The sequence below is a fragment of the Burkholderia sp. BCC0397 genome (assembly GCF_902832865.1).
Classification (GTDB): Bacteria; Pseudomonadota; Gammaproteobacteria; order Burkholderiales; family Burkholderiaceae; genus Burkholderia.
Genome location: NZ_CADFDL010000008.1, coordinates 171,140 through 227,798, shown reverse-complemented (window position 1 = coordinate 227,798; position 56,659 = coordinate 171,140). Strand labels below are relative to the sequence as shown.

Annotated in this window: 50 protein-coding genes (1 of these 50 only partly in view); 37 read left to right on the top strand and 13 right to left on the bottom strand. The window is 68.8% G+C overall.

Annotated elements, in window-relative coordinates:
- A protein-coding gene (locus tag HWX03_RS24145) for an acid phosphatase (protein WP_175872919.1) crosses the window boundary here: on the bottom strand, positions 1–815 show its 5' portion. Its footprint begins 772 nt before the window's first position; the window shows 815 of its 1,587 coding nt (coding positions 1–815); its start codon is at positions 813–815; its stop codon lies off the left edge, out of view.
- Between the two features lie 223 nt (positions 816–1,038).
- Here HWX03_RS24145 and HWX03_RS24140 point away from each other — a divergent pair, with 223 nt between their 5' ends.
- From HWX03_RS24140 to HWX03_RS24130, 3 genes are all read left to right on the top strand, one after another.
- On the top strand, positions 1,039–2,415 hold the full coding sequence (locus tag HWX03_RS24140; protein WP_175872918.1) for a cytochrome c peroxidase: 1,377 nt from the start codon (positions 1,039–1,041) through the stop codon (positions 2,413–2,415).
- Between the two features lie 124 nt (positions 2,416–2,539).
- Entirely contained in the window at positions 2,540–2,926 is a 387-nt protein-coding gene (locus HWX03_RS24135; RefSeq protein WP_175820047.1) for a hypothetical protein, read from the top strand.
- Between the two features lie 11 nt (positions 2,927–2,937).
- Positions 2,938–3,408 carry an NUDIX hydrolase gene (locus tag HWX03_RS24130; protein WP_174390661.1) on the top strand — a complete coding sequence of 157 codons (471 nt, stop codon included), beginning with the start codon at positions 2,938–2,940 and terminating at the stop codon, positions 3,406–3,408.
- 136 nt (positions 3,409–3,544) lie between these two features.
- On the opposite strand, the gene HWX03_RS24125 is transcribed toward HWX03_RS24130, so the two are convergent.
- Complete coding sequence (locus HWX03_RS24125; RefSeq protein WP_175820046.1) at positions 3,545–5,254, bottom strand: glutamine--tRNA ligase/YqeY domain fusion protein; 1,710 nt, start codon at positions 5,252–5,254, stop codon at positions 3,545–3,547.
- Positions 5,255–5,508: 254 nt separating this feature from the next.
- On the opposite strand from HWX03_RS24125, the gene HWX03_RS24120 reads away from it, so the two are divergent.
- Positions 5,509–5,718: an ornithine acetyltransferase gene (locus tag HWX03_RS24120; protein ID WP_006497729.1), complete on the top strand. Its 210-nt coding sequence runs from the start codon at positions 5,509–5,511 to the stop codon at positions 5,716–5,718.
- A gap of 184 nt (positions 5,719–5,902) precedes the next feature.
- Positions 5,903–6,451, top strand: coding sequence for an alpha/beta hydrolase (locus HWX03_RS24115; RefSeq protein WP_175872917.1), 549 nt, complete (start codon positions 5,903–5,905; stop codon positions 6,449–6,451).
- A gap of 104 nt (positions 6,452–6,555) precedes the next feature.
- Here the strand turns inward: HWX03_RS24115 and HWX03_RS24110 are convergent, their stop codons facing one another.
- Positions 6,556–7,776 (bottom strand): CaiB/BaiF CoA-transferase family protein, encoded by a 1,221-nt coding sequence (locus HWX03_RS24110; RefSeq protein ID WP_175872916.1) that lies wholly within the window; start codon positions 7,774–7,776, stop codon positions 6,556–6,558.
- Positions 7,777–8,046: 270 nt separating this feature from the next.
- Here HWX03_RS24110 and alaS point away from each other — a divergent pair, with 270 nt between their 5' ends.
- Entirely contained in the window at positions 8,047–10,671 is a 2,625-nt protein-coding gene (gene alaS, locus HWX03_RS24105; RefSeq protein ID WP_175872915.1) for an alanine--tRNA ligase, read from the top strand.
- A 140-nt stretch (positions 10,672–10,811) separates the two neighbouring features.
- Here the strand turns inward: alaS and HWX03_RS24100 are convergent, their stop codons facing one another.
- Positions 10,812–11,726: a LysR family transcriptional regulator gene (locus HWX03_RS24100; protein WP_175872914.1), complete on the bottom strand. Its 915-nt coding sequence runs from the start codon at positions 11,724–11,726 to the stop codon at positions 10,812–10,814.
- Between the two features lie 123 nt (positions 11,727–11,849).
- Between HWX03_RS24100 and HWX03_RS24095 the strand changes: the two genes are divergently transcribed.
- The 16 genes from HWX03_RS24095 to HWX03_RS24020 all read left to right on the top strand — a co-directional run bounded on the left by HWX03_RS24095 (position 11,850) and on the right by HWX03_RS24020 (position 28,619).
- The gene (locus tag HWX03_RS24095; RefSeq protein ID WP_175872913.1) at positions 11,850–13,112 is read left to right on the top strand and encodes a YbfB/YjiJ family MFS transporter; all 1,263 of its coding nucleotides are present in this window, start codon (positions 11,850–11,852) and stop codon (positions 13,110–13,112) included.
- A 121-nt stretch (positions 13,113–13,233) separates the two neighbouring features.
- Complete coding sequence (locus HWX03_RS24090) at positions 13,234–13,770, top strand: NUDIX domain-containing protein (RefSeq protein ID WP_175872912.1); 537 nt, start codon at positions 13,234–13,236, stop codon at positions 13,768–13,770.
- 148 nt (positions 13,771–13,918) lie between these two features.
- Positions 13,919–14,356, top strand: coding sequence for a thioesterase family protein (locus HWX03_RS24085; protein ID WP_027787751.1), 438 nt, complete (start codon positions 13,919–13,921; stop codon positions 14,354–14,356).
- A 9-nt stretch (positions 14,357–14,365) separates the two neighbouring features.
- Entirely contained in the window at positions 14,366–15,301 is a 936-nt protein-coding gene (locus tag HWX03_RS24080; protein WP_175872911.1) for a branched-chain amino acid ABC transporter permease, read from the top strand.
- A complete protein-coding gene (locus HWX03_RS24075) occupies positions 15,294–16,523 on the top strand; it encodes a branched-chain amino acid ABC transporter permease (protein ID WP_175872910.1) in 1,230 nt (409 codons plus the stop codon). Before HWX03_RS24080 ends, HWX03_RS24075 begins: the two co-directional genes overlap by 8 nt.
- Positions 16,520–17,272, top strand: coding sequence for an ABC transporter ATP-binding protein (locus tag HWX03_RS24070; protein ID WP_175872909.1), 753 nt, complete (start codon positions 16,520–16,522; stop codon positions 17,270–17,272). The genes HWX03_RS24075 and HWX03_RS24070 overlap by 4 nt, the downstream gene beginning before the upstream one ends.
- On the top strand, positions 17,269–17,973 hold the full coding sequence (locus HWX03_RS24065) for an ABC transporter ATP-binding protein (RefSeq protein WP_175872908.1): 705 nt from the start codon (positions 17,269–17,271) through the stop codon (positions 17,971–17,973). The genes HWX03_RS24070 and HWX03_RS24065 overlap by 4 nt, the downstream gene beginning before the upstream one ends.
- A gap of 193 nt (positions 17,974–18,166) precedes the next feature.
- Positions 18,167–18,913: a glucose 1-dehydrogenase gene (locus HWX03_RS24060; protein ID WP_175872907.1), complete on the top strand. Its 747-nt coding sequence runs from the start codon at positions 18,167–18,169 to the stop codon at positions 18,911–18,913.
- A 470-nt stretch (positions 18,914–19,383) separates the two neighbouring features.
- Positions 19,384–20,886: an MFS transporter gene (locus tag HWX03_RS24055; RefSeq protein WP_208456816.1), complete on the top strand. Its 1,503-nt coding sequence runs from the start codon at positions 19,384–19,386 to the stop codon at positions 20,884–20,886.
- A 9-nt stretch (positions 20,887–20,895) separates the two neighbouring features.
- On the top strand, positions 20,896–21,483 hold the full coding sequence (locus HWX03_RS24050) for a hydrolase (protein WP_174432046.1): 588 nt from the start codon (positions 20,896–20,898) through the stop codon (positions 21,481–21,483).
- A gap of 58 nt (positions 21,484–21,541) precedes the next feature.
- A complete protein-coding gene (locus tag HWX03_RS24045) occupies positions 21,542–22,705 on the top strand; it encodes a zinc-binding alcohol dehydrogenase family protein (RefSeq protein WP_175872906.1) in 1,164 nt (387 codons plus the stop codon).
- A 102-nt stretch (positions 22,706–22,807) separates the two neighbouring features.
- Positions 22,808–24,046, top strand: coding sequence for a CoA transferase (locus HWX03_RS24040; protein WP_175872905.1), 1,239 nt, complete (start codon positions 22,808–22,810; stop codon positions 24,044–24,046).
- Positions 24,043–24,906, top strand: coding sequence for a CoA ester lyase (locus tag HWX03_RS24035; RefSeq protein WP_175872904.1), 864 nt, complete (start codon positions 24,043–24,045; stop codon positions 24,904–24,906). Before HWX03_RS24040 ends, HWX03_RS24035 begins: the two co-directional genes overlap by 4 nt.
- Positions 24,903–26,390 carry an MmgE/PrpD family protein gene (locus HWX03_RS24030; RefSeq protein WP_175872903.1) on the top strand — a complete coding sequence of 496 codons (1,488 nt, stop codon included), beginning with the start codon at positions 24,903–24,905 and terminating at the stop codon, positions 26,388–26,390. The genes HWX03_RS24035 and HWX03_RS24030 overlap by 4 nt, the downstream gene beginning before the upstream one ends.
- Entirely contained in the window at positions 26,387–27,406 is a 1,020-nt protein-coding gene (locus HWX03_RS24025) for a cyclase family protein (RefSeq protein WP_175872902.1), read from the top strand. Before HWX03_RS24030 ends, HWX03_RS24025 begins: the two co-directional genes overlap by 4 nt.
- A gap of 274 nt (positions 27,407–27,680) precedes the next feature.
- The gene (locus HWX03_RS24020) at positions 27,681–28,619 is read left to right on the top strand and encodes a LysR family transcriptional regulator (RefSeq protein WP_174432040.1); all 939 of its coding nucleotides are present in this window, start codon (positions 27,681–27,683) and stop codon (positions 28,617–28,619) included.
- Positions 28,620–28,638: 19 nt separating this feature from the next.
- Here HWX03_RS24020 and HWX03_RS24015 read toward each other — a convergent pair whose 3' ends face one another.
- The 3 genes from HWX03_RS24015 to HWX03_RS24005 form a co-directional block, all read right to left on the bottom strand.
- Positions 28,639–30,105, bottom strand: coding sequence for an MmgE/PrpD family protein (locus tag HWX03_RS24015; RefSeq protein WP_175872901.1), 1,467 nt, complete (start codon positions 30,103–30,105; stop codon positions 28,639–28,641).
- Positions 30,106–30,150: 45 nt separating this feature from the next.
- Entirely contained in the window at positions 30,151–31,233 is a 1,083-nt protein-coding gene (locus HWX03_RS24010) for a porin (protein WP_175872900.1), read from the bottom strand.
- A gap of 187 nt (positions 31,234–31,420) precedes the next feature.
- Positions 31,421–32,311 carry a CoA ester lyase gene (locus HWX03_RS24005; RefSeq protein ID WP_175872899.1) on the bottom strand — a complete coding sequence of 297 codons (891 nt, stop codon included), beginning with the start codon at positions 32,309–32,311 and terminating at the stop codon, positions 31,421–31,423.
- A 229-nt stretch (positions 32,312–32,540) separates the two neighbouring features.
- Between HWX03_RS24005 and HWX03_RS24000 the strand changes: the two genes are divergently transcribed.
- From HWX03_RS24000 to HWX03_RS23985, 4 genes are all read left to right on the top strand, one after another.
- The gene (locus HWX03_RS24000; RefSeq protein WP_175872898.1) at positions 32,541–33,305 is read left to right on the top strand and encodes an IclR family transcriptional regulator; all 765 of its coding nucleotides are present in this window, start codon (positions 32,541–32,543) and stop codon (positions 33,303–33,305) included.
- Positions 33,306–33,363: 58 nt separating this feature from the next.
- Positions 33,364–34,644 (top strand): CoA transferase, encoded by a 1,281-nt coding sequence (locus HWX03_RS23995; protein WP_175872897.1) that lies wholly within the window; start codon positions 33,364–33,366, stop codon positions 34,642–34,644.
- 57 nt (positions 34,645–34,701) lie between these two features.
- Entirely contained in the window at positions 34,702–35,721 is a 1,020-nt protein-coding gene (locus HWX03_RS23990) for a cyclase family protein (RefSeq protein WP_175872896.1), read from the top strand.
- A gap of 76 nt (positions 35,722–35,797) precedes the next feature.
- Positions 35,798–37,249 (top strand): MFS transporter, encoded by a 1,452-nt coding sequence (locus HWX03_RS23985; RefSeq protein ID WP_175872895.1) that lies wholly within the window; start codon positions 35,798–35,800, stop codon positions 37,247–37,249.
- 28 nt (positions 37,250–37,277) lie between these two features.
- Here the strand turns inward: HWX03_RS23985 and HWX03_RS23980 are convergent, their stop codons facing one another.
- From HWX03_RS23980 to iolC, 5 genes are all read right to left on the bottom strand, one after another.
- Positions 37,278–37,772, bottom strand: a complete 495-nt coding sequence (locus HWX03_RS23980) for a heme-degrading domain-containing protein (protein WP_175872894.1) — start codon at positions 37,770–37,772, stop codon at positions 37,278–37,280.
- Positions 37,773–37,886: 114 nt separating this feature from the next.
- The gene (gene iolB / locus HWX03_RS23975) at positions 37,887–38,705 is read right to left on the bottom strand and encodes a 5-deoxy-glucuronate isomerase (protein ID WP_175872893.1); all 819 of its coding nucleotides are present in this window, start codon (positions 38,703–38,705) and stop codon (positions 37,887–37,889) included.
- A 56-nt stretch (positions 38,706–38,761) separates the two neighbouring features.
- A complete protein-coding gene (gene iolE, locus HWX03_RS23970) occupies positions 38,762–39,691 on the bottom strand; it encodes a myo-inosose-2 dehydratase (RefSeq protein ID WP_175872892.1) in 930 nt (309 codons plus the stop codon).
- A 61-nt stretch (positions 39,692–39,752) separates the two neighbouring features.
- Entirely contained in the window at positions 39,753–41,636 is a 1,884-nt protein-coding gene (gene iolD / locus HWX03_RS23965) for a 3D-(3,5/4)-trihydroxycyclohexane-1,2-dione acylhydrolase (decyclizing) (RefSeq protein ID WP_175872891.1), read from the bottom strand.
- Positions 41,637–41,682: 46 nt separating this feature from the next.
- Entirely contained in the window at positions 41,683–43,638 is a 1,956-nt protein-coding gene (iolC, locus tag HWX03_RS23960) for a 5-dehydro-2-deoxygluconokinase (protein WP_175872890.1), read from the bottom strand.
- 317 nt (positions 43,639–43,955) lie between these two features.
- On the opposite strand from iolC, the gene HWX03_RS23955 reads away from it, so the two are divergent.
- The 8 genes from HWX03_RS23955 to HWX03_RS23920 all read left to right on the top strand — a co-directional run bounded on the left by HWX03_RS23955 (position 43,956) and on the right by HWX03_RS23920 (position 52,968).
- Complete coding sequence (locus tag HWX03_RS23955) at positions 43,956–44,882, top strand: sugar ABC transporter substrate-binding protein (protein ID WP_175872889.1); 927 nt, start codon at positions 43,956–43,958, stop codon at positions 44,880–44,882.
- 68 nt (positions 44,883–44,950) lie between these two features.
- Positions 44,951–46,534, top strand: a complete 1,584-nt coding sequence (locus HWX03_RS23950; RefSeq protein WP_175872888.1) for a sugar ABC transporter ATP-binding protein — start codon at positions 44,951–44,953, stop codon at positions 46,532–46,534.
- A 26-nt stretch (positions 46,535–46,560) separates the two neighbouring features.
- Positions 46,561–47,586 carry an ABC transporter permease gene (locus HWX03_RS23945; RefSeq protein WP_174390023.1) on the top strand — a complete coding sequence of 342 codons (1,026 nt, stop codon included), beginning with the start codon at positions 46,561–46,563 and terminating at the stop codon, positions 47,584–47,586.
- A gap of 44 nt (positions 47,587–47,630) precedes the next feature.
- Positions 47,631–48,542 carry a sugar phosphate isomerase/epimerase gene (locus HWX03_RS23940; protein WP_175872887.1) on the top strand — a complete coding sequence of 304 codons (912 nt, stop codon included), beginning with the start codon at positions 47,631–47,633 and terminating at the stop codon, positions 48,540–48,542.
- A 74-nt stretch (positions 48,543–48,616) separates the two neighbouring features.
- Positions 48,617–49,630, top strand: coding sequence for a Gfo/Idh/MocA family oxidoreductase (locus HWX03_RS23935; RefSeq protein WP_175872886.1), 1,014 nt, complete (start codon positions 48,617–48,619; stop codon positions 49,628–49,630).
- A gap of 39 nt (positions 49,631–49,669) precedes the next feature.
- Positions 49,670–50,596, top strand: a complete 927-nt coding sequence (locus tag HWX03_RS23930; protein WP_175872885.1) for a TIM barrel protein — start codon at positions 49,670–49,672, stop codon at positions 50,594–50,596.
- Between the two features lie 31 nt (positions 50,597–50,627).
- Complete coding sequence (locus HWX03_RS23925) at positions 50,628–51,800, top strand: Gfo/Idh/MocA family oxidoreductase (RefSeq protein ID WP_175872884.1); 1,173 nt, start codon at positions 50,628–50,630, stop codon at positions 51,798–51,800.
- A 283-nt stretch (positions 51,801–52,083) separates the two neighbouring features.
- Positions 52,084–52,968, top strand: coding sequence for a MurR/RpiR family transcriptional regulator (locus HWX03_RS23920; RefSeq protein WP_174432021.1), 885 nt, complete (start codon positions 52,084–52,086; stop codon positions 52,966–52,968).
- Between the two features lie 57 nt (positions 52,969–53,025).
- Here HWX03_RS23920 and HWX03_RS23915 read toward each other — a convergent pair whose 3' ends face one another.
- Positions 53,026–54,546, bottom strand: a complete 1,521-nt coding sequence (locus HWX03_RS23915) for a CoA-acylating methylmalonate-semialdehyde dehydrogenase (RefSeq protein WP_175872883.1) — start codon at positions 54,544–54,546, stop codon at positions 53,026–53,028.
- Between the two features lie 109 nt (positions 54,547–54,655).
- On the opposite strand from HWX03_RS23915, the gene HWX03_RS23910 reads away from it, so the two are divergent.
- The 3 genes from HWX03_RS23910 to HWX03_RS23900 all read left to right on the top strand — a co-directional run bounded on the left by HWX03_RS23910 (position 54,656) and on the right by HWX03_RS23900 (position 56,599).
- Complete coding sequence (locus HWX03_RS23910; RefSeq protein ID WP_050017569.1) at positions 54,656–55,591, top strand: LysR family transcriptional regulator; 936 nt, start codon at positions 54,656–54,658, stop codon at positions 55,589–55,591.
- Positions 55,592–55,708: 117 nt separating this feature from the next.
- Positions 55,709–55,936: a sulfurtransferase TusA family protein gene (locus HWX03_RS23905; protein WP_174390967.1), complete on the top strand. Its 228-nt coding sequence runs from the start codon at positions 55,709–55,711 to the stop codon at positions 55,934–55,936.
- Positions 55,937–56,164: 228 nt separating this feature from the next.
- Complete coding sequence (locus tag HWX03_RS23900; protein WP_175872882.1) at positions 56,165–56,599, top strand: peptidase; 435 nt, start codon at positions 56,165–56,167, stop codon at positions 56,597–56,599.
- The last annotated feature ends 60 nt before the right edge of the window (positions 56,600–56,659 follow it).

Sequence of the window (56,659 nt, the reverse complement as noted above, 5' to 3'; positions counted from 1 at the left end):
CCGCTCGGCTGATACGCCGGCTGCATCGTGTTGATGCCGTAGAAGTCAGGCGTGAGCGCGCCGTCGTTGACGAACTTCGGCGGGCCGCTCAGCGCGGAAGCCGGCGAGTTCGTCGCGACCTTCAGCGACTTGCCGTCGGCATTCAGCACGGCGATCTTGCCGGCCGCCGGGCTCTTGTCGGCGTTCGGGTAGTACGGTGCGCACGCGCAGACCAGGTACTGGTGGTTCAGGAACGAGCCGCCGAACGCGCCCATGAAGAAGTTGTCTGCGAGCACATACTTCTGCGCGATCTTCCACAGCGGCAGCTTCGCCGGATCGGCCGTGTAGTGGCCCATCGTCAGGCCGCCCGCGTCGGTCCATGCGGCGTACATGTCGTTCTTGCCGCCGTTGATCTGCATCTGGTCCTGGTAGAAGCGGTGCACGATGTCGCGCGTCGCGATGCTCATCGACTGGTTGAAGCCTTTCGGATCGTCGATCGCGAACGGCGCGTTCGGCAGGTTCGCCGTCATCGCCTCGGTCACCGCCGGCGTGATGCCGGTCGCGGTCAGGCCGCCCCAGATCTTCGGCAGCGTCGCCATCGTCGAGCCGTCGCGATCCTTCTGCACCGAGTTCGCGGCCGTCGCGTTCTGCAGACCGTTCGCGCCCGGGAAGTTGCCGTACAGGTTGTCGAAGCTGCGGTTTTCAGCGTAGATCACGACGACGTTCTTGACGGCCGACAGGCCCTGCTGCGTGACGTCGTCGCCGCCGCAGGCGGTCAGGCTGAGCGCGGCCGCAAGGGCGATCGGCGTGTAACGAATCCAGGCGTGCTTCTTCATGCGATGTTCTCTCTCATTCGTCGTTGGTCGCGTGTGGGAACCGGGTGGCGGGAGGGCCGGCGCACGAACCTCGCGGTACCGCCCGGCTGCGCGCATTATCTGGAACCGATTTGACAGCCGGGTGTAGGGCCGCTTTCAATTGACTGTCGGTCGAACGTCATTCAACGGTCACGGAACTGACATAAGCTCCGGCCGATTGCCCACCGCTACTAGAACAACGACGATGCACACCCTTTTGAAATCCTTCGCGTCCGCGCGATCGCTGATTCCCGCCGCGGCGACGCTCGCGATGGTCGGCGCGCTCGCGGCGCTCGCCGGTTGCGATGCGCAGCCCGGCACGACGACGTCGGCCGCGTCCGTCGTACCGGCGGCCCCGGCGGCCCCGGCCGCCCCGGCCGCCCCGGCCGCCCCGGCGGTCGCGCCGGCCGGCCAGCCGCAGACGCGCGCGCAGGTGTTCGAGGGCGTGAAGCAGATGACGGCACTCGGCAAGCAGCTGTTCTTCGATCCGTCGCTGTCCGGGTCCGGCAAGCTCGCTTGCGCGTCGTGCCATAGCGCCGAGCATGCGTTCGGGCCGCCGAACGCGCTGTCGGTGCAGCTGGGCGGCGACGACATGCACCGCACCGGCTTTCGCGCGGTGCCGTCGCTGAAGTACCTGCGCGGCATCCCGCCGTTCAGCGAGCACTTCCACGATTCGCCGGACGAAGGTGACGAAAGCATCGACGCGGGTCCGACCGGCGGGCTGACGTGGGACGGTCGCGTCGATACGCGCGATGCGCAGGCGCGCATTCCGCTCACGTCGCCGTTCGAGATGAGCAGCTCGCCCGCAAGGGTCGCGAAGACGGTTCGCGCCGCACCGTATGTCGACGCGTTCCGCAAGGCGTTCGGCGACCCGGTGCTCGGCAACGACCAGGCGACGTTCGATGCGGTGCTGCGCGCGCTCGACGCATTCCAGCAGCAGCCGGCGCTGTTCGATCCGTACACGAGCAAGTACGACGCGTATCTGGCCGGCCACGCGCAGCTCACGCCCGCGGAGTTGCACGGGCTGCAGCTGTTCAACGACGAGAAGAAGGGCAACTGCGCGAGCTGCCACATCAGCCAGCGCACGCTCGAAGGCGGCCCGCCGCAGTTCAGCGATTTCGGGCTGATCGCGGTCGCGGTGCCGCGCAACCGCGCGCTGCCCGTCAATCGCGACCCGCGCTTTTACGATCTCGGCGCATGCGGCCCCGAGCGCACCGACCTGAAGGGCCGCGACGAATTCTGCGGGCTGTTCCGCACGCCGTCGCTGCGCAACGTCGCGCTGCGCAAGACGTTCTTCCACAACGGCGTGTATCACTCGCTCGAGGACGTGATGCGCTTCTACGTCGAACGAGACATCCATCCGGAGAAGTTCTACCCGGTCGTGCACGGCAAGGTGCAGATCTATGACGATTTGCCGAAGCGCTACTGGCCGAACATCAACCGCGAGCCGCCGTTCGACCGCAAGCGCGGCGACGCGCCGGCGCTGAACGCGGCCGAGATCAAGGACGTGATCGCGTTCCTCGGCACGCTGACTGACGGATATCAACCGGCGGCCAGGTCGGTCGCGTCGGCCGCGCGCTAGAAGACGTTCCTTGCGGCACGCATGCTATGCTCGCTCGCTGACGGGCGTGGCGCGTGCCGGAGCGCCGGCCGCCGGAGCGCCGGCATGCGCCGCGCCGTTCGATCGAACATCCAAGGAGAAAAACATGTCGATGCGTGCATCCCTTTCCATCGTCACGCGTGTGCTGGCCGGCGCCGCGTGCGCAGCCGCGATGCTGCCCGCCCATGCACAGAACAACCTGAACTTCCTGAACGACACGCCGATCAGCTATTTCAGCAAGACCGATCGCGCGTCGCTCTCCAAGGCGGTCGTGCAGGCGCGCGACGAAGGCAAGGACGGCGAAACCACGACGTGGCAGAGCAGCGGCCGCGGCACGCAGATCGACGCGAAGCTCACGCCGAGCACGACCGAGACCGACGGCAAGACCTGCCGCGAAGTCGCGACCGAAATCACCGCGAAGGGTCAGACGATGACGCTCAAGCCCGTCTACTGCAAGACGGCCGCGGGCAAGTGGCAACTGCAGAAGCGCTGAGCACGCGCGTGATGAAGCGGGGCGGCGCGCCGCGCACGGTGTCGTGCGGCGTCGTGATCCTCGATGCGGCCGGCCGCGTGTTCCTCGCGCACGCGACGGACACCACGCACTGGGATATCCCGAAGGGGCAGGGCGAACCGGGCGAGACGCCGGCCGACGCCGCGCTGCGCGAACTGCTGGAAGAAACCGGCATCGAGTTCGCGCCGGCACGGTTGCTCGATCTCGGCCGCTTTGCGTACCGGCACGACAAGGACCTGCACCTGTTCGCGGTGCAGGTGGCCGAAGGCGAGATCGATCCCGCGCACTGCACGTGTACGTCGCTGTTTCCGAGCCGTCGCGACGGCTCGATGATTCCCGAGATGGATGCGTACCGCTGGACCGTGCCGGCCGACATCGACACCTATGCGAGCCGCAGTCTCGCGCGGCTGTTTCGCACGAAGCTGTCGCTGGTGGAGCTGCATCGGCGGTTGTCGGGCGCGTGAACGGGCGCCGCGGCGTCCGCTGTCGCCTGCCGTTCTTCGGCGCGCGCCCATGAAAAAACCGGCCCTGGAGCCGGTTTTTTCATGGGCAGGCAGCGGCGGCTTGCGACGCCGCACGCTACCCGCGCGGAGCAGGCCGTCAGGCCGGCTTGCCCCAGCTGTCGCGCAGCCCGACGATCCGGTTGAACACCGGCTTGCCCGGCTTCGAATCGACACGGTCTGCAACAAAGTAGCCATGGCGCTCGAACTGCAGGCGCGTTTCCGGCGCGACGTCGCCGTTGCCCGGCTCGACGTACGCCTGCACGATCTTCTTCGAATCGGGGTTCAGCGCTTCGAGGAAGTTCGCGCCGCCCGCGTCCGGGTGCGGCTCCTTGAACAGGCGATCGTAGATCCGCACTTCGGCCGGCTGCGCGTGCTTCGCGCTGACCCAGTGGATGTTGCCCTTGACCTTGTACGTGTTCGCGCCTTCGGTGCCCGACTTGCTGTCCGGGAAGTAGTTGCAGTGCACGGCCGTCACGTTGCCGTCGGCGTCCTTGTCGAAGCCCGTGCATTCGATCACGTAGCCGTAGCGCAGGCGCACCTTGTTGCCCGGGAACAGGCGGAAATAGCCCTTCGGCGGATTCTCGACGAAATCCTCGCGCTCGATCCACAGCTCGCGCGAGATCGGGAACGTGCGCACGCCGCGGTCCGGGTGATGCGGATGCACGGGCGCCGTGCAGGCTTCCTCGAGGTCTTCCGGATAGTTGTCGATCACGAGCTTCAGCGGATCGAGCACCGCGACCGTACGCGCGGCCTTGTCGTCGAGGTCGTCGCGCAGCGCGCCTTCGAAGATGCTCATGTCGATCCACGAATCGATCTTCGTCACGCCGATCCGCTCGCAGAACAGGTGAATGCTTTCCGGCGTGAAGCCGCGGCGGCGCACGCCGACGATCGTCGGCATCCGCGGGTCGTCCCAGCCGTCGACGTGGCCTTCGGTGACGAGCTGCAGCAGCTTGCGCTTGCTGGTGATCGCGTACGTGAGGTTCAGCCGCGAGAATTCGATCTGTTGCGGCAGCGGACGCGCGAACACGCCGGCTTCCGCGAGCTCGTTCAGCACCCAGTCGTACAGCGGGCGGTGGTCCTCGAACTCGAGCGTGCACAGCGAATGCGTGATGCCTTCGAGCGCATCCGAGATGCAGTGCGTGTAGTCGTACATCGGATACACGCACCATGCGTCGCCGGTGCGGTAGTGGTGCGCGTAGCGGATCCGGTAGATCACCGGGTCGCGCATGTTCATGTTCGGCGAAGCCATGTCGATCTTCGCGCGCAGCACGTGTTCGCCTTCCTTGAACTCGCCGGCCTTCATGCGGCGGAACAGGTCGAGGTTTTCCTCGGGCGAGCGGTCGCGGAACGGCGACGGCTTGCCGCCTTCGGTCAGCGAGCCGCGGCTCGCGCGCATTTCGTCGGCGCTCTGGCTGTCGACGTACGCCTTGCCGCGCTGGATCAGCAGCTCGGCGAATTCGTACAGCTTGTCGTAGTAGTCGCTCGCGAAATACTGATGATCGACCGCGTCCTTGCGCCAGTCGAAGCCGAGCCAGCGCACTGCGTCGACGATCGAGTCGACGTATTCGACGCTTTCCTTTTCCGGGTTCGTGTCGTCGAAGCGCAGGTGGCACACGCCGCCGTAGTCGCGCGCGACGCTGAAGTTCAGGCAGATGCTCTTCGCGTGACCGATGTGCAGATAGCCGTTCGGCTCGGGCGGGAAGCGCGTCTCGACGCGTCCGCCCCATTTGCCGGTGCGGTTGTCGTCGTCGATGATGTTGCGGATGAAATTGGAAGCCGCGGGGGCGTCGTTGCGTTCGGTGCTCATGCGGTTGGCGTCAGGGTTGTGTCGGCGCGTCGCGCCGGTTTAATCCTGTAATTCTACCTGACCGGGGTCCGTCCCGCGCGGCCTGCCCGTCGGGCGCGGTCCGTTCGCGATGCGTACCGCAATATATCGAGTGTGTGTCGGCTGTAACACGACGTAAATCGGATTGCCGGCGCCGTTCGGCTTTTCCTATGATGGCTTCACCGATTCAATGCCGCCATTCTCAATTTTTGCGTGGCGGGAGGAAGCCAATAATCATGATGAAGAAGACCACTTTTCTCGTTCGTACCGCGGTGATCGTCGCGGCCCTGTCGCAACTCGGCGCATGCGCGATGACGCATACGCAGCGCAATGCCGGTATCGGCGCGGCTGCGGGCGGCGCGCTCGGCTACCTGATCACGGGCGGCCCGGTCGGCACGGTCGCCGGCGCGGCGGCAGGCGGCCTTGTCGGCGCCGGCGTACGCTGATTCACGCCGGCGCGTGCGGGCCTCGGTGCCCGCGCGATCGCCGGCCGGGCGTGATGCCGTTCCGTACGCGTAACGGCCCGCCCGCACACCCCTTCCGTTTTTCGACAGGCAACATCAGGGAGGAACGGGTGTGCGACACTTCGTCGACGCCACATAACGACTTCATTCGTCGACGAATCCTTTCATGAGCGACCCCCTCGTATTCGTGCTGCCGGGCTACGGCAACTCCGGTCCGTTCCACTGGCAAAGCCGCTGGGAGCGCGCCGATGCGCGCTTCTCGCGGGTCGCGATGCCCGACTGGAGCCGCGCGTTTCGCAACGGCTGGTGTCTCGCGCTCGACCGGGCGGTCGAAGCCGCGCGCGGGCCGGTGCTGATCGCCGGCCACAGCCTCGGCACGCTGACCGCCGCATGGTGGGCGACCCGCTATGCGCGGCCGGCCGCGCTCGCGAAAGTGCGCGGCGCGCTGCTGGTTGCGCTGCCTGATCCGGCCGGGCCGGCGTTTCCGGCCGACGCGCACGGCTTCGGCCCGGTGCCGCACGAGCGGTTGCCGTTTCCGACCTGCGTCGTCGCGAGCAGCGACGATCCGTACGGTTCGCTCGCGTTCGCACGCGGCTGCGCGAACGCGTGGGGCAGCACGTTCCATGACCTCGGCCCGCGCGGCCACATCAACGCGGACAGCGGGCTCGGCGACTGGCCGCAAGCGCGCGGCTGGCTCGATTGGCTTGCGCGTTAGTCCATTGACTCGATTGATCCGATTGGTGCATTAGCCGAAGGCCGTCGCCCGGGCATGCCGCCGTGCTCGCCCGCAGGCGCCGCGACGCGCTCGCCGGGGCCACCTCAGATCGCCTGTTTAGCCTTCAACGCCGCGATCCGCTCGTCGTCGTAGCCGAGCATGTCGCGCAGCACGTCGTCCGTCTGCGCGCCGAGCAGCGGCGGGGCCGTGCGCGCGTCGGGCGGCGTCGCGCTCATCCGGATCGGATTGCGCACGAGCTTCACGTCCGCGCCGCACGGGTGCGGCAGCGCCACCTGCATCCCGCGCGCGACCACCTGCTCGTTGTCGAACACCTCGTCGAGATCGTTGATCGGCCCGCACGGCACGCCGGCCGCCTCGAGCGCGCCGATCCAGTCGGCCTTCTCGCGCGCCTTCACCATCTCCGCGAGGATCGGCACCAGCGTGTCGCGGTGGCGCACGCGCGACGGGTTCGTCGCGAAGCGCTCGTCGTCGGCCAGCTCGGGCTGCCCGCCGGCCTCGACGAACTTGCGGAACTGCCCGTCGTTGCCGACCGCGACGATGATCCAGCCGTCGCTCGTCTGGAACGTCTGGTACGGCACGATGTTCGGATGCGCGTTGCCCCAGCGCACCGGCGGCTTGCCGCTCGCGAGGAAGTTGGTGTTCATGTTCGCGAGCAGCGCGACCTGCACGTCGAGCAGCGCCATGTCGATGTACTGGCCTTCGCCCGTGCGGTCGCGGTGCGCGAGCGCGGCGAGCACCGCGATCGTCGAATAGAGGCCGGTCGCGAGATCGGCGATCGCGACGCCGGCCTTCTGCGGGCCGCCGCCCGGCTCGCTGTCGCGTTCGCCGGTGATGCTCATGAAGCCGCCGATCCCCTGCACGATGAAGTCGTAGCCCGCGCGATGCGCGTACGGGCCGGTCTGGCCGAAGCCGGTGACCGAGCAGTAGACGAGATCGGGCTTCACCGCGCGCAGCGAGTCGTAATCGAGCCCGTATTTCTTCAACTGGCCGACCTTGTAGTTCTCGAGCACGACGTCGCTCTGCGCGGCGAGCTCGCGCACGATCTGCTGCCCCTCCGGCGTCGCGATGTCGATCGTCACCGAGCGCTTGTTGCGGTTCGCCGCGAGGTAGTACGCGGCTTCGGCGGTATCCGCGCCGTCCGCGTCCTTCAGGTACGGCGGCCCCCAGTGGCGCGTGTCGTCGCCGGCGCCGGGGCGCTCGACCTTGATCACGTCCGCGCCGAAATCGGCAAGGGTCTGCGCGCACCACGGGCCCGCGAGCACGCGGGTGAGGTCCAGCACGCGGATATGGCTCAGGGCACCCATCGTCGAATCGTCTCCTTTCATGGCTGGCCTGCCTTGGCCGGCACGGCCGATTGGCATGCCGAGCATCTTAAGGCGAATCGGCCGCGCGGGTGGCCCAGGCCGGTCGCCAACGCCGGCCGCTCACGCCGGCCGCCCGGCGCAGCGGGCCGCTGCCGCTTGGGGCGGGCGGCCTGTATCGTATAATCGATCGTTTCCGAATCCATGCCGCCGCGCGCCCCGCCTGGGGCGCCGGCGTTTGAAGCCGTCTTTGCCAGACTGTCCCCGCACGCCATGAAAGCTGCCGAAATCCGCGAGAAATTCCTCAAATTCTTCGAATCGAAGGGCCACACGATCGTCCGCTCGTCGAGCCTCGTGCCCGGTAACGACCCCACGCTGATGTTCACGAACTCGGGCATGGTCCAGTTCAAGGACGTCTTCCTCGGCACGGACCCGCGCCCGTACTCGCGCGCCACCACGGCGCAGCGCAGCGTGCGCGCGGGCGGCAAGCACAACGACCTCGAGAACGTCGGCTACACGGCGCGCCACCACACGTTCTTCGAGATGCTCGGCAACTTCTCGTTCGGCGACTACTTCAAGCACGACGCGATCAAGTTCGCGTGGGAGCTGCTGACCATGGTCTACCAGCTGCCGAAGGACAAACTGTGGGTCACCGTCTACCAGGAAGACGACGAGGCGTACGACATCTGGGCGAAGGAAGTCGGCGTGCCGACCGAGCGGATCATCCGGATCGGCGACAACAAGGGCGCGCGCTACGCGTCGGACAACTTCTGGACGATGGGCGACACCGGCCCGTGCGGCCCGTGTACCGAAATCTTCTACGACCACGGCCCGGACGTGTGGGGCGGCCCGCCGGGGTCGCCTGAAGAAGACGGCGACCGCTACATCGAGATCTGGAACCTCGTGTTCATGCAGTTCAACCGCGACGCGCAGGGCAACATGACGCGCCTGCCGAAGCAGTCGGTCGACACCGGCATGGGCCTCGAGCGTCTCGCCGCGGTGCTGCAGCACGTGCACAGCAACTACGAGATCGACCTGTTCCAGAACCTGATCAAGGCCGCCGCGCGCGTGACTGAGATCAGCGACCTCACGAACAACTCGCTGAAGGTGATCGCCGATCACATCCGCGCGTGCTCGTTCCTGATCGTCGACGGCGTGATCCCCGGCAACGAAGGTCGCGGCTACGTGCTGCGCCGGATCGTGCGCCGCGCGATCCGCCACGGCTACAAGCTGGGCCGCAAGGGTGCGTTCTTCCACAAGCTGGTGGCCGACCTCGTCGCCGAGATGGGCACGGCCTATCCGGAACTGAAGGAAGCCGAGCAGCGCGTGACCGACGTGCTGCGCCAGGAAGAAGAACGCTTCTTCGAAACCATCGAGCACGGCATGTCGATCCTCGAGGCCGCGCTGGCCGACGTCGAAGCGAAGGGCGGCAAGGTGCTCGACGGCGAGCTCGCATTCAAGCTGCACGACACCTACGGCTTCCCGCTGGACCTGACGGCCGACGTGTGCCGGGAGCGCGGCATGACGGTCGACGAGCCGGCGTTCGACGACGCGATGGCGCGCCAGCGCGAGCAGGCGCGCGCGGCCGGCAAGTTCAAGGCGACGCAGGGCCTCGAATACTCGGGCGCGAAGACCACGTTCCACGGTTACGAGGAAATTGCGTTCGACGACGCGAAGGTCGTCGCGCTGTACGTCGACGGTTCGGCCGTCAACGAAGTGAAGGCCGGCCAGGATGCGGTCGTCGTGCTCGACCACACGCCGTTCTACGCGGAATCGGGCGGCCAGGTCGGCGACCAGGGCGTGCTCGCGAACGCCGCGACGCGCTTCGCGGTGGCCGACACGCTGAAGGTGCAGGCCGACGTGGTCGGTCATCACGGCACGCTGGAGCAGGGCACGCTGAAGGTGGGCGACGTGCTGCGCGCGGAAATCGACGCGCATCGCCGCGCCCGCACGCAGCGCAACCACTCGGCCACCCACCTGATGCACAAGGCGCTGCGCGAAGTGCTCGGCGCGCACGTGCAGCAGAAGGGTTCACTGGTCGACGCGGAAAAGACCCGTTTCGACTTCGCGCACAACGCACCGATGACCGACGACGAAATTCGTCGCGTCGAGCAGATCGTCAACAACGAAATCCTCGCCAACGCGCCGGGCATCGTGCGCGTGATGCCGTACGACGAAGCGGTGAAGGGCGGCGCGATGGCGCTGTTCGGCGAGAAGTACGGCGATGAAGTGCGCGTGCTCGACCTTGGCTTCTCGCGCGAACTGTGCGGCGGCACGCACGTGCACCGCACCGGCGACATCGGCTTGTTCAAGATCGTCGTCGAAGGCGGCGTCGCGGCCGGCATCCGCCGCGTCGAGGCGATCACCGGCGACAACGCGGTGCGTTACGTGCAGGAGCTCGACGCGCGCGTGAACGAAGCCGCGGCCGCGCTGAAGGCGCAGCCGTCGGAACTCACGCAGCGCATCGCGCAGGTGCAGGAGCAGGTGAAGTCGCTCGAGAAGGAGCTGGGCGCGCTGAAGTCGAAGCTCGCGTCGAGCCAGGGCGACGAGCTCGCGCAGCAGGCCGTCGAAATCGGCGGCGTGTACGTGCTGGCCGCGACGCTCGACGGCGCCGACGCGAAGACGCTGCGCGAAACGGTCGACAAGCTGAAGGACAAGCTGAAGAGCGCGGCGATCGTGCTGGCGGCCGTCGAAGGCGGCAAGGTCAGCCTGATCGCGGGCGTCACGCCGGATGCGAGCAAGAAGGTCAAGGCCGGCGAGCTCGTGAACTTCGTCGCGCAGCAGGTTGGCGGCAAGGGCGGCGGCCGTCCGGACATGGCGCAGGCTGGCGGCACCGAGCCGGCGAACCTGCCGGGCGCGCTGGCCGGCGTGAAGGGCTGGGTCGAAGAGCGGCTCTGATCGTTGCACGACCGATGCGATGCCGTCGCACTGACGGCATCGCGTGAATCGAAAAACGACCCGATCGGCAGGTGCCGGTCGGGTCGTTTTGTTTGTGCAGGTTGTGCGCGTCGATCGCCGCGGCGACACGCGAACCCGGGTCAGGCCGGCACGGACACGGTCGGCTTCGCCACGTCGCCCGGCTGCCGCACGGCGTCGGCGAGCGCATCGCGCAGCGCGGCGAGCGCCGCCGACGCATAACCCCGCCGCCACGCAAGCAGCGTGTCGATGCCTTCGAGTTCGGGAATCGTGTGCGCGGCGATGTTGCCGGTCTCGGGCTGCAGATCGAGCACCGAACGCGGCGCGACCGCGACGCCCGCGCCGGCCGCGACGCATGCGACGATCGCGTGATACGAGCCGAGTTCGAGCACGCGCGCCGGCTTCACGCCGTGCGCCGCATACCACTGCTCGACGTACTTGCGATACGCGCAGCCGCGCTCGAACGCGATCAGCGTCGGCAGGATCACGTCGCGCGGCGTGCGCACCGGCGGATGGCCGCGCGGGGTGAGCAGCACGAGATCCTCGCGGAAAATCGGCACCGTCTCGAACGTGTCGGGCAGCATGTCCGGCTCGGGCGGGCGCGCGAACAGCGCAGCGTCGATCTCGAAGTCGCGCACGCGGTCGATCAGACAGCCCGTCGTGCCCGTCAGCAGTTCGAGCGATACGTCGGGCCATGCGTGGTGGTAGCGCGCGAGGAGGGTCGGCAGCCGGCTCGCGGCCGTGCTTTCCATCGTGCCGAGCCGCAGCCGGCCGCGCGGCGTGTCCTCGCGCACCGCGTCGCGCGCCTCGTCGGCGAGCGCGAGCAGGCGCTCCGCATACGGCAGCAGCGTATGCCCGGCCGGCGTCAGCACGAGCCGGCGGCCGTCGCGCACGAACAGCGCCGCGCCGAGTTCTTCCTCCAGTTGCTTGATGCGCGTCGTGACGTTCGACTGCACGCGATTGAGCTTGGCCGCCGCGCGCGTCACGCCGTTCTCGCGCACAACCGCCCGGAAGATCGCCAGCGCCGCCAGGTCCATGATTCTCTCCAAGGGATGGGTCTATTCTCAATTATTCATTTTTCGAGAACGTTTGGTCAAGCTAGGATGGACCCATTCCGATTTCCGATCCGGCCGGCGCGCGACGCGCCGGCCCATGCCGCCATGTCCCGCTTCGATGCTCCGACCGCCGCCGCCGGTGCGCTTTCGTCTGACCAGGCCGACCGCCGTGCCCGCGCGGCCGCGCTGGCCTGCATGGTCGGCCTGGCCGTCGTGCTCGGCGTCGGCCGTTTCGCGTTTACGCCGCTGTTGCCGCTGATGCTCGCGGACGGCTCGATCGGCCTGAAAGCCGGCGGCTGGCTCGCGTCGGCGAACTATGCGGGCTACTTCGTCGGCGCGGTCAGTTGCGCGGCGCTGCGCGTCGCACCCGCGCGGATGGTGCGCTTCGGGCTCGTCGCGACCGTGCTGCTGACCGCCGCGATGGGCGTCGGTCACGTGCTGCCGGTGTGGCTCGTCGTGCGTTTCGTCGCGGGCGTCGTCAGCGCATGGACGTTCGTGTTCATGTCGCAATGGGGATTGCGGCGCCTGGCCGAGCTGCATGCGCCCGAATGGAGCGGGGTGATCTACGCGGGGCCGGGCGTTGGCATCGTGGTGACGGGGCTGATCGGCAGTGCGCTGGCCGGCCAGCGTGCGGCGGTGGGCTGGCTGGGTTTCGCGGCATTGTCGGCCGTGCTGTCGGTCGCGATCTGGCGCACGTTCGGTGCGGCGCCGACTTCGGCGCACGCGCAGGCAGCGCCGCCGGCCGCCGCGCCGCATGCGGCCACCGTCGCGCCCGCCACCCCGGCGGCGCGGGCCGGCACGCGAAGCCATCGCGCGGACGCCGCGTGGCTCGTCGTGCTGTACGGCGCACCGGGCTTCGGCTACATCATCACCGCGACGTTCCTGCCGGTGATCGCGCGCGCTGCGCTGCCGGCCGGTTCGCCGTGGCCCGACCTGTTCTGGCCGATGTTCGGCGCGGCGCTGATCGTCGGCGCGATCACGGCCGCGCGCCTGCCCGGCCACTGGGACAACCGGCTGCTGCTGGCGGCCGGCTGCGCGACGCAGGCGCTCGGCATCGCGGCCGGGATCGTATGGCCGAACGCGGCGGGCTTTTCGGTCGGCAGCGCACTGCTCGGCCTGCCGTTCACCGCGATTACGCTGTTCGCGATGCGTGAGGCGCGGCGCCTGCACGGCGAGCGGGCTGCCGGATTGATGGGCTACGCGACCGCATCGTACGGCGTCGGCCAGATACTCGGGCCGCTCGTCGCGGCGCCGCTGGCCGCGCGCTTCGGGTCGTTTACGCCCGCGCTGTGGGTCGCGGTGGCCGCGCTGCTGATCGGCGCCGCCGGCTTCGCGGCGACCGCCGTACACGGGCGCCGGTCATCCTGACGCCGGTAGGGCCGGATCGTCTCGGGCGCGGCCAAACTCGCTAGAATGAAGCCTTTCCCGCGCCGAGCGGGTGCGCGGGCAGCCGGCAGACGGCCGTCCGGCGCTCGCCAGATCCCCATCGATGACCATCGCCGACTACCGCTTTTGCCCGCGCTGCGCGAGCCCGCTGACCGAGCGTGCCGATCCCGACCATGAGGGCGGCCGCATCCGCCAGGCCTGCCCCGACGATGCCTGCGGCTACGTGCACTGGAACAACCCGCTGCCCGTCGTCGCCGCGATCGTCGAACTCGACGGCAAGATCCTGCTCGCGCGCAACGCCGCGTGGCCCGACGGGATGTTCGCGCTGATCACCGGCTTCCTCGAAAACGGCGAGACGCCCGAGGACGGCATCGCGCGCGAGGTGTTCGAGGAAACCGCGCTGAAGGCCGAGCACGTATCGCTCGTCGGCGTGTACGAATTCATGCGCAAGAACGAACTGATCATCGCGTACCACGTGCGCGCGTCGGGCACGGTGTCGCTGTCGCCGGAACTGCTCGAATACAAGCTCGTCGATCCGCCGCTGCTGCGCCCGTGGCGCGCCGGCACGGGCATCGCGCTCGCCGACTGGATGCGCGCGCGCGGCCTCGATTTCGAATTCGTCGACCGGCCGGGGCAGTGACGGGCCGGCCTGCCCGCAGGGTGTCATCCGCCGTGGCGCGCGCGATCGCGACGCGGCGCTGCGGTTTTTACCGGTGCGCCGCGTTCTCCGGCCGCCGCGCGTCGTCCCCATCGTCCCCATCGCTTCCATCGTCCTGACCGCCATCGCCATGTCCGACAAGCCGCAGCCGCGTCCGCGCGACGCCTATCGCCACTTCCTGCCGATCACGACCCGCTGGATGGACAACGACGTCTACGGGCACGTGAACAACGTCGTCTACTACAGCTACTTCGACACCGTCGTGAACGAGTACCTGATCCGCGCGGGCGTGCTCGACGTCGAGCACGGGCAGACGATCGGGCTGGTCGTCGAGACGCAGTGCAACTACTTCGCGCCGCTCGTGTTTCCGCAATCGGTCGACGCGGGCCTGCGCGTCGTGAAGCTCGGCACGTCGAGCGTGCGCTACGAAGTCGGGCTGTTCGCACAAGGCGATGCGTCGCCCGCCGCGCAAGGGCATTTCGTGCACGTGTACGTCGATCGCGGCACGCGCCGCCCGGTGCCGCTGCCCGACGCGCTGCGCGCCGCGCTCGAACCGCTCGCCGCCTGACGCGACGCGGTGCACGCGTTCGCGCTCCAGGCCTTCAACGGCCTCAGCTACGGCTTGCTGCTGTTCATGCTGTCGGCCGGCCTCACGCTGATCTTCAGCGTGCAGGGCGTGCTCAACTTCGCGCATGCGAGCTTCTACATGCTCGGTGCGTATGTCGGCTACAGCATCGCGGCCTGGGCGGGCTTCTGGCCCGCGCTCGTGCTCGCGCCGCTCGCGGTCGGGCTGCTCGGCGCCGGCTGCGAGCGCACGCTGCTGCGCCGCGTGCAGGCGCGCGGCCATACGAGCGAGCTGCTGCTGACCTTCGGGCTCGCGTACCTGATCGGCGAGGGCGCGAAACTCGTGTGGGGCCTCGCGCCGCTGCCGGCGCCCGTGCCGCCGCTGTTCGACGGCGCGCCGGTGACCGTGTTCGGTCTCGCTTTGCCGCGTTACCGGCTGTTCATGATGGCGATGTCCGCGACGATGCTGGTCGCGCTCGGCGGGCTGCTGCGTGCATCGCGCATCGGGCTCGTCGTGCGCGCGGCGCTCACGCATCGCGCGGCGGTCGAGGCGCTCGGCTACGACGTGCCGCGCGTGATGACGGCGCTGTTCGGCGCGGGCACCGCGCTCGCGGCGCTGGCCGGCGTGATCGGCGCGCCGCTCGCGGTGATCGAACCCGCGCTGGCCGAGACGGTCGGGTCGGTCGTGTTCGCGGTGGTCGTGATCGGCGGGCTCGGCTCGCTCGGCGGCGCGTTCGTCGCGTCGCTCGCGGTCGGCTTCGCGCAGACCTTCGCGGCCGCGAGCGACACGTCGCTGCGCGACCTCGCGCAATGGACCGGCATCGCGCTGCCCGACAGCGTCGCCGCGGTGTCGATCGCGCAACTGGCGCCGCTGGTGCCGTACCTGCTGCTCGTCGCGGTGCTGGTCGCGCGGCCGCGCGGGCTGTTCGGCGAGCGTGTCGATGCATAGCCGCGCACGGGCCGGATGCGCGCGCTGGGCGCTGTTCGCCGCGTGCGTCGCGCTGCCCGCGTGGCTGTGGCCGCATGGCGCGGTGCTCGGCTATCTCGCGCAGACGGCCGCGCTCGTCGTGCTCGCGCTGTCGTACAACCTGCAGCTCGGCACGACCGGGCTGCTGTCGTTCGGGCATGCGGCGTTCGCGGGCCTCGGCGCGTTCGCGGCCGCGCACTGGTTCAACCACATCGGCGGCCCGCTGCCGCTGTTGCCGCTCGTCGGCGGCGCGGCCGGCGCGGGCTTCGGGTTCGTCGCAGGGCTGCTGGCGACGCGCCGTTCCGGTACCGCGTTCGCGATGATCACGCTCGGGCTCGGCGAATGCGTCGCGGCGGCCGCGTGGAGCGTGCCCGCATGGTTCGGCGGCCTCGGCGGCATACCGATCGACCGTGCGGGCGGCGCGCCGTGGGGCAACGGGCACTTCGGCGCGCCAGCGCACGCGTATGCACTGATCGCCGCGTGGTGCGTCGTGTCGGCGTGGGCGATGCATGCGCTGACGCGCACGCCGCTCGCGCGGCTCGCGAACGCGGTGCGCGACAACCCGGCGCGCGTCGCGGCGCTCGGCACCGATCCGCGCCGCGTGCGGCTCGCGATGGTCACCTGCGCATCGTTCTTCGCGGGCATTGCCGGCACGCTGACGCTGATCGACGTCGAGATCGCGACGCCCGACAGCGTATCGATGGCGCGCTCGGCGACCGTGCTGATCGCCGCGGTGATCGGCGGCACCGGCGCATTCTTCGGGCCGGCGGCCGGCGCGGCCGTGCTGACCGCGCTGAGTATCGGCGTCGCGGGCGTGTCGCGCGCGTGGGCGCTGTATCTCGGCGTGCTGTTCGTCGCGATCGTCGTGGCCGCGCCCGGCGGGATCGCGGGCATCGTCCAGGCGCTCGCGCATGCGCTGCGGCGCGGCGCGCCGGCGACCGAGCGGTGGCGCCTGCTGTGCGCCATCGGTGCGTGCGCGTTCTGGAGCGTCGCGATCGTCTGCGCGGCCGAACTCGGCTATGCATGGCGCTTCGCGCAGGACGACGGCACGGGCCTCGCGTTCGGCGCATGGGGCATCGACGCCGATACGCCGGTCGGCTGGGCCGTCGCGGGTTCGGCGGCCGGCATCGGCATGCTGCTGTGGGGCTGGCGTGCGCGGCTCGGGCATGGCGCGGCGGCCGCCACGCAGGAGGACGCGCGATGAACGGCAACGCGATCGCGCTTCACGGCGTCGTGCAGCGCTTCGGCGCGCAGACCGTGCTCGACGGTGTCGACTTGAGCATCGCGGCCGGCGAGCGCCACGCGCTGATCGGGCCGAACGGCGCGGGCAAGTCCACGCTGTTCGGCGTGATCGCCGGGGCAACGCGGCCGACGCGCGGGCGCATCGTGCTGCACGGCGTCGAGCTGCGCGGGCGCGGGCCGATCGTCGCGAGCCGCCTCGGCATCGGCCGCAGTTTCCAGCAGACGAGCGCGTTCGCGCGCCTGAGCGTATTCGACAACCTGCGTTGCGCGGCGCTGCATGCGCCGGCCGAACGGCGGCGCTGGTGGAACCGGCTGCGCGAATCGGCGTCGGTCGATCGCGCGGCCGCGCGCGTGCTGCACGACATCGGCCTCGACGCGCGGCGCGACACGCCGGCCGGCGAATTGAGCTATGCGGAGCAGCGCGCGCTCGATCTCGGGATCGCGCTCGCGAGCGGTGCACGGACGCTGCTGCTCGACGAGCCGACGGCCGGCATGAGCCGCGCGCAGGCGGCGCGGATGATCGCGCTGATCCGCGCGACGACGCAGGGCCGCACCGTGCTGATGATCGAGCACGACATGGACGCGGTGTTCGGTTTCGCCGAACGCATCACGGTGCTCGTGCGCGGCGCGGTGGTCGCGACCGGCGCGCCCGACGCGATCCGCGCCGATCCGCGCGTGCGGGCCGCGTACCTGGGCGAGGGCGCGGCATGAGCGCCGTGCTCGACATTCGCGGGCTGCGCGCGTGGTACGGGAGGCAGCCGGTGCTCGACGGCGTCGATCTTGCGGTCGCGCCGGGCGAGACGCTCGCGCTGCTCGGCCGCAACGGCTCGGGGCGCTCGACGCTCGCGAAGGCCGTGATGGGGCTCGTACGCACGGCCGGCTCGGTGCGCATCGCCGGCGCCGAATGTGCGGGCGCGCGCACGTTCGAGATCGCGCGGCGCGGCGTCGCTTACGTGGCCGAAAGCCGCGACGTGTTCCCGCTGCTGACCGTGCGCGACAACCTGCGGCTCGGTTTGCGCGGCGCAAGCGGCGCAGCCGAACGCGCGGCGCTCGACCGCCTGTTCGAGCGTTTTCCGCTGCTGGCCGCGCGCGCGGACGTGAAAGCCGGGCGGCTGTCGGGCGGCGAGCAGCAGGTGCTCGCGCTGGTGCGCGCACTCGCCGGCCGCCCGCGCGTGCTGATCGTCGACGAACCGGCCGAAGGGCTCGCGCCGCTCGCGGTCGACGAAGTCGGCGCGTGCCTCGCCGCGCTGCAGGCCGACGGCGTTTCGATCGTGCTGATCGAGCAGCGGCTGCAGCTTGCGCCGCGGCTCGCGCGACGCGCGGCGGTCATGGGGCGGGGACGGATCGTCTACGACGGCGCGCTCGACGGGCTGGGCGGCGCGGTCGCCCACGCGTGGCTGAGCGCCGGCTGACGACGCCCGGTCGATTGTTCGGCAAACTCCGCCAGTCAATTCGCTTCGAGCCGCTTTATCGCCGCGGTGCCGCACACTACATTGCCAGTCAGGCCGGTCGCCATCGCAACACATCGATGCATCCGACGCATCACCGCATCGCTGCGGCAACCGGCGCCATCCATCGAACGTCTTCGGACTGAGGAATGAAATCATGAGCAAGCTGGCAGGCAAGGTAGCGATCGTCACGGGCGCATCGAAGGGCATCGGCGCGGCAATCGCGAAGGCACTGGCCGACGAAGGTGCATCGGTCGTCGTCAACTACGCGAGCAGCAAGGCGGGCGCGGATGCGGTCGTGAGCGCGATCACCGAAGCGGGCGGCCACGCGGTCGCGGTCGGCGGCGACGTGTCGAAGGCCGCCGACGCGCAGCGCATCGTCGATACCGCCATCGAAACGTATGGTCGTCTCGACGTGCTCGTCAACAACTCCGGCGTGTATGAATTCGCGCCGATCGAAGCGATCACCGAAGAGCACTACCGCCGGCAGTTCGACACGAACGTGTTCGGCGTACTGCTGACCACGCAGGCGGCGGTCAAGCATCTCGGCGAAGGCGCGAGCATCATCAACATCAGCTCGGTGGTGACCAGCGTCACGCCGCCGGCCAGCGCCGTGTACAGCGGCACGAAGGGCGCGGTCGACGCGATCACCGGCGTGCTCGCGCTCGAACTCGGCCCGCGCAAGATCCGCGTGAATGCGATCAACCCGGGGATGGTCGTGACCGAAGGCACGCACAGCGCGGGCATCATCGGTTCCGATCTCGAAGCGCAGGTGCTCGGCCAGACGCCGCTCGGCCGCCTCGGCGAGCCGAACGACATCGCGTCGGTCGCCGTGTTCCTCGCATCGGACGATGCGCGCTGGCTGACCGGCGAGCACATCGTCGTGAGCGGCGGGGTGCACTGACGGGATCGTGCCGCCCTGGCCGCGGCGGTAGCGAAATCCCCGCACGCTGCGTCGAATTTGCTTCGGCAGATCGGGCAGCGTGTCGCTTATTGCCACGCAGCCCTCGACATGCTCTGCACGAATGCGGCACTGACGCGATCCCTGTAGAGGCCACCCTCTGATCCCGTGCCGCGGCGCGGCATAAAACCGTCATGCCGCGCGCGCGGTGACGGTGCGCGCTGCGTGCCGCGCTGACTGAAGTCCTCCTCCCGAATCCTGCGCCTACGCCCGTCACGCAAGGCTGACGGGCGTATCCCGCGTTGCGCGGTCATGCCGGCGTACATCGCTCGCATGCGTCCCGCGCACACTCCCCATTCAAGTTGCGAATGTGTGCATCGCAACAATCCATTTCATCCGCGGCGATCGGAGCGGTAAGGTGAACGCACGTTCGATATTCGTCGACCGATGCACATCCATCACGCGAAGACGCCATGAAAACGACTCACGATCGATCCGGCCACACGGCCCGTGCGACCGCCGGCGGCGCGCCCGAAGGCGGTGGCGACCGACGCGACGCAGGTCTGCGCCTGCCGGCGAAGCTGGTGGGCCCGATCGTGCTCGGCACGCTGCTCAACGCGCTGAACTCGTCGATGATCGCGGTCGCGCTCGTCAGCATCCAGCAGGCGTTCGCGCCGCCCGGCGCCGCGCATGCGCGCATCGATACGCTGTGGCTCGTGTCGGGGCTCTATCTCGCGACGGCCGCCGGCCAGCCGACGATGGGGCGGCTCGCCGATCGCTTCGGTGCGAAGCGGATCTTCTGCATCGGCCTCGCGATCGTGCTGGTCGCGTCGTCGCTCGCGCCGTTCGCGCCGACGCTCGGCTGGCTGGTCGCATCGCGCGTCGCGCTCGGCATCGGCACGTCCGCCGCCTATCCGGCCGGCATGGCGATGATCCGCGCGTGGTCGCAGCAGCACGCGAACGGCGCGACGCCGACGGGCGGGCTCGGCGCGATTTCGATCGCGGCGCAGGTGGCCGTCGCGTTCGGCCCGCCGCTCGGCGGCGCACTCGTGCAGTTCGCCGGCTGGCGCGCGATCTTCTGGATCAACGTGCCGATCGTGCTGGCCGCCTTCCTGTTCGCATGGCTGTGGATCCCGGCCGACCCGGCCTATCGCGGCGCGCAGGCGCGCAGCACGCGGCGCGCCACGCTGACGGAACTGGATCTGCCGGGCGTGGCGTTGTTCGTGCTGACGCTCGCGAGCCTGCTGCTGTTCCTGCAGTCGGTGTCGCGCGCACCCGATTGGCTGCTGCTGGCCGCGACGCTGGTGCTGGTGCCGCTGCTGATCGGCCGCGAGCGGCAGGCCGCGGCGCCGCTGATCGACATCCGGATGCTGGCCGACAACCGTCCGCTGCTCGGCACGTATCTGCGCTGCGTCGGCACCTATGCGGTGTTCTACGCGATCTTCTATGCGCTGCCGATGTGGCTGCAGGAGGCGAGGGGGCTATCGGCCGCCGACGCCGGCCTCGTGATGCTGCCGGTCGCCGGCGTCGGCACCGTCACGACGATGCTCGCGACCCGCATCGTGCACCGTCACGGCGCGCGCCCGGTGCTGATCATCGGTTCCGCGCTGCTCTGCATCGGCAGCGTCGTGATGAGCCAGATGACGAGCAGCCTGCCGATCGCGGCGATCGTCCTGCTGTCCGTCGTGTTCGGTATTCCTAATGGTTTCAACAATCTCGGCAATCAGGCCACTCTTTACCAGAGCACGCCGCACGGCCGGATCGGTACGGCTTCCGGGCTGTACCGCACCGCGCAGTACGTCGGCGGCAGCCTGTCGTTCGCGCTCGTCGGTCTCGCGCTCGGCCATCCGGCGAGCGACCGCGGCTTGCGCGAGCTTGCCGTCGTCCTGGCGGTGATCAGCGTGCTGCTGTTGCTCAATGCGGTATCGAGCCGGCACCTCGACGCCGCCGTTTCTTCCGTTCCACAACAAAAGTGAGGGTGATACATGTCCATTCCGACGCTCAATCGCACCGCCGCACTCGTCGCCATCGATCTGCAGAACGGCATCGTGTCGCTGCCGGTCACGCCTTATACCGGCGCGCAGGTCGTCGCGAAGACGGTCGAACTGGCGGCGGCTTTCCGCGCGCGGGGGCTGCCCGTCATCTACGTGCACACGAGCTACCGGCCCGACGGCGGCGTGGCGCTGAAGGTGAAGACGGATGCGCCGTCGTCGCCGCCGAATCTCGATCCCGAATGGAGCGCGTTCGCGCCGGCGCTCGGCGTGTCGCCGTCCGACCTCGTCGTGACGAAGCATCAGTGGGGCGCGTTCACCGGCACCGACCTGGACGTGCAACTGCGTCGCCGCGGCATCACCGACATCGTGCTGACGGGAATCGCGACCAACATCGGCGTCGAATCGACGGCGCGCCAGGCATACGAAAACAACTACAACGTCGTCATCGTGAGCGACGCGGTCAGCACCTCGTCGGCCGATGCGCAGACGTTCGCGCTGACCCAGATCTTCCCGAAGCTCGGGCAGGTCGCCGCGGCGGCGGACGTGGAGGCGGCACTGGAGCAGACGCAGTCGCGCTGAAGCCGGCGATTCGTTCGGCGCGCTTTTTCAGATACCAGTCGTTTACCGAGGAATGACGATGATCAAGACCGATGCATGGGTTCTCTATGCGGGACCGGAGCCGACCCGCCAGCAGCCGCCCGTTGCGGGCGAACTGCGCCGCGAAACCTTCGAATTTTCCGCGCTCGAAGCCGACGAGGTGCTCGTCGAGCCGCTGTACGGATCGTGGGAAGCGAACCTCGACCATGCGCTGTCGCGCAATCCGGTCGATATCTGCCGCCAGCGCCGCGAGGACAAGATCGTGCTGGGCAACGGCGCGCTGGTGCGCGTCGTGGAGCGCGGGAGTGCGGCCCACGCGCTGAAGGACGGCGAGATCTGCATGGTGATGCCGTTCGGCAAGCGCGACGAATACGGATTCGCCGAGCTCGTCTACGCGTACGACGCGCCCGGCACGATCGGCGTGATGGCGCAGCGCACCAAGATGCGCGCCGACAACCTGGTGCCGGTGCCGACCGACAGCCGCCACTCGCTGCTGCAATGGGCGACCTACGGCCGCTACTTCACCGCATGGGACAACTGGAAGGTCGCGTCGACCTGCTGGCGTTCGCAATTGCCGGACGTCGATCCGGCCGACTATCTGGTGTTCGGCTGGGGCGGCGGCACGACGCTGGCCGAGCTGCAGCTCGCGAAGCGCGAAGGCTTTCGCGTCGCAATGACGGCGAGCAACGACCGCCGGCTCGAGGAGCTCGCGAAGCTCGGCATCACGCCGGTCGACCGCCGCAAGTTTCCGGATCTCGCGTATGACGAGGCGCGTTATCGGGCCGATCCGGACTACCAGGCACGCTACCGCGAGTCGGAGCGCATATTCGCCGAGACGATCGCCGAGCTGAGCGGCGGCCGCGGCGTCGCGATCTTCCTCGACAATCTCGGCGGCGCGCTGTATCGCGCGACGATGCGCGTGACGGGCCGCACCGGCATCGTCGCGACGGTCGGCTGGAAAACCGGGATGCGTCTGTGGAACCTGCGCGCGACGGAATGCATCAACCGCCGTCTGCACATTCACACGCACGCGTGGCGCTACGACGACAGCATCACGATTCGGGACTTCCAGGAATCGACCGGCTGGATCGGCCAGGAACCGACCGAAATCTTCGATTTCGACGACGTGCCGAAGCTTGCATCCGATTACCTTGGCGGGAAGATCGAGACGTATTTCCCGATCTATCGGATCAACGCGGTCTGAGCCGCGGGTCGCGCGCCGCGCCTGCATCGTTGCATGATGATTAGTGGTGCAAACGATGAAGACGCGTGGCGCGCCGTGCAACCTATCTGGCAGGAGAACGCCATGGCCTCTGTGGAAACCGGGGAGGTCGACGCCGGCACGGCGTCGGACACCTCAAGCCGCGCGCCGCTCGGCGGCATTCGCGTGATCGATACCGCGACGCTGTTTGCCGGCCCGCTCGCGGCGACGATGCTCGCCGACTACGGCGCCGACGTGATCAAGGTGGAACATCCGACGGGCGATCCGGCGCGCAAGTATGGCGCGCGTCGCGACGACGTGCCGTTGTGGTGGAAGGTGGTCGCGCGCAACAAGCGGGCGGTCACGCTGAATCTCGGCACGGCCGACGGCCAGCGGATCTTTCGCGAGCTGGCCGCGCAGGCCGACGTGGTGGTCGAGAATTTCCGGCCCGGCACGCTGGAGCGCTGGGGACTCGGCTACGACGTGTTGTCCGCGATCAATCCGCGGCTCGTGCTGGTCCGGGTGACGGGCTTCGGCCAGTTCGGCCCGTATGCGCGCCGCCCCGGTTTCGGCACGCTCGCGGAGGCGATGAGCGGGCTGGCGGCCGCCACCGGCGAGGCGGACGGGCCGCCGCTGCTGCCGTCGTTTCCGCTGGCGGATACGGTAGCGGGGCTCACCGCCGCGTTCGCGATCATGACGGCGCTGAAGGCGCGTGATCGCACCGGACGCGGGCAGGTGGTCGATCTCGCGATCATCGAGACGATGCTCGCAGCGATGGGCGCGCAGGTTGCGAGCTACGACCAGACGGGGCGTGTGCCGGAGCGTGCCGGCAACCGCTCGCCGAACAATGCGCCGCGCGGCGTGTACCGCACCTCGGACGGCAAGTGGGTCGCGCTGTCGACGTCGGCGCACAGCATCGCGGAGCGCGTGATGCGGCTCGTCGGCCGCGCGGACCTGATCGACCAGCCGTGGTTCGCGAGCGGCGTCGAGCGCGCGAAGCATGCGGACGAGCTGGACGCGGCGGTCGGCGGCTGGATCGGCCAGCGCACGCGCGACGAGGTGATCGATGCGTTCGAGCGCGCGGAGGCGGCCGTCGCGCCGATCTACGACGTCGCCGACGTGCTGCGCGATCCGCAGTATGCGGCGCTCGGCTCGGTCGTCTCGGTGCCCGACGCCGAACTGGGCGCATTCCGCACGCACAACGTGCCGTTCCGGCTGTCCGACACCCCCGGCGCGATCCGCTGGGGCGGGCCGTCGCGCGGCGCGCACAACGATGAAGTATTCGGCGCATTGGGCCTGGAACCGCGGGACCTTGCCGACCTGACCGAACGAGGTGTGATTTGAGACAGAGCGCAACCTGCCGCAGTTACCTGTACGTGCCCGCGCACAAGACGCAGGTGGTCGAGAAGGCCTACGCGAGCGAGGCCGACGCGATCGTGCTGGATCTCGAGGACGCCGTGCCGGCGAGCCACAAGGTCGACGCCCGCCAGGCCGCCGCCGCGATCCTCGCGGGCGGCCCGCCGAAGCCGACCTACGTGCGCGTCAACCCGATCGGGAGTCCGTGGTGCCGCGACGACGTCGAGGCGATCGCATTGCCCGCCCTGCAGGCGCTGCGTTTGCCGAAATGCGATTTCCCCGCGCACATCCAGGAAGTCGCGGGCTGGCTCGATGCGCTCGGCAGCGACGCCGGGATCCAGATCCTGATCGAATCGGCATATGGCGTGGAGACGGCTTACCAGCTCGCGACCGCGTCGCCGCGGCTCGAACGGATCGGGCTCGGCGAAAGCGACCTGCGCGCCGACCTGCGGATCGGTGTCGACAACTTCACGCTCGAAGTGTGCCGCGCGCGCTGCGTGGTGGCGTCGCGCGCGGCAGGGCTGAACGGGCCGATCCAGACGGTCTATCACACGCTGGGCGATCTCGACGGCCTGAAGGAATCGACGTTGCGGGCGAAATCGATGGGATTCGTCGGCCGCTTCGCGATCCATCCGTCCCAGCTTCCGGTCATCAACGCGGTGTTCACGCCGTCGGACGAGGAAATCCGCGCGGCCGAGCGCGTGCTGGAGGCGGTCGATGCGGCGGACGAGCAATCGTCGGTGTTCGTGCTGCCCGACGGCCGCGTGGTGGCGCCGCCGCTGATCGCGAACGCACGCGTGACGCTCGCGCTTGCGACCCATCTGCGGCGCGACGGAGTCGCGGCATGAGCGCGCCCGATACGCTTTCCGCGCCGGCTGCTGCCGTCAAGCCCGCGAGTCCGGACGGTATCGTCGGCGCGCTCGGCCGTTTCGCGGCGGCGGTGCGCGTCGACGGGCTCGACCGCACGCTGCGCGTCGAGGCTGCCGCCCGCGTGCTCGACCTGGTCGGCAACAGCCTGATCGCGCACGACGAACCCGTCGCGCAATCCGTGCTGCAGGTCGCGCGGCGCTGGGGCGGCCACGGCCGTGCGAGCGTGATTGGCGCGCCCGACCGGCTGCCGGCCGCGAGCGCCGCACTCGTCAACGGCACGCTCGCGCATGCGATGGATTTCGACGACTCGCACATGCTGTCGGTGCTGCATCCGAGCGCGTCGGTGATTCCGGCCGCGCTCGCCGCCGCACAGGCGAGCGGCGCATCGGGCGCGGCGCTGCTCGATGCGATCACGGTCGGCACGGAGATCTGCATCCGGCTCGGCGTGGCCGCCTACAACGAGCGGCTCGGCAATTCGGTGTTCTTCGAGCGCGGCCAGCACGCGACGTCGATTTGCGGGACGGTCGGCGCCGCCGCGGCCGCGGCGATGCTGTTCGGGCTCGATGCCGCGCAGATCGCCGCGGCGCTCGGGATCGCCGCGAGCATGGGCGCGGGCCTGCTCGAGGCCAATCGAACCGGCGGCTCCGTGAAACGGATCCACTGCGGCTGGGCCGCGCATGCGGGCGTGAGCGCGGCGGAACTGGCGGGCGCGGGCGTGACCGCGCCGCCGACCGCGCTCGAAGGCCGCTTCGGCTTCTTTCACGCATGGTGCGGCGAACTGGCCGACGTCGACGCCGTGCTGCGCGACCTCGGTGACGACTGGGAGACGAGCCGGATCATCTTCAAGCCGTACCCGTGCAACCACTTCACGCATCCGGGCATCGACGCGGCGCTGCAATTGAAGGCGCAGGGCGTGACGGCCGACGACGTGGTGTCTGCCGAACTGCGGGTCGCGACGTCGACGCTGCGCACGATCGGCGAGCCCGCCGAGTTGAAGGCCAATCCGCCGAACGGTTATGCAGCGGCGTTCTCGGGGCCGTACACGATCGCGGCCGCGCTGCTCGGCGGCGGCGGGCTCGGCGTCTGGTTCGACGATTTCGACGATGCGCTCGTGCAGGATCCCGCGCGCCGTGCGCTGGCCGCCAAAGTCCGCTGCGTCGCCGATCCGTGGTGCGACGCGCGGTTCCCGCAATGCCTGCCTGCCGTGCTGCGCGTGACGCTGCGCGACGGGCAGGAGTACGAGGCGCGCGTCGAGTCGAGCAAGGGCACCCGTTCGCGGCCGCTGACCGAACAGGAACGCGTCGCGAAGTTCGTGCTCGCCGCGAGTTCGACGATCGGCATGCCGCGCGCGCTCGAACTGCGCGACGCGGTGCAGGCGCTGGCCGACGACACGCCGCTGGATGGGCTGGCGGCGCTGACGTCCGGCGTGCATCCGAACCGGAAAGGAGGAGAGCCATCTTGAATGCACCACGCTGGAGCAAGCGGCCGCCCGGCTCGAACTGGGGTGATTTCGGTCCGGACGACCAGAAGGGACGGTTGAACTGGCTGACGCCGGAGAAGGTGCGGCAGGGCGTCGCCGAGGTGCGCGAAGGCCTGTCGTTCTCGCTGAGCCTGCCGCTCGACGTGCCGCGCGGCGGCGGCCTGAACGCGCGCCGCCGGCCGCCGGCGATCATGCCGGCGCTGCTGGGCGGCAAGCCGTACTTCGGCTATCGCGCGGACGAACAGGTTGCGAACGCAACCGATGTGGTGTGCGACGACTCGTTCTGCATGCACTCGCAGTTCTCGACGCAGTGGGACGGCCTGTCGCACGTGGGCGGCCTGTTCGACGCGGACGATGACGGCGTGCCCGAAATCGTGTTCTACAACGGCTTCCGGATGGGCGAGCATCTGCGAGTGCCGCAGGAGGGCGACGCCACCGGCGGCGCGCGCTCGCTCGGCATCGAGGTGATGGCGCAGACCGGCGTGCAGGGGCGCGGCGTGCTGATCGACCTGCGGCATCACTTCGGCGACGCCCGCACGAAAGTCGGCTACGCGCAACTGATGCGCGTGATGGAAGCAGACGACGTGCACGTCGAGCAGGGCGACATCGTCTGCCTTCACACCGGTTTCGCCGATTTGCTGTTGAACGACGAGAGCGGGTCGCCCGCGACCGTCGCGAGCGCCTGCGTGCTGGACAGCAGCGACGCCCGCCTGCTGCAGTGGATCGACGAGTCGCGGCTCGCGGCGCTCGTGGCCGACAACCACGCGATCGAGGAGCGGCCGCAGCATGCGCAACCGCTCGCGCAACCGGGTGCGCTGATGCCGCTGCACGAGCTGTGCCTGTTCAAGCTCGGCATCCATCTCGGCGAGCTGTGGCACCTGACGCCGCTCGCGAACTGGCTGCGCGCGCATCGGCGCAGCCGCTTCCTGCTCACTGCACCACCGTTGCATATCCGGGGGTTGGTCGGTGCGCCGGTGAATCCGGTCGCGACAGTCTGACGCGCAGGCGGCTGCTGCCGGTGCGCGATCGGCCGGGGTGAACCGTTTCCACGCGTTGATCCGGGATCGTCGATTGACCCGATTATCGAAAAAGTGACTGAAAATCGGGTCATTCAAATCAAAAAACGAATCAATGACGGGAGATATCTAAAAAATATTGAAACGTCAAGATTGGACTATTCTCTTTTATTGCACTAAATATCAGGGGATTTCCCCATTGCGATAATCGTGAATCGGGGAGGGCGATTAACCCGTTTAGTGGATGGTCACAATCATGAATCTACGTTCGATCGACCTGAACCTGCTGGTCATACTCGATGCGCTGCTGACGGAGAAACAGGTGACGCGGGCCGGCCTGAAGGTCGGCCTGACCCAGCCGGCCGTCAGCAATGCGCTGTCGCGCCTGCGGTATCTGTTCAAGGACGAGATCCTCGCGCGCAGCACGATCGGGATGGAATTGACACCACGCGCCCAGGCGCTGATCGCACCGGTCCGGCAAATCATGCAACAAATCGAAGAATTATTTGAATCGGATTATCAATTCAACCCTTTTACTTCGGAACGTCATTTTACGGTCCGGATGTCGGATCTCACCGAATTGCTTTTGCTGCCCGCATTGCTGCGGCGCATGCGCGCGACGGCGCCGAATATCAGCCTGGACGTCGTGCACCCGAGCGCGGCCAAGACGGCCGAAGCGCTCGACGCGGGGCGGCTCGACATGGCGATCAGCGCGGGCCTCGAGCATTCCGGCACGCTGTCGTCGGAAACCGTGTTTCACGACCGGATGGTGTGCATGCTGAGCCGCAACCATCCCGATGCGGACAAGCCGCTGACGCTCGAACGGTTCCTCGCGCTCGACTTCCTTAACGTCTCGATCAATCCGGTCGACCACAGCCTGATCGACAACCTGCTCGCGAACATGGGCTGTACGCGCCGCATCGTGCTCAACGTGCCGCACTGGCTCGTCGTGCCGAACATGCTCGATGCGCTGCCGTATGCCGTGATCATGTCGGAGCGGCACGCGCTGAGCCTCGGCGATCGGCGTCTCGTGATCCGCGAGCTGCCGCTCTCGATGGAGCCGGTCACGTGGTCGCTGTACTGGCATCGCCGCTACGACGCCAGCAACGCGCATGGCTGGATGCGTCGCGCGATCATCGCGGCTGCGGAATCCGTCGTCGACGACGTCACGGCGGACGCGTGCAGCGTGGGCTGAGCGCGATGCCGCGCGCGAGTCAGCCGACGACGAACAGCGGCGGCAGCGTCGCGACGTCGGGCTGTTCATCGAGTCGCCACAGGAAATCGAGTGCGGCACGCATCCGCGCCGCGCTCCAGTGCTGGCGGCAGTTCTTCGTGAACTTCGCTTCGTAGTCGTCGCGCCGCATCGGTTGCGTCGGTGAGCCCGGCAGATCGTCCACCTGCTTCGTATAGGTCGCGCCGTCGTCGCACACGGCCGTCACGCGATTCGGCGCATGTGCGGGATAGCGGGCCGTCAGCGCCGGATCCGCGTTGACCGTGATGGTGCCGATCAGCGCGCGCAATGCCGGGTCGCGCAGCGCGGCGCCCGCATAGCTGCGGGTCGTGATGTCGCCGTCGAGCATCGCCCGCGCGACGATGTAGGGCAGGCTGTGATCGGCGGTTTCGTGGGTCGACGGCGCCCATTTTTCCGGATCGCGGCCGGCCGTCACGTAACCGACTTCGGTCGTGTGGATCTCGATGCGCCGGATGCGCCGCAGGTCGCCAACCTGCGCGGCGACCGCGAGCGCGGCCGGAATCGCGGTTTGCGTGAGCCCTTGCGCCGGATAGAACTTCACGAAGCACCGGCCGATCCGGAACGTGCCGCCGCGCCCGCCGAATGCGCCGGTGTCGAGCGTGAACGGCCCGGACACCTGCGCGAAGAACCCGGCCGCTCCTTCGAATATCGGCGCGGGGCCGGTGAGGCCGGCGTGGGCGAGTTCGGTCGAAAACACCGCGTTGCGCGCCGCGTCGGCGTCGGCGAACGCCTTCCAGTTGGTCAACTGCTGCACCCGCGTCTGGTTCAGCGCGAGATGGCTGTTGATCGACAGGTTGACCGCCTGCACGAGTTGCGGCGCGGGCAGGCGCATCAGCTTGCCCGCGGCGAGCGCGACGGCCGGCAGGCTGTAGCAGGTGTGATCCCAGCCGCGCGGGCTGATCGCGGCGGCGTCCATCAGCCGGCAGGCGATTTCGTACGCGATCGCAATCGACAGGATCAGGTCGCGGCCAGTGGCGTGCTGCGCTTCGGCGACCGCGAGACACGCGGCGACGTTGTCGCTCGGATGGCCGGTTTCCTTGCCGGCATACGCATCGTTGAAATCGAAGTAGCGCAACGCCGTGCCGGTCGCGAACGCGGCGAGATCGGGGCTCGTGCGCTGGTTCGTCCCGATCACGGTCGAGACGCCTCCGGGCGACGCGAGCGCCGCGGTGCGCGCGATCCGCACCGGCGGTTCGTCGTGGGCGGCGATCGCGCAGCCCAGTGCGTCGATCAGATGCGCCTTGATCGTTTCGACGGTCGCGGCGTCGAGGTCGCGATACTGCAGTCCGGCGGCGTAGTCGGCGAGCTGCCGGGCGAGTTCTGGTTCGCTGGTGTTGCGGGTATCGGCGGTTGCGGCCGCGCGGGCGTGAGCGAACGGCAACGCGACGGCAGCGCCGGTCAGCGCGGAAAGAAAGTGGCGGCGATTCATGGTTTGGGCTCCGAAGGTTCCAGGTGCGGGAAGAGGGCGGCGAGGTCAGAACGCCTTGCGCAGGCCGAGCGCGACGCCCGCGCTGCCGGAGCGGCCGGCGGCGAGCGAATAGTGCAGAAAGTTGTAGTTGTCGTTGTCGAAATCGAGCGCGGCGCGGTGCGCGTAGCCGGCCGCCAGGTACAGCGTCACCGTCTTCGATACGAAGTAGTTCAGCTGCAGCGTGACTTGCTGCGGACTGACGGGGCGCGATGCCGGCGTTTGCGCATTCGCCGGATTCTGTGCACGGATTTTTTCGTAATAGACGGCGCCGATCGCCTGCAGGAAATCGGTGATGCCATAACGGACGCCGACCCACCAGAACGTGAAGTTCGTCACGACCGACGGCGCGGCGATGTCGCTGTGCGCGTGCTCGACGCCGGCCAGCAGTTGCGCGCGCCCGAGCGGCACGAGTGTGGAAGCGGCGTACCGGCGGAAATGCGCGAAGCCGCCGGGCCGCGGCGTGTGGACGTCGTCGAATGCCGCGGCGAACGAGAACGCGCTGCCCGCATAGTCGAAGCCCGCGCCGTACGCGGCGTTCGACTGGAACGCGCCCGCCGTGCCGCCGAACGCATAGTGGGTCTCGAGCGTCAGCGCGCCGAGCTTCGCCAGATACTTGACGACGTTGTTCTCGCGATAGTTGATGCCGACGATCGCGCCGTCCGGCTCGTACAGCGTCGAATAGGCGCCCGTCGGTGAATAGCGCTCCATGATGTCGAACAGCGTCGTGTACTGGCGGCCGAGCCGCAGTGCGCCCCAGCGCTCGTGTTGCAGCGCGACCCACGCGGAGCGGTCGAAGCCGCCCGAGCCGGCCCCGGCGCCGTTGGTCAGGTTGATGCTGCTTTCGACGCGAAACGCCGCCTGCCAGCCGCCGCCGAGATCCTCGACGCCCTTCAGGCCCCAGCGTGATCCGCTCTTGCCGCCCGAGGCCATCCGCGCGAGCGATGCCGACGACTTGCCGTCGGGCGCGGCCTGGCCGGTGAGAAATTCGGTGTAGACGTCGGCGACGCCGTACAGCGTGAGGCTGGTCTGCGCGCAGGCGCCGGCCGATACGAGGCCCAGTCCGCACAATGCGGACATTCGCTTGCCCATGGGGCTGTCTCCTTGTTTTGGGATTGTTGTTCGTCATGAGCGCCGCGCGGGTCGGGGCGCGCGGCGCGGCGTCGCTATCCGGGGCGGACGGCGAACGGCGCGTGCCGTGCCGGGCCGCTCGCGCGCGTCGCACGACGCACGCGGACGGCGTTCGGCAGCGGGGGCCGGCGATGAGGCGTGCGCATCGTCAGCGCGCGCGTGCCCGCACGGCTGCGTCGCGCGCGAGTACGCGCGTCGCCTGCGCGACGCCTGCCGCGTCGACCATTCGGCCGTCGATGCGCAGCGCGCCGCGGCCGTTGGCGCGCGCATCGTCGTACGCGGCGAGCACGGCGCGCGCGTCGCGCACCGCGTCGTCGTCGGGCCGGAACGCGCGGTTCAGCGCATCGACCTGCAGCGGATGGATGCAGGTCGCGCCCGCGTAGCCGAACGCCGCAGAGGCGCGCGCGATGCGCTCGAATGCATCGAGGTCGCGCAGTTCGTCGAGGCCGCCGAGCAGGCCGAGCGGCAGGATGCCGGCCGCGCGCGCGGCGATGATCAGCAACTGCTTCGGCACGCGCAGCACGTCGGCGCCGGTGCCGCTTTCGCAGTTCAACGCGAAGTCGGCGCCGCCGAGCATCATCGCGACGACGCGCGGCGACGCGCGCGCGATCCGGTCCATCGCCTGGAACGCACGCGGCGTTTCGATGATCGCGACGATGCGGGTGCTGCCGGGCGCGGCGCCGGCTTCATCCTCGAGCGTGGCCAGCAGTTCGTCGATCGCCTCGACATGCGAGCCACCGCGCACCTTCGGCAGCACGATGCCGTGCACGCCCGCCTGCACGGCCGCACGCAGGTCCGGCACCAGCAGGTCGAGCGGGCCGTTGGCGCGGACCAGCACGTCGCGGCCGGCGGCGCGCAGCCTCGGCACGGCGTCGGCGAGACCGTCGCGGGCGTCATGCTTGCACGCGAACGGGACGCTGTCTTCCAGGTCGAGGATCAGCGCATCGGCGGCGCTGGTCGCGGCCTTCTCGACGAAACGGGGGACGTGGGCTGGGACGTAGAGGAGCGAGCGCCAGACCGGTTGGGAAGAGGAATTCATCGTTGTTCTCTGAAAATGAAAGTCACTTTTATTTTTGTGATCGATGGGCCCATTCGTCAAGATTATCGTTAACGCCTATATTTAAGAGAAATTGAAAGAAGATGAACGAATGACGTTGTGCGAATTCATGTTGATGTCACGGCCGTCCTGCGTATAATGAAAGTCACTTTCATTTTTAGATGGGCTCCGGGCGCGCCGTTCACGCCGCCCGGCCCAGCGCGAGGCAGACATGAGCAAGGTGGAGACGAGCAATCAGGCAGAAGGCGGCGTGGCCGCGGTCAATCGCGCGCTGACCGCGCTGCTGGCCTTCTCCGGCGCGCCCGGCGGGCTGATGCTCGCGCAGGTCAGCGACGCGACGGGGCTCAACATGAGCACGCTGCTGCGGATGTTCGAATCCCTCGAACAGTTCCGTTTCATCAAGCGTCTGCCCGACGGGCGCTACGTGCTGGGGCCGGCCGTCTTCCAGCTCGGCGTGATGTACCGCGAGTCGTTCCAGTTGCGTGAGCACGTGATGCCGATCCTGTCGACGCTGTCGGCGCAGACCGGCGAGACCGCCGCGCTCTACGTGCGCGAAGGCGACCAGCGCGTCTGCCTGTTCCGCATCCAGGCGCAGCGCGCGGTGAGCACGCATCTGCGCGAAGGCGACCGCTTTCCGCTCGACGTCGGCGCGGCGGGGCGCGTGCTGCTCGCGTTTTCCGGCACGCGCGGCGGCGAGTACGAGAAGACGGCCGAGCAGGGCTATGCGGTGTCGATTGCCGAGCGCGATCCGGAGAGCGCGGCGATCGCGTGCCCGGCGTTCGGCGTCGGCCGCGTGCTGAGCGGGGCGATCTCGCTCGGCGTGCCGCGCTATCGCTTCAACAAGAAAGTGCTGGCCGATTACCTGCCCCATGTGCAGGCTGCCGCCGCCGCGCTGACGCACGCGCTCGGCGGCGATCTGCCCGCGACGGGCGCGGCGTTTCCCGCAACCGACCAGCTTGGCGTGCTGCTCGAGTAGCGCCGGCGCGCGGCGCGCGCATCCCTGACTGACCGACCGATAACTACCAGGAGACATCATGTCCGTACCCGACACGCAGGCCGCGCGCGCGGCCGGCGCGCATCGTCGCGCGTCCACCGGCCCGATCCATCCGAAATCGTTCGATGCCGCCGCCGCCGGGCCGCTGTCCGGCGTGCGCGTGGTCGATCTGTCGCGGCTGATGGCCGGCAACATGCTGAGCGTGCAGCTGGCCGACTTCGGCGCGGACGTCGTGAAGGTCGAAAGCGAGCGCGGCGATACGCTGCGCGCGGTCGGCGCGGGCGGCATCAGCACGAACTGGAAGGTGTACGGACGGAACAAGCGCAGTGTGTGCGTCGATCTGCGCACGCCGGAGGGCGTCGACATCGTGCGTCGGCTGGTGCGCGACGCGGACGTGTTCGTCGAGAGCTTCAAGCCCGGCGTCGCGGAGCGGATGGGGCTCGGCCCCGACGACCTGCTCGCGATCCGTCCGGAACTGGTGATCGCGCGGATTTCCGGCTGGGGGCAGACCGGGCCGTATCGCCACAAGCCGGGCTTCGGCACGCTCGCCGAAGGCTATGCGGGCTTCGCGGCGATCAACGGGTTCGCCGATCGCGAGCCGGTGCTTCCGCCGATGTTTCTCGCCGACATGACGGCCGGGATGTCCGGCGCGCTCGCCGTGCTGGTCGCGCTGCATGCGCGCGGCGCGCAGCGTGCGGCCGGGCAGGTGATCGACGTGTCGCTGTTCGAGCCGCTGTTGTCGATCCTCGGGCCGGCCGCGGCGAACTACGTGATGACCGGCGAGATCAAGCCGCGCACCGGCAGCCGCTCGACGAACACCGCGCCGCGCAATGCGTATCGCACCCGTGACGGTAAATGGCTGTGCCTGTCGAGTTCGACGCAGGCGATGGCCGAGCGGCTGTTCCGCGCGATCGGCCGCGCGGACCTGATCGACGATCCGCGCTATGCGACCAACGTGCTGCGCGTGCGGCACGCGGAAGCGCTCGACGCGATCGTCGGCGAATTCATCGCCGCGCGCGATCTCGACGCCAATCTCGCGTTCTTCGAGGAAGCGGGCGTGACGGTCGGGCCGATCCAGGACATCGCGCAGATCGTCGCGGATCGCTACGTGATCGAGCGCGAGGCGCTGGTCGAACTGCCCGACGACGACGTCGGCAGCTTGCCGATGCACAACGTGACGCCGCGCCTGTCGGGCACGCCCGGCGCCTTCCGCCGGCCCGCGCCCGCGCTCGGCGAACACAACCGCGAGATCCTGCAGCCGCTGCTCGGCGAGCACGAATACGCGCGGCTCGCCGCGCTGGGCGTGATCCGTTCGCAGTAAGCGGGCCGCGCACCGGCCGAGACCGGAGATACCGGACATTGGAGGAGAGGAGACACCATGAATCCGCGTTGGACCCATCGACCGCCCGGCTCGAACTGGGGCGATTTCGGCCCGGACGACCAGAAGGGGCGCCTGAACTGGCTGACGCCGGACGCCGTGCTGCGCGGCGTCGCGGAAGTGCGCGAAGGCCGCGTGTTTTCGCTGAGCCTGCCGCTCGACGTACCGCGCGGCGGCGGACTGAATGCACGGCGGCGCCCGCCTGCGATCATGCCGGCGCTGCTGGGCGACAAGCCGTACTTCGGCTATCGCGCCGACGAACAGGTGACGAACGCCACCGACGTGGTTTGCGACGACGCGTTCTGCGTGCATTCGCAGTTCTCGACGCAATGGGACGCGCTGTCGCACGTCGGCTCGCTGTTCGATCCGGCGGGTGACGGCGAAAAGGCCCGCGTGTTCTACAACGGCTACCGGATGGGCGAGCATATCCGCGTGCCGGAGACGGGTGCCGCGGAGGGCGGCGCGCGGGCGCTCGGCATCGAGGTGATGGCGCGCACCGGCGTGCAGGGGCGCGGCGTGATGGTCGACCTGCGCCGCCACTTCGGCGACGCACCGCGCAAGATCGGCTTCGACGACTGGATGGCGGTGCTGCGCGCGGACGACGTGTGCGTCGAGCGCGGCGATATCGTCTGCGTGCACACGGGCTTCGCCGAACTTTTGCTGGCCGCCGCCACGCGCGGCGAGACCGGTGCGCCGCACGCATGCTGCGTGCTGGACGGCGCCGACGAACGTCTGCTGAACTGGATTGACGCGTCGGGGCTCGCCGCGCTCGCGGCCGACAACCACGCGGTCGAGGAGCGCCCGCGCGATCCGCCGCCGCGCGCGCAGCCCGGCGCACTGATGCCGCTGCACGAGCTTTGCCTGTTCAAGCTCGGCATCCATCTCGGCGAACTATGGCACCTGACGCCGCTCGCGGACTGGCTGCACGAACACCGCCGCAACCGCTTCCTGCTGACGGCGCCGCCGCTGCATCTGCGCGGGCTCGTCGGCTCGCCGGTCAATCCGGTCGCCACCGTGTGATTGCCTGCCGCGCGGCCCGCGCCGCGCGCTGATCGACGTCCCGCGCGCCGCGCGGGCGGACTACCGAGGACACGCCATGTCTGACTCTGTTGCGGCATCGCTCGCCGCGCGCATCGACCGCCTGCCCGCGACGGCCGGCATCTGGAAGCTCGTGCTGTTCCTGAGCGTGGGCGGCTTTTTCGAGGTCTACGACCTGTTCCAGATGACCTATCTGCCGCCCGGGCTGATTCGCGACGGCATCTTTCACACCGGCGCACGCGGCGTGCTCGGCATGTCGGACCAGGGCGCGCTCGGCGCGGCGACGTTCATCGGGCTGTTCGTCGGCGAGATGTTCGTGTCGCGCCTGGCGGACCGCTACGGGCGCCGCGCGCTGTTTACCGGCGCGCTGCTGCTCTATACCGTCGCGAGCCTGATGATGTGCGTGCAGTCGAGCGCGCTCGGCGTGCTCGTGTGCCGCTTCGTCGCGGGCTGCGGCGTCGGCGCGGAGCTGATCACGATCGGCGCGTTCCTGACCGAGCTGGTGCCGAAGGCGGTGCGTGGCCGCGCGTTCGCCGTCTGCTTCGCCGTCGGGTATCTGGCCATGCCGGTGCTCGCGTTCGTATCGTGGCTCTGGGTGCCGCACGATCCGCTCGGCTGGTCCGGATGGCGCTGGGTCGTGCTGCTCGGCGGAAGCGGCGCGGTGGTCGTCTGGTGGCTGCAGGCGCGCCTGCCCGAGTCGCCGCGTTGGCTGGTCGGCGTGGGCCGCGAAGCAGAGGCCGAGCGGATCGTGGCGCAACTCGAGCACATGGCGGCGCGCGAATCGGGACGGCCGCTGCCGGCGGTCCGGCCACCGGCCGCCGCCGTGCAACCCGCGCGGCGCGTGCCGTCGATGTGGGACGCACGGCACCGCGGCCGCACCGCGATGCTGATCGCGTTCAACGGGTTCCTGAGCATCGGCTTCTTCGGTTTCAGCCAATGGCTGCCGACGCTGCTCGCCGCGCAGGGCGCGACCGTCGCGAAGAGCCTCGGCTATGCGTTCGTGATCGCGTTCGCGTATCCGGTGTCGCCGCTCGTCGCCGGCCTGCTCGCGGACCGCATCGAGCGCAAGTGGTTGATCGTCGCGTCGGCGTTCGGCGTCGCGCTGTTCGGCAGCGCGTTCGCGATGTCGGCGCAGGCGCCGTTCGTGATCGCGTCCGGCCTGCTCGTCACGCTGTCGAGCACGGTGCTCGCGAGCAACGGTACCGCGTACCAGTCGGAACTGTTTCCGACCGCGATCCGCGGGCGGGCGCTCGGCTTCGTGCATTCGATCGGCCGCCTGACCGGCGCGGCCAGCAGTTTCATCGTCGCGTTGCTGCTCGAACGCGCGGGGGTGTCCGCGGTGTTCGCGCTGATCGGCGGCAGCATGCTGATCGTGATGCTGTCGATCGGCGCGTTCGGGCCGCGCACCAACAACCGGTCGCTCGACGATATCCCGGACGAGGAAGCCGATGCGGCCGTGGCGAAACGGCCGGCAAGCACGCTCGACGCGCTGCCGACGCGCCGTTCGTGACGGCGCCCGTGCGATGGCGTAGCGGCGCCTACGCGCTCATCGCCAGCGCAGTCGCGCCGACGTGCCACCGCAAGCATTCGACGACGAGCGCGTGATCGCGCTCGGAGCCGAGCCCCGCGATCGTCATCGCGCCGACGATGCCGGCCCCGGCGATCCGCAACGGCACGCTGCCGCCGTCGAGCGCGTAGTCGTCGTCCGACAGGCCCTGCGAGCGCAGCGACCAGCCGGCACGCCGAAAGCACGCGCCGACCGCGAGCGAACTCTGGCCGAAACGCAGCACCGTGTTCTGCCGGCGGCGGATCGCATCGCTGTCGTGCGCGCCGCTGCCGTCGAGCGCGCAGTAGAACAGCGGCGCGTGCCCGCCGACGATGCCGACCGCGATCGGCAGCCCGCGTCGCGACGCGAGGTTGACCGCGATTTCTCCGATGCGGCGCGCGACGGCTGCATTGAAGTGCGGCAGCGCCGGGTTCGACGCATCGTCGTCGCAGGCGTGGGGTTCGAGGCGAAAGGGGGGCGTCACCATGGCGGCTCCGTCGCGTTGCCGGCGCTGTACGCGCGCGCCGGGCGTCGCATCGTCACGGGCCACGTGCGGGCCCGTCTTCCGTTCAGTGCTTCGGCGTTTCAGCACGTCAGCGCTTCAGCGTTTCGGCGCCGCATCGAGCATCCACTCGTGCGCGGGATCGTTTTTGAACGCCCACGCGCGGCTCGGCCCGGCCATCACGTTCAGGTAGTACAGGTTGTAGCCGTGAGGCGCTACCACCGGGTGGTAGCCGCGCGGCACCATCACGACGTCGTGGTTTTCGACCGCGCACGCTTCGTCGAGGCTGCGGTCGTCCGTGTACACGCGCTGGAACGCGAAGCCCTGCGGCGGATCGATCCGGTGATAGTAGGTTTCCTCGAGCGAGGTTTCGTCGGGCGCGGCGTCGCGGTCGTGCTTGTGCGGCGGATAGCTGCTCGAATGGCTGGCCGGCGTGACGACTTCGACGACGAGCAGCCGGTCGGCGGCCGGGTTGTCGCCCATCAGGATGTCGCAGACGTAGCGCGTGTTGGTGCCTTGCCCGCGTACCGAGCGGCGCATCCGCTCGCCATCGAGGCGCTGCACGCGCTTGTTGCCGCTCGCGTACGGCGCGGTGCACAGCGCGACTTCCGCATCGCGCGTCGCGACCAGCGTGACGGTCTTGCCGCCCGGCACGTACAGCGCGTCGGGCGCTACCTCTTCGAACACGCTGTCGCGCTTGCCTAGCGCATCGTAGGTTGCGCCGTCGACTTCGGCGCGCACCGTGCCCGTCAGCACGACGACGCACAGTTCGCGCGTGCCTGTGTCGACCGTTTCGGTGTCGCCGGCCTTCAGCCGCAGCGCGCGAAAGCCGACATGCTTCCAGCCGGCCGATTCGGGCGTGACGTTGCAGATTTCGCGGTCGGCGGATGCCTTGACCAGCAGGGGAGAAATCGTCATGAAGTGGGTCTCCGCAATAGGGTAGGGCGAGAACGCTCGGGCGCTTGCGCGCGTGCTCACGCGCTCAACCGGTCGACGATCGCGCGCAGCGATTCATAGCCCTTCTTCGCATACTGATAGCTCGGCGCGACGGCCGGATCCTGCTCGGCCTCGACGACGAGCCAGCCTTCGTAGCCGGCGTCCTTCAGCGTGCGCAGCGTCGCGTCGTAGTCGAGCGCGCCGTCGCCCGGCACCGTGAAGGTGCCGTTGATCACGCCGTTCAGGAAGCTCCAGCCGTCGTTGCGCGCTTGGTTCACAACCTGCGGCCGCACGTCCTTGCAATGCACGTGCGCCACGCGCGACACGTGCTTCTTCAGCAGCGTCACCGGGTCGGCCGCGCCGCCGAAATACGCATGGCCGGTGTCGAACAGCAGGAACACCTTCGCGGGATCGGTCAGCGCCATCAGCCGGTCGACGTCGTCCGGCGATTCGACGTACGCGCCCATGTGGTGATGGTAGGCGAGCTTGATTCCGTACGTGTCGAGCAGGTGCGCGCCGAACGCATCGAGGCGCGCCGCATAGCGCCGCCACGCTTCGTCGTCGACGAAACGCGGCCGCTTCGCGACCGGCGTGTCGATGCTGCCCTGGATCGTGCCCGCGCATTCGCCGTACACGACCACCTTCACGTCGTTGAATTGCAGCTTCGTCATGTGCGTGCGGCAGCGCTCGATTTCCGCCGCGACCGCATCGACATCGGTCATGCCCGGCGCAACTTCTGCGAGGAAGCCCGAATACCAGCCCGATACGCACACGAGCCCGAATTCGGCGAGCTTCGCCTTCAGTTCGGGGCCGGTCTTCGGAAACTTGTTGCCGAGCTCGAAGCCCGCATAGCCGATTTCGGCGCCTTCCTTCAGCGCCGTTTCGAGCGGCGTTTCGCCGCCGAGCGACGGCAGGTCGTCGTTCATCCACGACAGGGGATTGATACCGATGCGGACGTTCCAGCTCATGACGTGCTTCCTGGGTTCGAATGTTGTTGTGTCGGCGCGGCCGATGGAAAGGGCGGGCGGATCAGCGCCGCTGGCGGGTCTTCGCGTCGAGATACGCGCGGTGTGCCGCTTCGACGCCGGTGCGTTCGGACACCTGCGGCACCGCGACTTCCCACCATGCGCCGCCGTCGTCGGTCGTGCGATGGTGCGTGGTGTCGATCACGAGCACCTGGCTCGTCGTCGCCGCACGCGCGCGCTTCATTTCGTCGCGCAATTCGCCGACGTCGCGCACGTGCACGGCTTCGGCGCCCATCGAGCGCGCATGCATCGCGAAGTCGATCGTCGAGCGTTCGCCGCCTGCGGGCACGCAGTCGTCGAGCATGTTGTTGAAACTCGCGCCGCCGCAATTGAGTTGCAGTCGCTCGATGCAGCCGTAGCCGCGGTTGTCGAGGATCACGACGATGATCTTGCGGCCGAGCATCACCGAAGTCGCGAGTTCCGCGTTGAGCATCATGTACGAGCCGTCGCCGACGATCACGATCACTTCGCGGTCGGGCCGCGCGAGCTTCGCGCCGAGGCCGCCCGCGACCTCGTAGCCCATGCACGAATACGCATAGTCCATGTGGTAGTTGCCCGGCACGCCGCTGCGCCACAGCTTGTGCAGTTCGGCCGGCAGCGTGCCGGCCGCGCAGACGACGAGATCGTCGCGCGCGCTGTCGCGCCCCGCGTCGGCCGCGGAGTCGCGCACCGCACCGATCACTTCCGCGTCGTACGGCAGCGTGTCCTTAGGAGTCCGTGTGGTCAGCTCCGTCACGCGCGCGTTCCACGCAGCGGCCTGGTCGCGGTTCGCGGCGGTCCACGCCGGGTCGGCGCGCCAGCCGGCCAGCGCGGCCGACAGCTGGCCGAGGCCCGTGCGTGCATCGGCCACCAGTTGCCGGCCGCGTTTCTTGCCCGCGTCGAACGGCTGCACGTTCAGGCTCAACAGCGTCGCGTCGCCGTAGAGCGCGTGCGAGCCGGTCGTGAAGTCCTGCAGCCGCGTGCCGACCGCGAACACCACGTCGGCCTGCGCGGCCGCGCGGTTCGCGGCGGGCGAGCCCGTCACGCCGATCGAGCCGAGGTTCAGCGGGTGGTCCCACGCGAGGCTGCCCTTGCCGGCCTGCGATTCGGCGACCGGCACGCCGTGCGTGTCGGCGAACGTGCGCAGCGCATCCCACGCCTGGCTGTACAGCACGCCGCCGCCGGCGACGATCAGCGGCTTCTGCGCGGCCTTCAGCACGTCGAGCGCATCGGCGAGTTCGAGCGCGTCGGCCGGCGGCCGGCGCATCCGGATCACCGGCGGCGCGAAGAAATCCTCGGGCCAGTCGTACGCGAAGGTCTGCACGTCCTGCGGTAGCGCGAGACACACGGGGCCGCACTGCGCGGGATCGGTCATCACCTGGATCGCGCGCGGCAGCGCGACCAGCAATTGCTCGGGCGACGTGATGCGGTCGAAGTAGCGCGTCACGGGCCGGAAGCAGTCGTTCGCGCTGACGTCGCCCTGTTCGAAATCCTCGACCTGCTGCAGCACCGGGTCGGGCAGCCGCGACACGAACACGTCGCCGGGCAGCAGCAGCAGCGGCAAGCGGCCGACGTGCGCGAGCGCGGCGGAGGTGAGCATGTTGGTCGCGCCGGGGCCGATGCTCGACGTCGCGGCCATCATCCGCTGGCGGAAATGCGCTTTCGCGAACGCGACGGCCGCGTTGGCCATCCCTTGCTCGTTGTGCGCGCGGAACGTCGGCAGCCGGTCCTTCTCGGCGTGCAGCGCTTCGCCGAGCCCGGCCACGTTGCCGTGGCCGAAGATCGCGAACACGCCGCCGCAGTACGGCAGGATCTCGGTGCGGCCGTCGGGCTGGACGACTTCGGCGCGCAGGGCGGCCAGGTAGCGCACGAGCGCCTGGCTGACGGTCAGTCTTACGGTGGTGGTCATCGTCGGTCGAGAGAGAGAAGTCGGGTGGTCGTCACGAACACGGGCATTAGGCCGCGGCGGCGCGCGCGGCGGTACGTCGGCCCAGCCACGCGTCGACCAGTTGCGCGAAGTTGCCGGCCACTTCGTCGATCAGCGCCTGGTCGTCGATCCGGCCCGCGAACCAGTTCAGCGACGCATCGGCCCACAGCGTGCGCCCGACCATGAAGCCCTTGACGATCGGGTTGGTCGCCGAGCGGAAGCTGTCGACCAGGTATTGCAGCGGCTGGTTCAGCCCGAGGATCACCGCGCCGCGGCAATGCGGATCGCGCTCGGCGATCAGCGCGGCGAGCCGCGCCCAGCCGTCGGCGCTCAGCGGCGTGAGCTTCCACCATTCGGGCTTCACGCCGAGGTTGTAGAAGCGCGCGACCGTGCGCAGCACCGCGTCGTCCTCGGTGCCGGCCGGCGTGACCGCGCGCGGCGGAATCATTTCCAGCAGCAGCTCGTTGCCGCTCGCGCGCGTGGCTTCCCACAGTTCGAGCACGCGCTGCTCCTGCTCGACGCGCAGGTCGACGTTGTCGTCGGGGTGATAGTGAACGAGGCACTTCACGACCTGTTCGGTCGGCCAGTGCGTGAGCGACGAGCCGACCGAGCGCGTGTCGTCGAACCGCAGCGGCCGCGAGCCCGGCAGCTCGACCGGGCGGCCGACCCACCAGCCGCGCCCGGTGGCCGACGCGAGCGCGTCGCTGCCGTACGCGCCGCCGTCGATCAGCACGCCGACGTGGCCGGCGATCCCGCGCTCGCGTTCGACCTGTTCGACCGCGCGCACGAGCAGGCGCTTCAGCGTCTTGATCCGCGCTTCGTCCGCGCCGGCCTGCACCGCCAGCTCGTAGAACTGGCTGCGATGGTCGAACGCCATCACGCACAGGTCGTCCCATTCGCGGCGCGGCACCGTCACGCGATGCAGGTGCGCGAGCGTGCGGTCGGCATCGACCGCCGGATTGCGGCTGCCGTCGAACCAGTGCGCGAGTTCGGCCGGCGTCGGCATCGCGGCTGAGCATGCATGGCGCGACACGACGATCGCGCCGCACGCGTTCGCGACGCGCGTCGATTCGGCCCAGTCGCGCCCGCACAGCAGCCCCGACAGCAGGCCCGACAGGAACGCGTCGCCCGCGCCGAGCACGTTGAGCACCTCGACGCGTTCGCCGAGGAAGGTCGGCGCGTCGTCGATGCGCGCGGGAATGTCGCCTTCGATCACGCAGCAGCCGAGCGCGCCGCGCTTGACCACCAGCGTCGCGTTCGTGATCGCGCGCACCGCCTGCAACGACGCGATCAGGTCGTGCGGCACGCCGCCCGCGATCAGGAATTCCTCCTCGGTGCCGACCAGCAGGTCGAATTCGCCGAGCGTCTGTTGCAACTGCCGCGTCACCTGCGCGTCGGGCACGTAGCGGTTCTCGCCCGCGCCGCGTGCGGTCAGCCCCCACAGCACCGGCCGATAGTCGATGTCCAGAATGCGGACGACCCCGTGCCGGCGCGCATACGCCAACGCAGTCAGCGACGCCTCGCGTGTGGCCGGCGTCGACAGATGCGTGCCGGTGATCGCCAGCGCGCGGCAACCGGCGATGAAGTCCTCGCTGATCTCGTCGGCGCGCACGGCCATGTCCGCGCAGTTCTCGCGCACGAACAGCAGCGGGAACGTATCGCGATCCTTCAGCCCGAGCAGCACCAGCGCGGTGAGGCGCTCGCGGTCGGTCTGCAGCTGGCTCGTGTCGCAGCCTTCGCGCTCGAGCGTCTCGCGCAGGAAGCGGCCCATCTGCTCGTCGCCGACGCGCGAGATCATCGCGGTCTTCAGCCCGAGCCGCGCGACGCCGAACGCGACGTTGCCCGACGAGCCGCCGAGATACATCTGGAAGCTGCGCGCATCCTCGAGGCGGCTGCCGTACTGCTGCGCATAGAGATCCACGGCCACGCGGCCGAGGCAGGCGAGATCGATGGGGCGGTCACTCGGAAAGTTCAGCAGGCTCATATCACGTGTCACGCTCGCGGCCGGCGTTCGGCGCTGCCGGCAGATTAGGGGACCGATCCGGCGGCGGGTGTCCGCAGCATGTGCTGCACGACGCGAGGCTGCCTGCCGCCGGGATTCGGGCTACGGAACGGAGTCTAGACTTTTTGGAAATCCAGTTCCCTAGGTGAAATCACGTAGAAATAAATTTCCAAATTTTCGAGGAAGTGATCTACAGTTTCATCCGGATGCTTCAGTCCCGATCGGACCAGATCGGACTCGGCCCGGCGGCGCGCAACGCGCCGTCTTCCGCCCCCCGGAGATGAGGAGACAGATTGATCATGAAGACCAAGCTGATGGCCGTCGCGGCCGCCGCGATCCTGGCTGCGCCGCTCGCGCACGCCGAGAAGATCGGCGTGACGATGGCATCGTTCGACGACACATTCCTGACCATCCTGCGCAACAGCATCGCCGATTCGGCGAAGAAGGACGGCGCGACGGTGCAGATCGAGGACGGCGGCAACGACGTCGGCAAGCAGTTGAGCCAGGTCCAGAACATGATCGCGCAGAAGGTCGACGCGATCATCGTGAATCCGGTCGATACCGACGCGACGCCGAAGATCACGAAGATGGTGACCGCGGCGAAGATCCCGCTCATCTACGTGAACCGCAAGCCGGTCGATTTCGACAAGCTGCCGGCCGGCGTCGCGGTCGTCGCCTCCGACGAAAAGCAGTCGGGCACGCTGCAGGCGCGCCAGGTGTGCAAGCTGCTCGGCGGCAAGGGCGACATCCTCGTGCTGATGGGCGAGCTGTCCAACGAATCGGCGCGCGCCCGCACCAAGGACATCGAGGACGTGATCGCGACGAAGGATTGCGCGGGCATGAAGATCGTCGACAAGCGCGAAGGCAAGTGGAGCCGCACGCAGGGCCAGGACATCACGATGAACTGGCTGAGCTCCGGGACCAGGTTCGACGCGATCGTGTCGAACAACGACGAAATGGCGATCGGCGCGATCAACGCGCTGAAGGCCGCGCGCAAGCTGACGTCGAAGACGATCGTCGCGGGCATCGACGCGACGCCGGACGGCCTTGCGGCGATGAAGGCCGGCGAGCTGAAGGTGTCGGTCTACCAGAACGCGACCGGGCAGGGCGCGCAGGCGGTGGCCGCGGCGCTCAAGCTCGCGAAGAAGCAGCCCGTCGATCGCTACGTGAACGTGCCGTTCGAGCTCGTGACGCCCGACAACATGAACCAGTACGCGAAGCACTGACCGGTGTCCCGTTGAACTGCGCGGGCCCGGCACGGCCGGGTTCGCGCGCGACTTGTCGAGGAACGTCCATGTTTACAGCCAGGATCGCGCGCCCGATGGCCGGCGGCGACGCGCCGGCCGCTTCGTCCGGGGCGGCCGGCTCGTCCGGTTCGCCGCCTCCTTCCGCGGCCGACTGCGTGCTCGAGGTGCGCGGCGTCGGCAAGTCCTTTCCCGGCGTCGTCGCGCTCGACGGCGTGCAGTTCCGCGTGCGCCGCGGCACCGTTCATGCGCTGATGGGCGAGAACGGCGCCGGCAAGTCCACGCTGATGAAGATCATCGCGGGCGTCTACACGCCCGACCAGGGCGAAATCCTGATCAACGGCGAACCGGTCGTGCTGACCGGCCCGCTCGATGCGCTCGACCGCGGCATCGCGATGATCCATCAGGAGCTCAACCTGATGCCGTACATGACGGTCGCGGAGAACATCTGGATCCGCCGCGAACCGAAGAACCGCTTCGGCCTGATCGATCACGCCGAGTTGCGCCGCCGCACGGCCGCGCTGTTCGAGCGGCTGTCGATCGACATCGATCCGGAAACCGACGTGCGCACGCTGACGGTCGCGAGCCGCCAGATGGTCGAGATCGCGAAGGCCGTGTCGTTCGACTCGGACGTGCTGATCATGGACGAGCCGACCTCCGCGCTGACCGACAAGGAAGTCACGCACCTGTTCCGGATCATTCGCCAGCTGCGCGAGCAGGGCAAGGGCATCGTCTACATCACGCACAAGATGAACGAGCTGTTCGAGATCGCCGACGAGTTCTCGGTGTTCCGCGACGGCAAGTACATCGGCACGCATGCGTCGAGCGACGTCACGCGCGACGACATCATCCGCATGATGGTCGGGCGCGAGATCACGCAGATGTTCCCGAAGGAGGAGGTGCCGATCGGCGACGTCGTGCTGTCGGTGAAGGATCTGTGCGTCGACGGCGTGTTCCGCGACGTGAGCTTCGAGCTGCGCGCGGGCGAGATTCTCGGCGTCGCGGGCCTCGTCGGCTCGGGGCGCTCGAACGTCGCGGAGGCGCTGTTCGGCGTCGTGCCGGCCACGTCGGGCGAGATCCGCATCGACGGCAAGCCGGTGCGGATCGCGACGCCCGCGCAGGCGATGAAGCACGGGATGGCGTTCCTCACCGAGGATCGCAAGGACTCCGGCTGCTTCCTGAATCTCGACCTGCTCGCGAACATGGAAGCGGCGGTGCTCAGCCATCGCTACGTGAAGTTCAATTTCGTGCAGCAGGCGCAGCTGAAGCGCGACTGCGAGGAAATGAGCCGGATGCTGCGCGTGAAGTCGCCCGGGCTGCACGAGACAATCCAGAACCTGTCGGGCGGCAACCAGCAGAAGGTGCTGATCGGCCGCTGGCTGCTCACGCAGCCGCGCATCCTGATCCTCGACGAACCGACGCGCGGCATCGACGTCGGCGCGAAGGCCGAGATTCACCGGCTCGTCAGCGCGCTCGCCGGCAAGGGCGTCGCGGTGCTGATGATCTCGTCGGAAATGCCGGAAGTGCTGGGGATGAGCGATCGCGTGATGGTGATGCACGAAGGGCGCATGACCGGCATCGTCGATCGCAAGGACGCCGACCAGGTCCGCATCATGGATCTCGCGTCGCGCTGACCCGAAACAAGAGTGGAGACAAAGAAATGGGCAACCTGAACCCGGTCGCGGATGCGCAGACCATGACACTCAAGTCGCGGCATACGAAGTGGCCGCCGGAACTGAGCATCTTCCTCGTGCTGGTCGGCATCAGCCTGTTCTTCGAGATCGTCGGCTGGATCGTCGTCGGCCAGAGCTTCCTGTTCAATGCCGAGCGGCTCGAGATCATCGTGCTGCAGATGGCCGTGATCGGCATCATCGCGGTCGGCGTGAACCTCGTGATCATCACCAGCGGGATCGACCTGTCGTCGGGGTCGGTCGTCGCGGCGGCCGCCGTCGTGTCGGCGAGCCTCGCGCAGGTGTCCGACTTCCCGCGCGCGGTGTTTCCGCATCTCACCGACCTGCCGATCATCTGGCCGGTGCTGGCCGGCGTGTGCGTCGGGCTGCTGGTCGGCTTGCTGAACGGCACGCTGATCGCGCTGACGGGCATCCCGCCGTTCATCGCGACGCTCGGCACGATGGTCGCCGCGCGCGGCTTCGCGAAGTGGTTCACCAACGGGATGCCGGTGTCGATGCTGACCGACCCGTTCGCGGCGATCGGCGCGGGCGCCAATCCGGTGATCATCTTTGTCGTGGTCGCCGCGATCTTTCACGTCGTGCTGCGCTACACGCGCTTCGGCAAGTACACGTATGCGATCGGCGCGAACCGTCACGCGGCCGTCGTGTCGGGCATCAACGTCACGCGGCACCTGATCTTCGTCTATGCGATCGCGGGCCTCCTGAGCGGGATCGCCGGCACCGTGACGGCCGCGCGCGCGATCTCCGGCCAGTCGGGCATGGGCGTGATGTACGAGCTCGACGCGATCGCGGCCGTCGTGATCGGCGGCACGTCGCTGTCGGGCGGCCTCGGCCGCGTGACGGGCACCGTGATCGGCGTGTTGATCCTCGGCGTGATGACGTCTGGCTTCACGTTCATCCGCATCGACGCGTACTACCAGGAGATGGTGAAGGGCGCGATCATCGTCGCGGCCGTGATCGCCGACCAGTACCGCAACAAGAAGTCGCGCCGCTGACCGATTCCAACACCGCCGAAACCACGAAACTTCCCGGGAAGAAGATGAAGATCGCTCTGGATCCCTACATGATTCGCCACCTGCCGCTCGACCGGCTGCCGCACGCGGTGGCCGAGCTCGGCTACGACCAGATCGAGCTGTCGCCGCGCAGCGACTTTCTCGACTGGTGGGTGATGCCGCGCGCGACGCGTGAGCGCATGGCCGCGTTCCGTCAGGCGATGCGCGCGAGCGGCGTCGGCCTCGCGTCGTTGCAGCCGATGTACCGCTGGGCCAGCCCGTTCGAGGACGAGCGGCAATGGGCCGTGCGCTGCTGGCGGAAGGCGATCGAGGTCGCGGTCGAGATGGAGTGTCCGCTGATGGTGTCGGAGTTCGGGCGCGGCGCGTCGCCGGAGCGCTCGGTCGGCGAGCGGCCGGGCGCGAACCCGAAGGAGCTGTGCGAAGCCGCGTGGTTCCGGTCGATGGACGTGCTGCTGCCGATCCTCGAGCGCGAACGCATCGTGCTGTCGGTCGAGCCGCATCCGGAAGACTGGATCGAGCAGTTGCTGCCGGCGATCGACATCGTCACGAACCTCGGTTCGCCGTCGCTGAAGCTGTCGTATATCGCGCCGCACACGTTCTACTACGGCGACGACATGGCCGCGATGATCGCGCAGGCCGCGCCGATCCTCGCGCACGTGCGCGTGGCCGACACCTTCGACCACCGCAAGAGCAGCCAGCTGCGCTACATCGTGAACCCGCCCGGCTCGAACCAGATCCGCGTGCACCAGCATCTCGACATCGGGCAGGGCGAGATCGACTGGGACGTGTTTTTCCGCGCGCTCGGGGCGGCCGGCTTCGACGGCGTGATGTCGTCGTGCGTGTTCGCGTGGGAGGACCGCGCGGAAGCGTCGTCGCGCTACATGCGCGACACGATCCAGCGCTACGTCGATCGCCATTTCGATCGCACCGCGCGCTGACCGATTGATGACCGATTACTGACCGGCGCGGCGCGGGCCGCGCCGCTGATGAACGAACGACTGGAGACAACTGCATGACCTTGCAAATCGGCGTGATCGGCTGCGGCGCGATCGGCCAGGACCACATTCGCAGGCTGACGCGCACGCTGTCCGGCGCGCGCGTCGTGGCCGTCAACGACATCGATCCGCAGCAGGCGCGCGACGCGGTGACGAAGTACGGGCTCGACGCCGAGATCTACGGCGACGGCCACGACGTGGTCGCGGCCGCCGACGTGCAGGCCGTGCTCGTCACGTCGTGGGGGCCGACGCACGAAGCGTTCGTGCTCGATGCGATCGCGCACGGCAAGCCGGTGTTCTGCGAGAAGCCGCTGGCCGTCACGGCCGACGGCTGCATGCGGATCGTCGAAGCCGAAGTCGCGCACGGCAAGCGGCTCGTGCAGGTCGGCTTCATGCGGCCGTACGACGAAGGCTATCGTGCGCTCAAGCGCGTGATCGATAGCGGCGAAATCGGCGCGCCGCTGATGCTGCATTGCGCGCACCGCAACCAGTCGGTCGGCGAGCGCTACACGACCGACATGGCGATCACCGACACGCTGATCCACGAGCTCGACGTGCTGCGCTGGCTGCTCGGCGAGGACTACGCGAGCGCGCAGGTCGTCTACCCGAAGAAGACGCGCCATGCGTCCGCGCATCTCGCCGATCCGCAGATCGTGCTGCTCGAAACCGCGAGCGGCGTGCGCATCGACGTCGAGATCTTCGTGAACTGCCAGTACGGCTACGACATCCAGTGCGAGGTGGTCGGCGAGCAGGGCATCGCGAAGCTGCCCGATCCGCCGGCCGTCGGGCTCAAGCACGCGGCGCGGCAGTCGGTCGAGATCATGACCGACTGGAAGGAACGCTTCATCGCGTCGTACGACGTCGAGTTGCAGGCGTTCATCGATGGCGTGCGGCAGGGTGCGCTGACCGGGCCGTCCGCATGGGACGGCTATGCGGCGGCGGTCGCGGCCGACGCATGCGTACGGGCACAGAAGAGCGGCGCGGTCGAACCGATCGCGATGGCCGACCGTCCCGCGTTCTATCGCGGCTGACCTGCGGCCGCTTGCCGCTTACTTGCCGGACTAACTGACATGACGATGAAGATTGGCTGCGCGCCGTGCTGCTGGGGCGTCGACGATGTGAAGAACCCGCACCTGCCGCCGTGGCGGCACGTGCTCGCCGAGGCCGCGCAGGCCGGCTACTCGGGCATCGAGCTCGGGCCGTACGGCTACATCCCGCTCGAACTCGACGTGGTGAGCGCCGAGCTCGAACGCCAGCGCCTGAGCATCACGGCCGGCACGATTTTCGACGACCTCGTGTCGCCGGAGAACCTGCCGAACCTGCTGCGCCAGACGCGCGACATCTGCGCGCTGATCACGCGGCTGCCGAAGCTGCCGACGCAGGACGGCCAGCGTTACGCGGCGCCGTACCTGGTCGTGATGGACTGGGGCCACGAGGAACGCGACTACGCGGCCGGCCACGGCGATCGCGCGCCGCGGCTGTCTGACGAGCGCTGGGCGCGGATGGTCGACCATATCCGGCAGATCGCGACGGTCGCGCGCGACGAGTTCGGCGTGCGCGCGGTGATCCATCCGCATGCGGGCGGCTATATCGAGTTCGCGGACGAGATCGACCGGATCGTCGCCGATATCCCGGCCGATATGGCGGGCCTCTGCCTCGACACCGGCCATCTGCATTACTCGGGCATGGACCCGGAAACGTGGCTGCGCCGCCATGCGGCGCGCCTCGACTACGTCCATTTCAAGGATATCGACGCGGCCGTGTACGACGCGGTGATGGGCGAGCACATCGCGTTCTTCGCCGCCTGCGCGCGCGGCGTGATGTGCCCGATCGGCACCGGTGTGCTCGACTACCGCGCGATTCGCCACGCGCTTAACGACATCGGCTACGCGGGCTACATCACGATCGAGCAGGAACGCGACCCGCGCAACGCCGGCACGAGCCTGCGCGACGTCGCCGCGAGCCGCGCATTTCTCGCGTCGGCCGGTTTTGCATGACCCCTGAACACGCACCAGGAACACCATCATCATGATTGACGGACAGATTCTGCTTGGACACTCGATTCGCTGGGGCATGGTCGGCGGCGGGCTCGGCAGCCAGATCGGCTACAGCCACCGGTCGGCCGCGCTGCGCGACGGCAGCTTCCAGCTGGTTGCCGGCGCATTCGACCTCGATCCCGAGCGCGGCCGCCAGTTCGGCGTGAAGCTCGGCGTCGCGGCCGAGCGCTGCTATCCCGACTACGCGACGATGTTCGACGCCGAGGCGCGGCGCCCGGACGGTATCCGCGCGGTGTCGATCGCGACGCCGAACAACACGCACTTCGAGATCTGCCGCGCCGCGCTGAATGCGGGGCTGCACGTGGTCTGCGAGAAGCCGCTGTGCTTCACGACCGAGGAGGCCGAGGCGCTGCAGCGGCTGTCGGTCGAGAAGAACCGGATCGTCGGTGTCGCGTACGGCTACTCGGGACACCAGATGATCGAGCAGGCGCGCGAGATGATCGCGCGCGGCGACCTCGGCGAGATCCGCATCGTGCAGATGCAGTTCGCGCACGGGTTTCACAGCGAAGGCGTCGAGGCCGCGAGCGCGGCCGCGCGCTGGCGCGTCGATCCGAAGTTCGCGGGCCCGAGTTACGTGCTCGGCGATATCGGTACGCATCCGCTGTACATCTCCGAGGTGATGGCGCCGGAACTGAAGATCCGGCGGCTGATGTGTTCGCGGCAGAGCTTCGTGAAGAGCCGCGCGCCGCTCGAGGACAACGCGTTCACGATCATGGAATACGACACCGGGGCGATCGGCTACGTGTGGTCGAGCGCGGTGAACGCCGGCTCGATGCACGGCCAGAAGGTGCGCGTGATCGGCTCGAAGGCGAGCATCGAATGGTGGGACGAGCATCCGAACCAGTTGCGCTACGAAATCCAGGGGCAGCCCGCGCAGGTGCTTGATCGCGGGATGGGCTACCTGCATCCGCAGGCGCTGCGCGAGGACCGGATCGGCGCCGGGCATCCGGAAGGGCTGTTCGAAGCATGGTCGAACCTCTACGCGCGCTTCGCGCTCGCGATGGATGCGGCCGATCGCGGCGACGCCGCGGCGTTGAAGGCCATCCGCTTTCCGGACGTGCACGCGGGCGTCGAGGGCGTGCGCTGGGTCGAGAATTGCGTGCGTTCGGCCGATGCGGGCAGCGTGTGGGTCGACTATCGTTGAGCCATGGCTGGCCGATGCGCGGCATCGGCCGTCGGCCGGGGCGTCGGCGTTCACGTCGGTAAACGCCCTAATCTTTACGGCACGGCGGGAGCGATGGAAAATCGTTTCCAGTATCGCCGTGGAGCGTGTGCAAGTGATGATCGAGCGCGTGGGAGCGAGCAGGCGGCGCGGGCCGGGCCGCAAACGTGATTAAATTCGCCCTTCATGCATGTATCCAGTCGAGCCCCGGGCCGCGTCCGCCAGCCATGCGCGCGCATCGGGGCCGTCAACTTCGCGCTATCCGATGAGTTCATCCGAGAAACCTCCCGCCACCGTCGAGCAGTTCCTGCAGCACCTGACGCAGGAGTACGACGGCCTCAGCAATCGCCTGAAGGTAATCGCGCGCCACGTGGAAACGCATCGGGACCAGCTTGGGCTGGAAGGCATCCAGTCGCTCGCGGAGGCATGCGGCGTCCAGCCGTCGGCCGTCGTGCGCTTCGCGAAGCATTTCGGCTTTTCCGGCTTCTCCGAGATGCAGCGGCTGTTCCGCGAGGGGCTCGCGCAGCAGATCGCGCCGGGGCGTGCGTACAACCTGCGGCTGCGCGACGTGATCGAAGCCGGCTCGTCGAGCCTGCAGCCCGAACAGATCGCCGACGAATTCATCAAGGGCAGCATTGCCGGGATGCAGCAGTTGCGGCAGACGCTCGATTCGCAGGCGCTCGCGCAGGCCGTCGACCTGCTCGCCGATACGCAGGCGATCTGGATCGCCGGGTCGCGGCGCGCGTTTCCGATCGCCGTGTATCTCGACTATGCGCTGCAGCACACCGACAAGCGCATCGGGCTGTTCAGCGCGCTCGGCAGCATGCATCTTGGCCAGATCCGGTCGGTGCGCGAGGGCGACGTGATGATCGCGATCTCGTTCATGCCGTATGCGGACGAGACCGTGCAGGTCGCGCAGCAGGCCGCGCAGCGCGGCGCGCGGCTGATCGCCATTACCGACAGCCGGATGAGCCCGCTCGCGCGGGAGGCGGAGGTAACGCTGATGGTGCAGGAAAGCGCGACGTTCGGGTTTCGCGCGCTGACGGCCACGATGGGCCTCGCGCAGAGCCTGTTCGTCGCGCTCGCGTACCGGCTCGAGCTGTCCTATATGCCGACCGCCGACGGCGCGCACGGTACGAAAGCCGGTTGATCCAGACTGCCGGTGCGCCGCCCGCCGGACGGATCGGCGGATGGCGCACCGGCCGGCTTACTTCGCGGTCGGCATCGCGAATTCGGCGCCCTTGCCGATGCTCGACGACCAGCGCTGCATCACCGACTTCTGGCGCGTGTAGAAGCGCACGCCTTCCTCGCCGTACGCGTGCATGTCGCCGAACAGGCTCTTCTTCCAGCCGCCGAAGCCGTGCCACGCCATCGGCACCGGGATCGGCACGTTGATGCCGACCATGCCCACCTGGATGCGCCGCGCGAATTCGCGCGCGATGCCGCCGTCGCTCGTGAAGCACGACACGCCGTTGCCGAACTCGTGCGCATTGATCAGGTCGACCGCTTCGCCGAAATCCTTCACGCGCACGCAGCCGAGCACCGGCCCGAAGATTTCTTCCTTGTAGATCCGCATCTCAGGCGTCACGTGATCGAACAGCGTGCCGCCGGTGAAGAAGCCGGCCTCGCGGCCCGGCACGCGCAGCCCGCGACCGTCGACCACCAGTTGCGCGCCTTCGTTCACGCCTTGCTCGATATAGCCTTCGATGCGCTTCAGCGCCTCGCCGGTGACGATCGGGCCCATCTCGACTTCCGGCGACATCCCGTCGCCGATCACCAGCTTGCGTGCGCGTTCGGCCACGGCCGGCACGATCTTGTCGGCCACGTCGCCGACCAGCACCGCGATGCTGATCGCCATGCAGCGCTCGCCGGCCGAGCCGTACGCGGCGCCGATCAGCGCATCGACCGCCTGCTCGATGTTCGCATCGGGCATCACGACGAGGTGGTTCTTCGCGCCGCCGAGCGCCTGCACGCGCTTGCCCGACTGCACCGCGCGCTGCTGCACGTAGGCCGCGATCGGCGTCGAGCCGACGAAGCTGACGGCCTGCACGTCCGGGTGGTCGAGGAGGGCATCGACCGCGCCCTTGTCGCCCTGCACGACGTTGAACACGCCGGCCGGCAGCCCGGACTGCGTGAGCAGGTCGGCGATGAACAGCGCGGCCGACGGGTCGCGTTCGCTCGGCTTCAGCACGAACGTGTTGCCCGTCGCGAGCGCGACCGGGAACATCCAGCACGGCACCATGCACGGGAAGTTGAACGGCGTGATGCCCGCGACGACGCCGAGCGGCTGGCGCATCGTCCAGTTGTCGATGCCGGTGCTGACCTGGTCGGTGAAGTCACCCTTCAGCAGTTGCGGCACGCCGCATGCGAATTCGACGATGTCGATGCCGCGCGCGACTTCGCCCTGCGCGTCGGAAAACACCTTGCCGTGCTCGGCCGTGATGATCGCTGCCAGCGTATCGCGGTGCTCGTTCATCAGTTGCAGGAAGCGGTGCAGCACGCGCGCGCGGCGGATCGGCGGCGTCGCGGCCCAGGCCGGGAACGCGGCATGGGCTGACGCGACGGCCTGCTCGACTTCGTCGTTGCCGGCCAGCGCCACGCGGCGCACCGCGCGGCCGAGCGACGGGTTGAGGACGTCCTGGAAGCGGCCGCTGCGGCCGGCGACGGGCGCGCCGTCGACATAGTGGCCGACGTCGGCGTCGGACGTGTACGCGGGAACCGGATTCATCGTGTCTCCTGGGGATGAGGGGGGAACAGCGCCTAGTCTAGGGAAACCGGCAGGGCCGGAGAAGGCCGCGAAACTTGATTCACTGTTCAGAATTCTGAATAATCAGTGGATGAATCAGCAAAATGTCCAGGCGCTCTGGCCGCATATCCATTCGCTGACGGTGCTGGCCGCGGCGGGCAGTTTCACGGCTGCCGCGCAGCGGCTCGGCATCAGCAAGGCCGCGATGAGCCAGCGCATCGCCGATCTCGAAAAGGCCGCCGGCGTGCCGCTCGTGCGCCGCACCACGCGCAGCGTGCGGCTCACCGACGCGGGGCAGACGCTCGTCGACAGCACGCGCGACGCGTTCGAGTCGATCGGCCAGCATTTCGCGCGCGTGAAGGATCTCGCCGGCGAGCCGCGCGGGCTGCTGCGCCTGACGGTGCCGGTCGCGCTCGGCCGCCAGCAGGTCGTGCCGCACCTGCCCGATTTCCTGCGCCAGCATCCGGGCGTCCAGATCGAGCTCGACCTGTCCGACCGCCTGCATTCGCTGACGCAGGAGGGCTTCGACCTCGCGATTCGCCACACGACCACCGCGCCGCAGACCCACGTCGCATGGAAGCTGTGCGATACGCGTTCGCTGCTGGTCGCGAGCCGCGACTATCTCGACGCGCGCGGCGCGCCGCGCCACCCGAGCGAGCTCGTCGATCACAGCTGCCTGTGCTACCTGCGCGAGCACGAGCCGGCCGCGTGGAGCTTCGAGCCGGACGGCCGCCGGCGCGAGCGCGTGAGCGTGCCGGTGCGCGGCAGTTTCGCGGCGAACAACAGCGAGGCGATGCGCGAGGCCGCGCTCGGCGGGCTCGGCATCGCGCTGCTGCCCGATTTCAGCGCGCGGCGCGATCTCGACGCCGGCCGGCTCGTCGCGCTGCTCGACGGCTGGCGGCCGTCGGGCGCGTTCGGCGACCACATTTTCGCGATCCGTCCGTACAGCCCGGTCGTGCCGAGCGCGGTGCGCGCGCTCGTGCGGCACCTGCGCGAACGGCTCGCGGGCGGCTTCTCCGGCGCGTGAGCCGGGTGCCGGCGGGCGCCGGCCCGTGGGCGGCCCGGGCAGGCGCGGTGGCGCTGCGGTAAAATCGCGGCTTCCTCCCGCGCCATGTGTGGCGCGTCATTCGAAGGTCGACAGCCGATGCAGATTCACAAGGAAGTGGACGCGCGCGGGCTCAATTGCCCGTTGCCGATCCTGCGTGCCAAGAAAGCGCTTGCCGATATGGAAAGCGGGCAGATCCTCAAGGTGCTCGCGACCGATCCGGGCTCGCAGCGCGATTTCGCGGCGTTCGCGAAGCAGACGGGCAACGAGATCGTCGAAGTGACGACCCAGGACAAGATCTTCGTGTTCCTGATGCGCCGCCGCTGACGGCGCGCATCGCACATCCCGCCGCGCCGGGCTCCTGGCCGGCCACACCTAGCCGGCTGCCCGTTGCCGGCCGCCCGTCTCTGACAATTCTTAAACCTCGTTGCGTGACCGGCTGCGTATACTGACCCGGCCGGTCGTCCGCTCCCAGCGGAGGCGCCGGCCACGGTACGTCGCACGGCGGGCTCGGGGGCCATGCCTGACGCTACCGTCGTACAACGGGGAGAGGACATGTCCTTCAGACCAGGGACCCTTCGAAGTCCGTCCGGAGCGGCAAGCATTGCGCCCGTGCGCACCTCGGAATTGAGCCGGATCGAGCTCGATCCGCAACAGGACCGCCACGCGCGTGCCGCGCTGGAGGCGTATGCGGATTCGGCTGCGGCCGAGATGCCGTGGCTGGCCGAATGGCTCGACGAACGGCTGCGCGATGCCGCGCGGGACGACGGCTCCGGCCCGACCTACTGCGGTGCGACGATCGAACGCGTGTTCGACCTGGCGCAGGCATGGGCGGCGGGCCAGCCCGACTACGCGGCCGGCGCGTGGGAGCGCGTGCGCGACCAGCTGCAGCGGATGCTTGCGCAACCGCTGCTGTCGGAGCGGCCGTCGCCACGCATGCCGACAGGCGATTTTGCCGAGCCGGTGGCCGGCATCGCGGGCGCCGAATAGGCCGTCCGGTTGCGCAATAGAAAGGATTATTCGAAGAAAGGGTGATAGTCCGCGCAATTT

Excerpts from the sequence above, each read along its gene's own strand:
- HWX03_RS24140 (WP_175872918.1), top strand. The coding sequence starts at position 1,039 with ATGCACACCCTTTTGAAATCCTTCGCGTCCGCGCGATCGCTGATTCCC.
- HWX03_RS24135 (WP_175820047.1), top strand. The coding sequence starts at position 2,540 with ATGTCGATGCGTGCATCCCTTTCCATCGTCACGCGTGTGCTGGCCGGC.
- HWX03_RS24130 (WP_174390661.1), top strand. The coding sequence starts at position 2,938 with ATGAAGCGGGGCGGCGCGCCGCGCACGGTGTCGTGCGGCGTCGTGATC.
- HWX03_RS24125 (WP_175820046.1), bottom strand. The coding sequence starts at position 5,254 with ATGAGCACCGAACGCAACGACGCCCCCGCGGCTTCCAATTTCATCCGC.
- HWX03_RS24120 (WP_006497729.1), top strand. The coding sequence starts at position 5,509 with ATGATGAAGAAGACCACTTTTCTCGTTCGTACCGCGGTGATCGTCGCG.
- HWX03_RS24115 (WP_175872917.1), top strand. The coding sequence starts at position 5,903 with ATGAGCGACCCCCTCGTATTCGTGCTGCCGGGCTACGGCAACTCCGGT.
- HWX03_RS24110 (WP_175872916.1), bottom strand. The coding sequence starts at position 7,776 with ATGGGTGCCCTGAGCCATATCCGCGTGCTGGACCTCACCCGCGTGCTC.
- alaS (WP_175872915.1), top strand. The coding sequence starts at position 8,047 with ATGAAAGCTGCCGAAATCCGCGAGAAATTCCTCAAATTCTTCGAATCG.
- HWX03_RS24100 (WP_175872914.1), bottom strand. The coding sequence starts at position 11,726 with ATGGACCTGGCGGCGCTGGCGATCTTCCGGGCGGTTGTGCGCGAGAAC.
- HWX03_RS24095 (WP_175872913.1), top strand. The coding sequence starts at position 11,850 with ATGTCCCGCTTCGATGCTCCGACCGCCGCCGCCGGTGCGCTTTCGTCT.
- HWX03_RS24090 (WP_175872912.1), top strand. The coding sequence starts at position 13,234 with ATGACCATCGCCGACTACCGCTTTTGCCCGCGCTGCGCGAGCCCGCTG.
- HWX03_RS24085 (WP_027787751.1), top strand. The coding sequence starts at position 13,919 with ATGTCCGACAAGCCGCAGCCGCGTCCGCGCGACGCCTATCGCCACTTC.
- HWX03_RS24075 (WP_175872910.1), top strand. The coding sequence starts at position 15,294 with ATGCATAGCCGCGCACGGGCCGGATGCGCGCGCTGGGCGCTGTTCGCC.
- HWX03_RS24070 (WP_175872909.1), top strand. The coding sequence starts at position 16,520 with ATGAACGGCAACGCGATCGCGCTTCACGGCGTCGTGCAGCGCTTCGGC.
- HWX03_RS24065 (WP_175872908.1), top strand. The coding sequence starts at position 17,269 with ATGAGCGCCGTGCTCGACATTCGCGGGCTGCGCGCGTGGTACGGGAGG.
- HWX03_RS24060 (WP_175872907.1), top strand. The coding sequence starts at position 18,167 with ATGAGCAAGCTGGCAGGCAAGGTAGCGATCGTCACGGGCGCATCGAAG.
- HWX03_RS24055 (WP_208456816.1), top strand. The coding sequence starts at position 19,384 with ATGAAAACGACTCACGATCGATCCGGCCACACGGCCCGTGCGACCGCC.
- HWX03_RS24050 (WP_174432046.1), top strand. The coding sequence starts at position 20,896 with ATGTCCATTCCGACGCTCAATCGCACCGCCGCACTCGTCGCCATCGAT.
- HWX03_RS24045 (WP_175872906.1), top strand. The coding sequence starts at position 21,542 with ATGATCAAGACCGATGCATGGGTTCTCTATGCGGGACCGGAGCCGACC.
- HWX03_RS24040 (WP_175872905.1), top strand. The coding sequence starts at position 22,808 with ATGGCCTCTGTGGAAACCGGGGAGGTCGACGCCGGCACGGCGTCGGAC.
- HWX03_RS24030 (WP_175872903.1), top strand. The coding sequence starts at position 24,903 with ATGAGCGCGCCCGATACGCTTTCCGCGCCGGCTGCTGCCGTCAAGCCC.
- HWX03_RS24020 (WP_174432040.1), top strand. The coding sequence starts at position 27,681 with ATGAATCTACGTTCGATCGACCTGAACCTGCTGGTCATACTCGATGCG.
- HWX03_RS24015 (WP_175872901.1), bottom strand. The coding sequence starts at position 30,105 with ATGAATCGCCGCCACTTTCTTTCCGCGCTGACCGGCGCTGCCGTCGCG.
- HWX03_RS24010 (WP_175872900.1), bottom strand. The coding sequence starts at position 31,233 with ATGGGCAAGCGAATGTCCGCATTGTGCGGACTGGGCCTCGTATCGGCC.
- HWX03_RS24005 (WP_175872899.1), bottom strand. The coding sequence starts at position 32,311 with ATGAATTCCTCTTCCCAACCGGTCTGGCGCTCGCTCCTCTACGTCCCA.
- HWX03_RS24000 (WP_175872898.1), top strand. The coding sequence starts at position 32,541 with ATGAGCAAGGTGGAGACGAGCAATCAGGCAGAAGGCGGCGTGGCCGCG.
- HWX03_RS23995 (WP_175872897.1), top strand. The coding sequence starts at position 33,364 with ATGTCCGTACCCGACACGCAGGCCGCGCGCGCGGCCGGCGCGCATCGT.
- HWX03_RS23990 (WP_175872896.1), top strand. The coding sequence starts at position 34,702 with ATGAATCCGCGTTGGACCCATCGACCGCCCGGCTCGAACTGGGGCGAT.
- HWX03_RS23985 (WP_175872895.1), top strand. The coding sequence starts at position 35,798 with ATGTCTGACTCTGTTGCGGCATCGCTCGCCGCGCGCATCGACCGCCTG.
- HWX03_RS23980 (WP_175872894.1), bottom strand. The coding sequence starts at position 37,772 with ATGGTGACGCCCCCCTTTCGCCTCGAACCCCACGCCTGCGACGACGAT.
- iolB (WP_175872893.1), bottom strand. The coding sequence starts at position 38,705 with ATGACGATTTCTCCCCTGCTGGTCAAGGCATCCGCCGACCGCGAAATC.
- iolE (WP_175872892.1), bottom strand. The coding sequence starts at position 39,691 with ATGAGCTGGAACGTCCGCATCGGTATCAATCCCCTGTCGTGGATGAAC.
- iolD (WP_175872891.1), bottom strand. The coding sequence starts at position 41,636 with ATGACCACCACCGTAAGACTGACCGTCAGCCAGGCGCTCGTGCGCTAC.
- iolC (WP_175872890.1), bottom strand. The coding sequence starts at position 43,638 with ATGAGCCTGCTGAACTTTCCGAGTGACCGCCCCATCGATCTCGCCTGC.
- HWX03_RS23955 (WP_175872889.1), top strand. The coding sequence starts at position 43,956 with ATGAAGACCAAGCTGATGGCCGTCGCGGCCGCCGCGATCCTGGCTGCG.
- HWX03_RS23950 (WP_175872888.1), top strand. The coding sequence starts at position 44,951 with ATGTTTACAGCCAGGATCGCGCGCCCGATGGCCGGCGGCGACGCGCCG.
- HWX03_RS23945 (WP_174390023.1), top strand. The coding sequence starts at position 46,561 with ATGGGCAACCTGAACCCGGTCGCGGATGCGCAGACCATGACACTCAAG.
- HWX03_RS23940 (WP_175872887.1), top strand. The coding sequence starts at position 47,631 with ATGAAGATCGCTCTGGATCCCTACATGATTCGCCACCTGCCGCTCGAC.
- HWX03_RS23935 (WP_175872886.1), top strand. The coding sequence starts at position 48,617 with ATGACCTTGCAAATCGGCGTGATCGGCTGCGGCGCGATCGGCCAGGAC.
- HWX03_RS23930 (WP_175872885.1), top strand. The coding sequence starts at position 49,670 with ATGACGATGAAGATTGGCTGCGCGCCGTGCTGCTGGGGCGTCGACGAT.
- HWX03_RS23925 (WP_175872884.1), top strand. The coding sequence starts at position 50,628 with ATGATTGACGGACAGATTCTGCTTGGACACTCGATTCGCTGGGGCATG.
- HWX03_RS23920 (WP_174432021.1), top strand. The coding sequence starts at position 52,084 with ATGAGTTCATCCGAGAAACCTCCCGCCACCGTCGAGCAGTTCCTGCAG.
- HWX03_RS23915 (WP_175872883.1), bottom strand. The coding sequence starts at position 54,546 with ATGAATCCGGTTCCCGCGTACACGTCCGACGCCGACGTCGGCCACTAT.
- HWX03_RS23910 (WP_050017569.1), top strand. The coding sequence starts at position 54,656 with ATGAATCAGCAAAATGTCCAGGCGCTCTGGCCGCATATCCATTCGCTG.
- HWX03_RS23905 (WP_174390967.1), top strand. The coding sequence starts at position 55,709 with ATGCAGATTCACAAGGAAGTGGACGCGCGCGGGCTCAATTGCCCGTTG.
- HWX03_RS23900 (WP_175872882.1), top strand. The coding sequence starts at position 56,165 with ATGTCCTTCAGACCAGGGACCCTTCGAAGTCCGTCCGGAGCGGCAAGC.